The sequence below is a fragment of the Rodentibacter sp. JRC1 genome (assembly GCF_020521555.1).
Classification (GTDB): Bacteria; Pseudomonadota; Gammaproteobacteria; order Enterobacterales; family Pasteurellaceae; genus Rodentibacter; species Rodentibacter abscessus.
On the sequence record NZ_BPWA01000001.1, the window covers coordinates 1,614,803 to 1,672,473 of the forward strand.

At 40.9% G+C, this 57,671-nt stretch carries 36 protein-coding genes (2 of these 36 running past the window's edge); 30 read left to right on the top strand and 6 right to left on the bottom strand.

All coding sequences use genetic code 11. The annotated features are described in order from the left end of the window. The 7 genes from mrdA to lipA form a co-directional block, all read left to right on the top strand. Positions 1-1,161: the 3' portion of a penicillin-binding protein 2 gene (gene mrdA / locus HEMROJRC1_RS07490; protein WP_226692329.1), read on the top strand. Its footprint begins 792 nt before the window's first position; the window shows 1,161 of its 1,953 coding nt (coding positions 793-1,953); its start codon lies beyond the left edge, outside the window; the stop codon is at positions 1,159-1,161. Next, on the top strand, positions 1,161-2,276 hold the full coding sequence (gene rodA / locus HEMROJRC1_RS07495) for a rod shape-determining protein RodA (protein ID WP_226692330.1): 1,116 nt from the start codon (positions 1,161-1,163) through the stop codon (positions 2,274-2,276). Before mrdA ends, rodA begins: the two co-directional genes overlap by 1 nt. A 51-nt stretch (positions 2,277-2,327) precedes the next feature. Beyond that, positions 2,328-3,182 (top strand): septal ring lytic transglycosylase RlpA family protein, encoded by an 855-nt coding sequence (locus HEMROJRC1_RS07500; RefSeq protein WP_226692331.1) that lies wholly within the window; start codon positions 2,328-2,330, stop codon positions 3,180-3,182. 21 nt (positions 3,183-3,203) lie between these two features. Then, a complete protein-coding gene (locus tag HEMROJRC1_RS07505) occupies positions 3,204-4,388 on the top strand; it encodes a serine hydrolase (protein ID WP_226692332.1) in 1,185 nt (394 codons plus the stop codon). 109 nt (positions 4,389-4,497) lie between these two features. After that, positions 4,498-4,776 carry a DUF493 family protein YbeD gene (gene ybeD / locus HEMROJRC1_RS07510; RefSeq protein WP_226692333.1) on the top strand — a complete coding sequence of 93 codons (279 nt, stop codon included), beginning with the start codon at positions 4,498-4,500 and terminating at the stop codon, positions 4,774-4,776. Between the two features lies 1 nt (position 4,777). Continuing rightward, entirely contained in the window at positions 4,778-5,419 is a 642-nt protein-coding gene (lipB, locus tag HEMROJRC1_RS07515; protein ID WP_226692334.1) for a lipoyl(octanoyl) transferase LipB, read from the top strand. Between the two features lie 52 nt (positions 5,420-5,471). Then, entirely contained in the window at positions 5,472-6,434 is a 963-nt protein-coding gene (lipA, locus tag HEMROJRC1_RS07520) for a lipoyl synthase (protein WP_226692335.1), read from the top strand. Between the two features lie 153 nt (positions 6,435-6,587). Here the strand turns inward: lipA and HEMROJRC1_RS07525 are convergent, their stop codons facing one another. Next, a complete protein-coding gene (locus tag HEMROJRC1_RS07525) occupies positions 6,588-8,243 on the bottom strand; it encodes a putative transporter (protein ID WP_226692336.1) in 1,656 nt (551 codons plus the stop codon). Positions 8,244-8,405: 162 nt separating this feature from the next. Here HEMROJRC1_RS07525 and HEMROJRC1_RS07530 point away from each other — a divergent pair, with 162 nt between their 5' ends. The 5 genes from HEMROJRC1_RS07530 (at position 8,406) to HEMROJRC1_RS07550 (ending at position 15,291) form a co-directional block, all read left to right on the top strand. Continuing rightward, the gene (locus HEMROJRC1_RS07530) at positions 8,406-10,193 is read left to right on the top strand and encodes an ABC transporter ATP-binding protein/permease (RefSeq protein ID WP_226692337.1); all 1,788 of its coding nucleotides are present in this window, start codon (positions 8,406-8,408) and stop codon (positions 10,191-10,193) included. 155 nt (positions 10,194-10,348) lie between these two features. Beyond that, positions 10,349-11,404, top strand: a complete 1,056-nt coding sequence (locus tag HEMROJRC1_RS07535) for a rod shape-determining protein (RefSeq protein ID WP_194811470.1) — start codon at positions 10,349-10,351, stop codon at positions 11,402-11,404. A 169-nt stretch (positions 11,405-11,573) separates the two neighbouring features. Then, on the top strand, positions 11,574-12,629 hold the full coding sequence (gene mreC / locus HEMROJRC1_RS07540) for a rod shape-determining protein MreC (RefSeq protein ID WP_226692338.1): 1,056 nt from the start codon (positions 11,574-11,576) through the stop codon (positions 12,627-12,629). After that, a complete protein-coding gene (gene mreD, locus HEMROJRC1_RS07545) occupies positions 12,629-13,117 on the top strand; it encodes a rod shape-determining protein MreD (protein ID WP_226692339.1) in 489 nt (162 codons plus the stop codon). Before mreC ends, mreD begins: the two co-directional genes overlap by 1 nt. Positions 13,118-13,452: 335 nt before the next feature. After that, positions 13,453-15,291 (top strand): ATP-binding protein, encoded by a 1,839-nt coding sequence (locus HEMROJRC1_RS07550; RefSeq protein WP_226692340.1) that lies wholly within the window; start codon positions 13,453-13,455, stop codon positions 15,289-15,291. Between the two features lie 40 nt (positions 15,292-15,331). On the opposite strand, the gene HEMROJRC1_RS07555 is transcribed toward HEMROJRC1_RS07550, so the two are convergent. The 4 genes from HEMROJRC1_RS07555 to HEMROJRC1_RS07570 all read right to left on the bottom strand — a co-directional run bounded on the left by HEMROJRC1_RS07555 (position 15,332) and on the right by HEMROJRC1_RS07570 (position 18,417). Then, a complete protein-coding gene (locus HEMROJRC1_RS07555) occupies positions 15,332-15,715 on the bottom strand; it encodes a hypothetical protein (protein WP_226692341.1) in 384 nt (127 codons plus the stop codon). Between the two features lie 62 nt (positions 15,716-15,777). Next, positions 15,778-16,611, bottom strand: coding sequence for a PTS mannose transporter subunit IID (gene manZ / locus HEMROJRC1_RS07560; RefSeq protein WP_226692342.1), 834 nt, complete (start codon positions 16,609-16,611; stop codon positions 15,778-15,780). Between the two features lie 10 nt (positions 16,612-16,621). Then, positions 16,622-17,416, bottom strand: coding sequence for a PTS mannose/fructose/sorbose transporter subunit IIC (locus HEMROJRC1_RS07565; RefSeq protein WP_226692343.1), 795 nt, complete (start codon positions 17,414-17,416; stop codon positions 16,622-16,624). 11 nt (positions 17,417-17,427) lie between these two features. After that, positions 17,428-18,417, bottom strand: coding sequence for a mannose/fructose/sorbose PTS transporter subunit IIA (locus HEMROJRC1_RS07570; protein ID WP_226692344.1), 990 nt, complete (start codon positions 18,415-18,417; stop codon positions 17,428-17,430). Positions 18,418-18,845: 428 nt separating this feature from the next. On the opposite strand from HEMROJRC1_RS07570, the gene HEMROJRC1_RS07575 reads away from it, so the two are divergent. The 5 genes from HEMROJRC1_RS07575 (at position 18,846) to HEMROJRC1_RS07595 (ending at position 37,115) form a co-directional block, all read left to right on the top strand. After that, the gene (locus HEMROJRC1_RS07575; RefSeq protein ID WP_226692345.1) at positions 18,846-20,717 is read left to right on the top strand and encodes a tRNA(Met) cytidine acetyltransferase TmcA; all 1,872 of its coding nucleotides are present in this window, start codon (positions 18,846-18,848) and stop codon (positions 20,715-20,717) included. Then, positions 20,714-20,890 (top strand): DUF5363 family protein, encoded by a 177-nt coding sequence (locus tag HEMROJRC1_RS07580; protein WP_194812814.1) that lies wholly within the window; start codon positions 20,714-20,716, stop codon positions 20,888-20,890. Before HEMROJRC1_RS07575 ends, HEMROJRC1_RS07580 begins: the two co-directional genes overlap by 4 nt. A 228-nt stretch (positions 20,891-21,118) precedes the next feature. Then, positions 21,119-24,562 carry a transcription-repair coupling factor gene (mfd, locus tag HEMROJRC1_RS07585; RefSeq protein ID WP_226692346.1) on the top strand — a complete coding sequence of 1,148 codons (3,444 nt, stop codon included), beginning with the start codon at positions 21,119-21,121 and terminating at the stop codon, positions 24,560-24,562. Positions 24,563-24,779: 217 nt separating this feature from the next. After that, positions 24,780-25,064: a hypothetical protein gene (locus HEMROJRC1_RS07590; protein WP_226692347.1), complete on the top strand. Its 285-nt coding sequence runs from the start codon at positions 24,780-24,782 to the stop codon at positions 25,062-25,064. A gap of 336 nt (positions 25,065-25,400) precedes the next feature. Continuing rightward, positions 25,401-37,115, top strand: a complete 11,715-nt coding sequence (locus HEMROJRC1_RS07595; protein ID WP_226692348.1) for an ESPR-type extended signal peptide-containing protein — start codon at positions 25,401-25,403, stop codon at positions 37,113-37,115. A gap of 306 nt (positions 37,116-37,421) precedes the next feature. Here the strand turns inward: HEMROJRC1_RS07595 and mnmC are convergent, their stop codons facing one another. Further along, the gene (mnmC, locus tag HEMROJRC1_RS07600; protein ID WP_226692349.1) at positions 37,422-39,431 is read right to left on the bottom strand and encodes a bifunctional tRNA (5-methylaminomethyl-2-thiouridine)(34)-methyltransferase MnmD/FAD-dependent 5-carboxymethylaminomethyl-2-thiouridine(34) oxidoreductase MnmC; all 2,010 of its coding nucleotides are present in this window, start codon (positions 39,429-39,431) and stop codon (positions 37,422-37,424) included. Positions 39,432-39,767: 336 nt separating this feature from the next. Here mnmC and fabB point away from each other — a divergent pair, with 336 nt between their 5' ends. The 13 genes from fabB to HEMROJRC1_RS07665 all read left to right on the top strand — a co-directional run. Next, positions 39,768-40,988, top strand: a complete 1,221-nt coding sequence (fabB, locus tag HEMROJRC1_RS07605) for a beta-ketoacyl-ACP synthase I (protein ID WP_226692350.1) — start codon at positions 39,768-39,770, stop codon at positions 40,986-40,988. Positions 40,989-41,119: 131 nt separating this feature from the next. After that, positions 41,120-41,554, top strand: coding sequence for a hypothetical protein (locus HEMROJRC1_RS07610; protein ID WP_226692351.1), 435 nt, complete (start codon positions 41,120-41,122; stop codon positions 41,552-41,554). A 129-nt stretch (positions 41,555-41,683) separates the two neighbouring features. Then, positions 41,684-50,770, top strand: coding sequence for a hemagglutinin repeat-containing protein (locus HEMROJRC1_RS07615; protein ID WP_226692352.1), 9,087 nt, complete (start codon positions 41,684-41,686; stop codon positions 50,768-50,770). After that, the gene (locus HEMROJRC1_RS07620) at positions 50,767-51,132 is read left to right on the top strand and encodes a hypothetical protein (RefSeq protein WP_308443636.1); all 366 of its coding nucleotides are present in this window, start codon (positions 50,767-50,769) and stop codon (positions 51,130-51,132) included. The genes HEMROJRC1_RS07615 and HEMROJRC1_RS07620 overlap by 4 nt, the downstream gene beginning before the upstream one ends. Next, positions 51,123-53,735 (top strand): hemagglutinin repeat-containing protein, encoded by a 2,613-nt coding sequence (locus HEMROJRC1_RS07625; RefSeq protein ID WP_226692353.1) that lies wholly within the window; start codon positions 51,123-51,125, stop codon positions 53,733-53,735. The genes HEMROJRC1_RS07620 and HEMROJRC1_RS07625 overlap by 10 nt, the downstream gene beginning before the upstream one ends. Beyond that, a complete protein-coding gene (locus HEMROJRC1_RS07630; RefSeq protein WP_226692354.1) occupies positions 53,732-54,079 on the top strand; it encodes a hypothetical protein in 348 nt (115 codons plus the stop codon). Before HEMROJRC1_RS07625 ends, HEMROJRC1_RS07630 begins: the two co-directional genes overlap by 4 nt. A gap of 29 nt (positions 54,080-54,108) precedes the next feature. Next, entirely contained in the window at positions 54,109-54,366 is a 258-nt protein-coding gene (locus tag HEMROJRC1_RS07635) for a hypothetical protein (RefSeq protein WP_226692355.1), read from the top strand. Position 54,367: 1 nt separating this feature from the next. After that, a complete protein-coding gene (locus HEMROJRC1_RS07640; protein WP_226692356.1) occupies positions 54,368-54,745 on the top strand; it encodes a hypothetical protein in 378 nt (125 codons plus the stop codon). Continuing rightward, complete coding sequence (locus HEMROJRC1_RS07645) at positions 54,742-55,206, top strand: hypothetical protein (protein WP_226692357.1); 465 nt, start codon at positions 54,742-54,744, stop codon at positions 55,204-55,206. Before HEMROJRC1_RS07640 ends, HEMROJRC1_RS07645 begins: the two co-directional genes overlap by 4 nt. Continuing rightward, positions 55,203-55,568 carry a hypothetical protein gene (locus tag HEMROJRC1_RS07650; protein ID WP_308443637.1) on the top strand — a complete coding sequence of 122 codons (366 nt, stop codon included), beginning with the start codon at positions 55,203-55,205 and terminating at the stop codon, positions 55,566-55,568. Before HEMROJRC1_RS07645 ends, HEMROJRC1_RS07650 begins: the two co-directional genes overlap by 4 nt. Before the next feature lie 30 nt (positions 55,569-55,598). After that, positions 55,599-55,898 (top strand): hypothetical protein, encoded by a 300-nt coding sequence (locus HEMROJRC1_RS07655; RefSeq protein WP_226692358.1) that lies wholly within the window; start codon positions 55,599-55,601, stop codon positions 55,896-55,898. After that, complete coding sequence (locus HEMROJRC1_RS07660) at positions 55,895-56,260, top strand: hypothetical protein (protein WP_308443638.1); 366 nt, start codon at positions 55,895-55,897, stop codon at positions 56,258-56,260. The genes HEMROJRC1_RS07655 and HEMROJRC1_RS07660 overlap by 4 nt, the downstream gene beginning before the upstream one ends. After that, on the top strand, positions 56,257-57,671 hold the 5' portion of the coding sequence (locus HEMROJRC1_RS07665; RefSeq protein WP_226692359.1) for a hypothetical protein. The gene runs 193 nt beyond the window's last position; the window shows 1,415 of its 1,608 coding nt (coding positions 1-1,415); the start codon lies at positions 56,257-56,259; its stop codon lies off the right edge, out of view. The genes HEMROJRC1_RS07660 and HEMROJRC1_RS07665 overlap by 4 nt, the downstream gene beginning before the upstream one ends.

Sequence of the window (57,671 nt, forward strand, 5' to 3'; positions counted from 1 at the left end):
GCCCTTCAACGTTATGTTACCGATTTACTTGCCGGACAAAAGGGGGCGGTTGTTGTTTTAGATCCCAAAGATAGCAGCGTGTTAGCGATGGTTTCTACGCCAAGTTATGATAATAATCTTTTTGTGGAAGGTATTTCCAACACAGATTATAAGCGTTTGTTAGAAGATCCTGACCGACCGCTTTATAGTCGTGCCACACAAGGTGTTTACCCTCCTGCATCTACGGTGAAACCTTTTATCGCAGTTGCGGCACAAACAGAAAATGTGGTTAATCAAAAGACGACGATTTTTGATCCGGGTTATTGGATGCTGCCGAATACGACAAAACGTTTCCGAGATTGGAAAAAATCAGGCCATGGTTATACTGATCTCAATAAAGCGATTACGGAATCTTCGGATACCTATTTTTATCAAGTTGCCTATAATTTGGGCATTGATCGTTTATCGGATTGGATGAAACGTTTCGGTTTCGGTATGCCGACAGGAATCGAAATTAATGAAGAAGCCTCCGCCAATATGCCGACCAGATCTTGGAAACAAAAACGCTATAAACGCCAATGGGTGCAGGGCGATACGATTTCTGTCGGTATCGGGCAAGGCTATTGGACGGCAACGCCGTTACAGGTGGCAAAAGCAACGGCGATTTTAGTCAATAATGGCAAAGTGAATACGCCGCATTTAATGAAATCGGTGGAAGGTGTGACTATTGAGCCTTATCAAGATCCGCTACTTTATGAGGATATTACCGAACCTAAACAGGCTTATTGGGAGGCAGCCAAACGAGGAATGTTTAACGTGGTGCATTCCGCTGCAGGGACAGGGCGTAAGGCTTTTATCGGGGCAAATTATCACGTTGCGGGAAAATCCGGTACGGCGCAAGTATTTAGTTTAAAAGAAAACCAAAAATATGATGCGACAGGATTGAAAAAAGAATTACACGATCACGCTTGGTTTGCTGCCTATGCGCCTTATGAAAATCCTAAAATGGTCGTATCGATTATTTTGGAAAATGCCGGTGGCGGTTCAAGTAATGCGGCACCGGTGGTTCGTAAAATTATGGATTATTATCTTAACGAACGGTTACCGGAACTGGAGAAAAGAGCAGATATGCAAAGCAATAAGTCCATTGAAATGCAGATAGAAAACGGACAAACAGAATAATGGAAGAAAAAACACCGATTTGGCTTCGCTTATGGAAGCCGTTACATTTGGATTTTTGGTTATTATTGGGGCTAATTGCCATTACCGGCTATGGAATGCTTGTGCTTTATAGTGCTTCCGGAGCAAGTGAAGTAATGTTTCGTAACCGTGTTATTCAGGTTATTCTTGGTTTTACTGTGTTATTGGTCATGGCGCAGTTACCGCCTAAATTTTATCAAGGTATTGCGCCATACCTTTACTTGATAGGCTTGGTGTTACTGATTTTAGTTGATGCGATCGGAACGACCAGTAAAGGCGCGCAGCGTTGGCTTGATTTAGGTTTTATCCGTTTTCAACCTTCAGAAATTGTAAAGCTGGCAGTGCCATTGATGGTAGCGGTTTATTTAGGCAATCGTCCTGTACCGCCTAAAATGAGCGAAACTTTTATTGCGATTGCGATGATAATAGTTCCCACCTTGTTGGTGGCGATCCAACCTGATCTCGGTACTTCAATTTTAGTGAGCGCATCGGGATTATTCGTGGTTTTTCTGGCCGGAATGAGTTGGTGGTTGATTTTGGCGGCAGTTGTCGGATTAGCCGGATTTATTCCGATTATGTGGCTTTATTTAATGCACGATTATCAACGAACCAGAGTCCTTACTTTACTTGATCCGGAAAAAGATCCGCTTGGCGCGGGCTATCATATTCTTCAATCGAAGATCGCCATCGGCTCAGGTGGAATTTGGGGAAAAGGTTGGATGCAAGGTACGCAATCTCAGCTTGAATTTTTGCCGGAACCCCATACCGATTTTATTTTTGCGGTGATGAGTGAAGAACACGGTATGGTTGGATTTATCGTTCTTATCGCAATTTATCTGTTTATTATCGTGCGTGGTTTAATGATTGCCGTGAATGCACAAACCACATTCGGGCGTATTTTGGCTGGAGCTACCACGCTCATTTTTTTCGTGTATTTATTCGTAAATATTGGTATGGTGAGTGGCATTTTGCCGGTGGTTGGCGTACCGTTGCCATTGTTTAGTTACGGCGGTACTTCATATGTCGCAATTATGGCAAGTTTTGGTTTGGTGATGTCGATTCATACGCATCGCACAAAATTTATCAATACGAACTAATTTGTTTTTTAGCGTTCTTACATACGATTTTATTTATTGGAAAATTAATTTATGATTTTAAAAATGCTTGCAAAATTGACCGCACTTACCGTTATTGCGGCACTGAGTATTTTACCCGTTCAAGCCAAAAATGATCCTTACAATCAATATGGTATTAAAGGAGCAAGTCTCACTCGTACAACGCCTGTGAGTTCATCAACAAGCTATAGGGTAAATGGTAAAACCTACACAACTTATAGCCATAGCAAAGCAAAAGAATATTCAAAACAAGGCACGGCAAGTTATTATCACCGTAAATTCCACGGTCGTCGTACCTCAAACGGTGAAACATATAATTCCGCACTTTACACGGCGGCACATAAAACCTTACCTTTAAATTCCTACGCCTTAGTAACGAATTTGCATAATAATCGTAAAACTATTGTTCGGATTAATGATCGTGGTCCTTTTAGTCGAGGACGTATCATCGATTTATCTTATGCGGCGGCAAAAGAAATCGGTTTGATTGCAAGAGGTGTCGGACAGGTAAAAGTTGAAGCGTTGCATATTTCTCCTAAGGGGCGTATTTCGGGGGCGGGAACGAAAACGCTGGCAAAATATGCTAAGACACAAGCCGCATCGGATCGATTGGTAAATGCAGAAAAAAAAATTCTCGTAAACGAGCCAACGGTATCCAAAGAGCAATATCGGCTAAAAATGTTAGATTTACCAAGCAAAAAATACGCAAATGATTTGATAACCCGTTTGGCGTTGAATAATGTCGATTTTGAGGTCAATCAACATAATGGACGGTATGAACTCCATTTAGGACCTGTGAAAGATAAGCAGATTATGACGAAATTAAAATCAAGACTACAACGAATGGCTAATGGTAACCCATTAATCGTTTATACTTATAAAAACTAAGCTATTTTTAAAGGAAATACTATGTTCAAGCAATGTGCTAAATTCAAAAAACTCGTGCTGATCTCCGGATTGATAGGGGCATCGGCTTTTGTCTCTGCAGAAGATATGCAATATGGCATTACTCCTCCGCAAGTAAATGCGCAAACCTATATTTTAATGGATTATCATTCCGGCGCGGTGCTTGCGGCGTTAAATCCGGATCAACGTCAGTATCCGGCATCACTCACAAAAATGATGACCAGTTATGTTGTCGGACAAGCCTTAAAGCAAGGTAAAATCCATAATACGGATATGGTTACCATTGGAGAAAGCGCTTGGGGACGTAATTTTCCTGATTCTTCCAAAATGTTCTTAAATCTTAATCAACAAGTTTCCGTAGAAGACTTAAATAAAGGCGTGATTATTGTTTCAGGTAATGATGCGTGCGTAGCCCTAGCCGAACATATTTCGGGATCGGTATTAAACTTTGTTGATACGATGAATAAATATTCTCAACAATTCGGTTTAAAAAATACCAATTTCACTACACCGCACGGATTAGATGATCCTAACCAATATTCAACGGCTCGTGATATGGCAATTATTGGGACGCGTATTATCCGTGATTTACCGGAAGAATATAAAATTTACGCAGAAAAAGATTTCACTTTTAATAAAATCAAACAGCCTAATCGTAACGGTTTGTTGTGGGATAAAACAATGAATGTGGACGGAATGAAAACCGGACATACGAGTAAAGCGGGTTATAATCTTGTGGCTTCGGCAATAAATCCAAGCAATATGCGTTTAATTTCTGTGGTGATGGGCGTGCCGACTTACAAAGGTCGTGAAGTTGAAAGCAAGAAATTATTGCAATGGGGATTTGCGAATTTTGAAACTTTAAAAACCCTTGAAGCCAATAAAGAAATTTCGGAACAATCGGTTTATTACGGCGATCAAGGTAAAGTGAAATTGGGTGTGTTACAAGATAGCTTTATTACCGTACCAAAAGGCAAACAGGCAGAACTAAAAGCACGTTATGAGTTAGACGATAAATACTTACAAGCACCATTGGCAAAAGGACAAGTGGTGGGGAAAGTGATTTATCAACTTGACGGTAAAGATGTAGCAGCCGTGAATTTACAAGCGATGAGCGAAGTAAAAGAAGGTGGAATCTTCGGCAATGCTTGGGACTGGTTAGTCTTAACTATCAAAAGCCTTTTCTAAAAACACCTTGAAATATGACCGCACTTCCCCATTTATAGTGCGGTCGATCGTCTAAGGTTGGGCAGATTTCAAATCTGCCCTTTATCTCATTAAAAAACAAGGAAAAACAATGACAACCGAACAAGATTACGAAAAACTGAAAGAATTAATGGAATTTCCTGCGGCAATGACATTTAAAGTTGCCGGAGTAAATCGTGAAAATTTGGCGCAAGATTTAATTGCGGTGGTTCAAAAATATCTACCGGGTGATTACATTCCAAAAGAAAAACAAAGTAGTAAAGGCACTTATAATTCCGTTTCTATTGATGTGGTGGCACAGAATTTTGAACAAGTCGAAACTCTCTATAAAGAACTCGCCAAAGTTGAAGGCGTGAAAATGGTTATTTAATATGACTGCATTACCTCTTATTGTTCGCCGATTAGGGTTGCAAGATTATCAAGAAATTTGGCATAAAATGCAGGAATTTACCGATAATCGCACCGTCGAAACCACAGATGAAATTTGGTTGGTGGAACATTATCCCGTATTTACGCAAGGGCAAGCCGGTAAACCGGAACATTTGTTGCAAAGCAGCGAGATTCCGGTGGTGCAATCGGATCGGGGAGGACAGATAACCTACCATGGCCCCGGTCAGCAAGTGATGTATGTACTGATTGATATTCGTCGCCATAAAGATCTCAATGTTCGTCAATTAGTGACCGCACTTGAACAGTCGGTGGTGAAAACCTTGGCTGATTATGGTATTGAGGGGTACCCTAAACCTGATGCTCCGGGGGTATATATTGACGGCAGGAAAATCTGCTCTTTGGGATTGCGTATCCGTAAAGGCTGTTCTTTCCACGGATTAGCATTCAACATCAATATGGATCTTAATCCGTTTCATTTTATTAATCCCTGTGGTTATTCCGGTTTAGAAATGTGTCAATTGGCAGATTTTATTGATAAAAATGAGGCGGTTTTGGACAAGGTTTCACCAAAATTAATTAAACACTTTGCCGAACTTTTGGGCTATAATGTCACAAATTCTTAACATTTAATTCATCAAAATGCCTGTATCAGGCATTTTTCTTTAGGAAAGAGCTATGTCAACGCCATTCAAAATGGAGCGCGGCGTCAAGTATCGTGATGCGGCAAAAACCTCAATTATTCCGGTAAAAAATATTGATCCGAACCAAGAATTATTAAAAAAACCGGAATGGATGAAAATCAAACTACCGGCAAGTTCACTCAAAATCGAACGGATCAAAAATGGTATGCGCCGCCACGGGTTGCATTCTGTGTGTGAAGAAGCCTCCTGTCCGAATTTACACGAGTGCTTTAACCACGGTACGGCAACCTTTATGATTTTGGGGGCAATCTGTACACGCCGTTGTCCGTTTTGTGATGTCGCTCACGGCAAACCTTTACCGCCTGATCCGGAAGAACCGCGCAAACTTGCCGAAACCATTCAGGATATGAAGTTAAAATATGTGGTGATTACCTCTGTGGATCGTGATGATTTGCCTGATCGTGGCGCGGGGCATTTTGCGGAATGTGTGAAAGAAGTGCGAGCCTTAAACCCGGGAATCAAAATTGAGATTTTGGTACCGGATTTCCGAGGACGCATTTCTCAAGCATTAGAAAAATTAAAAGATAACCCACCGGATGTGTTTAACCACAATCTTGAAAACGTGCCGCGTTTATATAAAGAAATTCGACCGGGTGCGGATTATGAATGGTCGTTGAAATTACTTCGTGAATTTAAAGAAATGTTTCCAAGTATCCCAACAAAATCAGGGTTGATGGTGGGATTAGGGGAAACGAATGAAGAAATTTTACAAGTTATGCAAGATCTACGTGACAATGGAGTGACGATGCTGACGCTCGGTCAATATTTACAGCCAAGCCGTCATCATCTACCTGTTGCTCGTTATGTACCGCCGGCGGAATTTGATGAGTTCCGTGAAAAAGCAAATGTGATGGGATTTGAACACGCAGCTTGCGGACCATTTGTTCGTTCTTCTTACCACGCTGATTTGCAGGCAAGTGGTGGGCTCGTTAAATAAAAAATCGAATTCAAGAATTGCATAAATCGCTGAAATCGTTTCTTGTTTCTTCTTCGCAGACGGAATAAGAATTGAAAAACGTTGCTTTTTATGACCGCACTTTAGGAATGAAAAATGGGTTATTTCAATAGAAATAACCCATTTTGTTATGGTTTAAATTGTCCAAAGTAGCACGGCTAAAAGTTGCGGCGAGATAATTCTCAAGAACATTACGAGCGGATAAACCGTTGCATAAGATAAGGAAGCCGCTCCGTTGTCTTCTTTAATTTCGTTCGCAAATGCAAGTGCCGGTGGATCGGTCATTGAACCGGCAAGCAAACCGCAAATGCTGAGATAATTCAGTTTGGCGTATAAGCGTGCGATAATGCCGACAATCATTAATGGAACGAAGGTGATGAAAATTCCATAACCCATCCATTCTAGCCCTTCACCATTGACAAGCGTATCAACAAAATTTCCTCCGGATTTTAACCCCACCACTGCGAGGAAAAGCACAATGCCGATTTCGCGTAAGGCAAGGTTGGCACTTGGCGGCATAAACCAATAGAGTTTTCCAATACTGCCGATTCGCGCAAGAATAAGCGCAACGACAAGCGGCCCACCGGCTAAACCGAGTTTAAGCGCCACAGGGAAACCCGGGATATAGAACGGAATAGAGCCTAGTAGTACGCCAAGTCCAATACCGATAAAGACAGGGAGCATTTGCACTTGTAAGAGCTTTTGTTGAGCATTACCGATAACGGAAATGGCTTGATTTAATACATCGGTGCGCCCCACCATATGTAATACGTCACCGAATTGCAATGTCGTATTACCGCTTGGTACAAGCTCGATCCCCGCACGATTTAAACGGGAAATAACCACGCCGTATTTTTGATGAACATTAAGCGTTCGGATTTTCTTACCGAGAACTTTTTCATTTGTTACGACCACACGTTCTGCACGAATTTCACCACTTGTAGAGATAGCAGGCATATCTATTTTATCGCCAATGATTAAGTGCATTTTTCGAAGCGCGCTGGCATCGCCGACTAAATGAAGTATATCATCAAGCTGAATTTTCGTATCCGCTTTGGGAACGATAACGTCTTCTCCACGTTTTAAGCGGGAACAAACGACATCTTCATCATCAAATCCGGGGATTTCAATTAAGGTGAGTCCGTCTAAATTATGATTGGTGACTTTTATCGAACTGGTATGTAAGCTTTCTTTGTCCTGTCCTGTTTCTTTATTAAAACGGTTTGCCTCTTCTTCAATTTTAATTTTAAAGAAGAGACGAATAAGCCACATAGAAAGTAAAATCCCGCAAATGCCAAAAGGATATGCCATAGCATAAGCCATCCCCATCGTTGAAGTAACATGAGTTAGCCCCAATTCGCTTAAGATTTGTTGTCCCGCCCCCAATGAAGGCGTGTTCGTTACCGCACCGGAATAAATCCCTAATGCGATATCTAACGGCACATCAATCGCTTTGGTAAGCACGACCACTGAAAGCGAGCCCAGCACAACAATTAAAATTGCAAGTCCGTTGAGTTTTAATCCTGATTTTCTTAGCGAAGCAAAAAAACCGGGACCAACCTGAATCCCAATGGTATAGACGAATAAAATTAAGCCGAATTCTTGGATAAAATGCAAGGTGTGCGCATCAAGCCGAATGTCGTATTGATTAGTAAAGTGTGCAACAATAATTCCGCCGAACAGAACACCGCCGATACCTAAACCGACTCCCTTTATCTTCCAATGCCCGATCCATAAACCAATTACGGCAACTAGGGCAAGAAGACTAATCGTGATTGCAATATCACTCATATAAACCCCTTAAAGATAATTTTAACTAGAAATGATTATAACAACTTGGTTTTCTGAAAACTTAACGAAACTCAAAAAATGATAGGTTCATCACATTTTTTCTTGCTTAATCATAAACTCTGCCTAAAATGACCGCACTTTTAAATTTTCACGGATTAATTTATGGATTACGGGCAAGAGGCGATGACCTCTCTCTTTTGGATTTTGAAAACACTTGCGATTACGGCGATAGTGTTTAGTTTTGGGATTTTTTTGCTGGTGCGTTTTACCCATTGGGGAAAACAATTTTGGATGTTTGCCGGCGGCTATCTTTCGCCGAAACGTAGTATTAAACCTTTACTCTTCTTTCTACTGATCGTTGCGTTGACGCTTGTGAGTGTACGCATTAGCTTGGTTCATTCCGAATGGTATAAAAATATGTACACCTCATTGCAGGAATTTAACGAAACGGTTTTCTGGCAACAAATGGGATTATTTTGTGTGATTGCGGCGAGTGCGGTTTCTACCTCGTTAGTGAGTTATTATATTGAACAACGTTTTGTCATCGGTTGGATTACTTGGCTGAATGATGAACTCGCAAATAAATGGATGACAAACCGCGCCTATTACAAAACACAATATCTTTCTGCGAACTTAGATAACCCCGATCAACGAATCCAACAAGATGTGCAATCTTATGTAAATACTACGCTTTCTTTAAGTACGGGGGTGATTGATGCCGTCACCTCAATGATTTCCTACAGTATTCTCCTGTGGGGATTAGCAGGACCAATGATGGTGCTCGGCGTGGAAATTCCACATATGATGGTGTTCTTAGTTTTCGGTTATGTGATTTTTACCACATTGATCGCATTTTGGCTTGGTCGTCCATTGATTAATTTAAACTTTGCCAATGAACGTTTAAACGCTAACTACCGTTATTCCCTTATTCGTATTAAAGAATATGCCGAAAGTATCGCATTTTATGCTGGTGAAAAAGTGGAGCAAAATCACTTATATCGCCAGTTTCGTGCCGTGATAAATAATATGTGGACGATTGTTTATCGAACCTTAAAATTCTCAGGTTTTAATCTTGTGGTAACTCAAATTTCCGTGGTATTTCCGTTGCTGATTCAGGTTGGACGCTATTTTGAGAAACAAATTAAATTGGGTGATTTAATGCAAACATTGCAAGTGTTCGGACAGCTACATTCCAATCTTTCCTTCTTTCGTAATACCTATGATAATTTCGCAGGCTATAAAGCGACACTTGATCGTTTAACCGGCTTCACTTACGCCATTGATATGGCAAACCGTGAATCAAAAACAGATATTCAGCCTCACGAAAGTGATGTGATTTTTGAGCATTTGAGTATTAAAAACCCTTTTGGTCGCACCTTGATTAGTGATCTTAATCTTCGCTTACCAAAAGGCTCTCGTCTATTAATTCAAGGTAATTCCGGTGTAGGGAAAACCACCTTGTTACGCACAGCCGCCGGGCTTTGGTCTTACTCTTTAGGAAAAGTATCTTGCCCGCAAGAACAACTCTTCCTTTCTCAGAAACCTTATTTACCACAAGGTAATGTATTGGCGGCTTTGGCTTATCCGAAAAATATCGAAGAAATTGACCGCACTTTGGTGGAAGAAACCTTGCGCAAAGTACAGCTTGGACATTTGCTGGATCGTCTAGAGCAAGATCAAGATTGGACACGCATTCTTTCTTTGGGGGAACAACAACGGCTGGCATTTGCACGTTTATTGTTACATAAACCGAAGGTTGCATTTTTGGATGAGGCGACGGCGAGTATGGATGAAGGCTTGGAGGAGGCGATGTATCGCTTACTCAGAAAGGAATTGCCGGCAATGACAATAATTAGTGTTGGGCATCGTTCCACATTAAAAACTTTCCATCAGTTGCAGTTGCATATTTCAAGTAACGGAGCATGGCAGTTGATTGAAATCTCCGAATAATTTCGAGTGGAAAGTGCGGTCATTTTGGGGCTTGCTTTTAACGCTATTATGTAAAAAGACTATTATCCATAGCGATTTTTTGGTACATTTAGCACAATTTTTTGTGCGATCCGGTATGGACAAGTTTTACATCAATTCAAATTAACGGAATTATTATGTTATTTAAAAAAGTACGTGGTTTATTTTCAAACGATCTTTCAATTGATTTAGGTACGGCGAATACGCTGATTTATGTGAAAGGTCAGGGCATCGTGTTAGATGAGCCTTCAGTCGTTGCGATTCGTCAAGATCGTATGGGCGCATATAAAAGTATTGCTGCAGTCGGTAAAGAAGCAAAACAAATGTTGGGACGTACACCGAAAAGCATTGTGGCGATTAGACCGATGAAAGACGGAGTGATCGCAGATTTTTCCGTTACCGAAAAAATGTTGCAATATTTCATCAAACAGGTTCACAGCGGTAATTTTATGCGTCCGAGCCCACGCGTGTTAGTTTGCGTGCCGGCAGGCGCAACCCAAGTAGAACGCCGTGCGATTAAAGAATCTGCATTAGGTGCAGGGGCTCGTGAAGTCTATTTAATTGAAGAACCGATGGCAGCAGCAATCGGTGCAAATTTACCGGTTTCCACGGCGATTGGTTCGATGGTAATCGATATTGGTGGTGGTACGACCGAAGTTGCCGTTATTTCTTTAAACGGTATTGTTTATTCTTCTTCTGTTCGTATCGGTGGCGACCGTTTTGATGAAGCGATTATTTCTTATGTTCGCCGTACATTCGGTTCTGTCATTGGAGAGCCGACCGCAGAACGAATCAAACACGAAATCGGAACGGCTTATATTCAAGAGGGTGACGAGATTTTGGAAATGGAAGTGCATGGCCATAATCTTGCGGAAGGTGCGCCACGCTCATTCAAATTAACTTCTCGTGATGTTTTGGAAGCGCTTCAACAACCTTTAAACGGTATTGTTGCGGCGGTTCGTACCGCATTGGAAGAATGTCAACCGGAACACGCCGCAGATATTTTCGAGCGTGGTATGGTGCTCACCGGTGGTGGTGCTTTATTGCGTAATATTGATATTTTGTTGACCAAAGAATGCGGCGTACCGGCAATTGTTGCAGAAGAACCGCTCACTTGTGTGGCACGTGGCGGTGGTGAGGCGATCGAAATGATTGATATGCACGGCGGCGATATCTTTAGCGACGAAATCTAATTTATCATCAATATAGTGAATTAAATTTAAAATATTTATCGTATGCAGTTCCCCGCCGTATTACCTGTACTGTCTTCAGCTTGCGGTTTTGTATCCATTTTAATTTAATTCACTATAAAAGTGCGGTTGGTTTTGACCGCACTTTTGCTTTGAGCATTTAGGGATCTGAATGAAACCGATTTTTGGAAAAGCTCCTCCTTTAGGCATTCGTTTAATACTTACCGTGATTGCCTCCGTCTCACTAATTCTTGCTGATGAGCAAAATTCGATGAATAAAGCGCGCAGCATAATGGAAACCGCTGTCGGAGGGTTGTATTATTTGGCGAATAGTCCGCGTACCGTGTTAGACGGAGTGTCGGAGAATCTTGTCGATACCAACAAATTGCAAATTGAAAACAAAGTACTGCGTGAGCAATTACGTGAAAAAAATGCCGATTTATTATTATTAGATCAACTTAAGGTCGAAAATCAGCGTTTACGCTTATTATTAAATTCACCGTTGCGGACGGATGAATACAAAAAAATTGCCGAAGTTCTAACAGCCGAAACAGATATTTATCGCCAACAAATTATTATCAATCAAGGTGAAAAAGATGGTGCCTATGTAGGGCAATCGGTGATTGATGAAAAAGGTGTGATTGGGCAAATTATTTGGGTGGGCGCAAATACCAGTCGCGTATTATTATTGACTGATGTAAGGCATTCAATTCCGGTGCAAGTGCTACGTAATGACGTGCGCGTGATTGCGAGTGGAACCGGACATACCGATGAACTTACACTTGATAATGTGCCTCGTTCGGTGGATATTGAAAAAGGGGATTTATTGGTCACTTCCGGCTTAGGCGGGCGTTTTATTGAAGGTTATCCGGTAGCAGTGGTTCAAAGCGTATCACGAGACGGCTCAAATTATTTTGCAACAGTCAAAGCCAAACCTTTAGCTTCCTTAGAAAGATTACGTTATGTCCTTCTCCTTTGGCCGAGTAATATTGATATCTCAAAAGTGAAATCAATATCGCCGGAAGAAGTTCGGGAATTAGTGCAAAAACGCTTAGAAAGTCAAGCCAATGAAGCGAATAATGCAGTGCGTAAAACTAAAATTACAATAGATGAACAAAAATTGGCAACCGAAAATAGCCGGGAAAGCGCAGAGCCTGAAATACCAACAGAAGTGCCGCAGGAAGAACCGATTTCATCAGAACAATTAGAACATCGGGAGGAGGATTGATGCAAATGCGCTTAATTTTACAATGGGCAACGATCTTCTTGTTTTTTATTGTTGCGCTTGTCTTGGAACTTGCGCCTTGGCCGCTGGGCTTTCAGGCGTTTAAACCTTCGTGGTTGATCTTGGTTTTACTCTATTGGGTATTGGCAATCCCAAATAAAGTGAATATCGGTTTCGCATTTTTACTTGGCGTGATTTGGGGATTGGTATTAGGGTCAACCCTTGGCATTCATGCGTTAGTGTTATCGATTGCGTTTTATTTCATCGCAAAAAATTACTTAGTGCTGCGTAACCTTTCTATATGGTTTCAAAGTTTATTAGTGATTATTTTTGTTTTTGTTATTCGCTTGGCTATTTTCCTTGTAGAATTTTTCCTACATAGTGCCGTGTTTAATTGGCAGGAAATTTTTGGTGCTGTTGCTTCCGGTATATTATGGCCGTGGGTATTTTTACTTATGCGTAAAATACGTCGTAAAGTCAAATTACATTAAGATAAAAAGCATATTTCGGTGGTTTCGGTAAACGAGATAATAAGAAAGGAAATCGGTATTATGCATCACTTGCACAAAAGGCTGTTTTTAATTCAAATGTAGGGTGCGTTAGGCTTGCCGTAACGCACCAAACTTGGGTTTAACGGTGCGTTACGCCTTTGGCTAACACACTCTACTCTGGTTTTGTGCAACTGATACATAATACCCTTCTTTTTTTACTGTTTTTGTGCTTATCCGGTAAGGCGTCTTACTGAATTTCCCGTAAAATTATCGTCCTCATCAAAGTATTTTCAATGCTAGAATAACGCTATGATTTTATTCTCATCTATGCACTTATGAAGAACCTCAAATATTTTACTCAGCGTTATGTTGATTGGGTCATTAAACTCGGGCGAATTCGTTTTTCTTTGCTCGGCTTGTTTATTCTTGCTGTTTTTGCCCTTAGCGCTCAAATTTTATTGAGCTTGTTTATCACAAATAGAATTGATTGGATAGATTTGATTCGTTCAATCATCTTTGGGCTTTTTACTGCACCTTTCGCTATTTATTTTTTTACGGTTTTGGTTGAACAGCTTGAACGCTCAAGATTAGATTTATCCAAAACCGTTTTCCGTTTGAAAAATGAAGTTTCCGATAGAATTCAGGCAGAAAAAGAGCTTTCTATTGCGCTAGATAAATTAGAAAAAAATAGCCGTGATAAAAGCACATTACTTGCAACTATTAGCCATGAGCTGCGCACGCCATTGAATGGAATTATAGGGTTAAGTCGAATTTTATTAGATGATCAACTTTCAATCCGGCAACGTAATTATTTAAAAACTATCAATGTAAGTGCGGTCAGTTTAGGCTATATTTTTAGTGATATTATTGATTTGGATAAACTTGATGCCAAGCGATTGGAGTTAAATTTACAACCAACGGATATTAACACTTTGCTTGATGACATTCGAAACTTTGCAGTGTTGATGACCGAACCTAAAAAATTAGTTTTCTCTTTAAATGTTACAACACCTTTACCTGATTTATTGTATTTGGATCGTACTCGATTGAGCCAAATTCTTTGGAATCTTATTAATAATGCTGTGAAATTTACCGAACAAGGGAAAATTACGCTTTTAGTCGATTTTAATGATAGAAAAGAAGAATTGCATTTTTCCTTAAGTGATACCGGAAGTGGAATTGAACATAGTGAACTGAGCAATATTTTTAAAATGTATTATCAGGTTAAAGAAAATAGTAACCGTTCAGCCGGTAGCGGTATCGGTTTAGCCATATCAAAAAGCCTTGCAGAATTAATGAGTGGGGATTTAACTGTAGAAAGTCAAATGGGGAAAGGATCAACTTTTCACTTGAATATTCTCGCAAAAAAAGCAACATCGGTGATGAAAAATGAATTAATTAATTCTCTAAATTTATCTGTCCTATTAGTCGAAGATATTGAACTAAATATTATTGTTGCAAAAAGCGTTTTAGAAAAATTAGGACATCGGGTTGATGTGGCAATGAACGGGCAAGAGGCAATCCAACTGTTTGAGCGTAATGTTTATGATATCGTATTGCTGGATATTAAACTGCCTGATATGTCGGGTTTTGATATTGCCGAGCATCTACGTCAAAAATATGAAGATGGTGTCTATGATTTTCTTCCCCCCCTTATCGCATTTACGGCTAATGTTATGCAAAGCGAAAAAGAATATCTGGCTAAGGGAATGGATGGGGTACTTCGTAAGCCTTTAGCGATTGAAGAATTACATCAATGTTTAAATCATTTTTTTGCGATAGGCGATATGGAAAACTTTATTGATAGGGAGCATGAATCTAAGTTTTCTTATCAATCCCTTGATTTTTCATTAATTAATTTATTAGGTGATGATCAGGTTAAGACAAATATTGAATTGTTTAATCGAATAATGCCGACTTATATGACAGAGCTTCACGAGGCTTATAAACGATATATGAATGATCATTCTTTATCCTTATCTGTTGCGGATATTGCCCATAAAATTAAAGGTGCGGCGGGCTCGGTCGGGCTGGTTCGTGTACAAAAATTAGCTGAAAAAATTCAACACAATGAGGACGAGAATTGGTCTATTAATATTGAGCAGTGGGTTGAGCAACTCACTCAATCTTGGCAAGAAAATGTGAAAGAGTTGAAAGATTATCTAAAACATTGAGGAAATTGACCGCACTTGAGGAAAAAGTGCGGTCAATTTTTTAGCGATTTTCAGCAGTCAGTTTTTCTTCGGAAAATTCTCTAAGCTGCTTTATTTCATATTTTGCTTTATCGGAAAGTACTTTATTATCTTTCAACATTTGTTCGGAACGTGCCAAAATAAAACGTAAATAATCAACCTTTTGAGTTTGTTCAAATAATCGTTTCGCTTGGTACATATCGGCAAAATCTTTATTGGCTTGACTGAGCAACATTTTTTGCCCGAATAAAACGATTAACACCAGAGCCAAGCTGATAACTGTACCGTATCCGTTTGTCGGATAATAAAGCAAACCGCCAAGTATAAATAAGCCGGAGACCAAACGGGAGCTGTTTTTAATATAAGTTTCACTTGGCGGTGCCTTTACTAATTCTGCTAATTTCATCACAATTATCCTAAAAAATAAGGACGCTATGATACGCCCTTACGATCAATTTAGACAACTATTTAAGCGAGAACCCCCGCCCAGTAGCCTAAGATTCCTACACCAAATAAACCGAAGATAATCACCATTGCATTGACTTTTTTACGCAGTAAATACATACAGAAGAAAGTTAGTAATAATGCGAGCAAGCCTGGGAGAAGATTATTTAATACACCTTGTAAGGTTACAATCACTTCTTCACCCACTTGGTTTTTATAACGGATGAGTTCTAACGGCACGTTGATTGTCGTCCATTTTGATACCAGCGAGCCCATGACAAAGAGACCGAGAATTGAGGCTCCCTGCGTAATTTTTTGTAAACGTCCCCCGCTCATATCAGAGACAATTTCAGTACCTTTTTCATAACCGTATTTGAAACCGTACCAACGGGTTAATGCACGAATCACGTTGATTAAAATAAAAAACAACAAAGGACCTAAAAGACTACCGGTTAATGCGATACCCGCACCAAGGGCTGCTAAAACCGGACGTAGTGTTCCCCAAAAAATTGGATCTCCTACACCGGCAAGCGGTCCCATAAGACCGACTTTCACACCGCTGATTGCGGCATCATCAACATCTTTTGCACCGTTTGCATGTTCTTGTTCCATGGCGGCGGTTACGCCCGTAATGGCAGAACCGACCCAAGGGTGTGTATTGAAGAATTCAAGATGACGTTTTAATGCCGCCGCTTGATCTTCTTTTTTACTATACAGGCGTTTGATGGTTGGGATCATAGAAACACAAAATCCCATTGATTGCATACGTTCAAAGTTGAATGAACCCAAAAGGAACGTTGAACGGAAGTAAGTGCTTAAAATATCGCTTTTTGTAAGGGTAACTTTTTGTTCTGACATAATGCGCTCCTTATAAACCTTCTAATTCGTTATCTGCTAATTTTCTTTTGCTTGCTACAGGCATTGCCGCTTGGTTGAAGCGAGGATTTAATTGGATATAAAGCATTGCCAAACAAGTACCTAAAATGCCTAAACCTACTAAATTGTAATTAGTGAAAGAGGCAATCACGAAACCAAGGAAGAAGAACGGCATTAAAGCACCCGCACGCATCATATTGATCACCATTGCATAACCCACAACTACAATAAACCCACCGGCAACTTGTAAACCACGGGTAATGACTTCAGGAATGGCATTTAACGCACTGGTTACCGTATCCGTACCTGCGACTAAGCCTACCGCCAATGCCGGAATCGCAACACGCAATGCTTGCAAAGAAAGACCGGCAAAGTGGCACAATTCAATACCACGGAAATTCGCTTGTTCGGCAAATTTATCCGCTTTGTGTTGCAAGAAAATGGTTAAGGTACGCACAAAAATAGTGAGAACCTGACCGGCTGCGGCAACAGGTACGGCGATTGCAATCGCTGTTCCTACGGATTGTCCGCCTTTGATAACCAAAATAGCGGAAATTACACTTGCAAGTGCCGCATCCGGTGCCATTGCCGCACCCACATTCATCCAACCGAGTGCGATCATTTCTAACGTACCGCCGAGAATGATACCGGTTTCAATGTCGCCTAATACCAAACCGATCATCGTACAAGCGAAAAGCGGACGGTGGGTTTGGCGTTCATCTAACACACTTCCCATACCGCAGATTGCCGCAACGAGGACGACTAAAATGAGTTCCATTGTTGACATAAAAGGTTCTCCTAAAATTTAATTGAATCTAATTTTTCACGGGTAAGTTCAACGGGCTTATTTGCCGCCACTTTTTGAAGTGAGAGTTTCACACCCATATCGAGTAATTTTTTGAAGGCTTCCACATTGGAAGGATTTACCGTAACCGCATCGGAAAGTTGTTTATTGCCTTCTTTATGTGTCATTCCTCCCACATTAATGGAATCAATGCGTAATCCGCCTTCGATTAAACGCACGACATCTTCAGGTTTCGTGACTAACATCAAAATATTACGGCTGGCGTATTTCGGATTGTTATATACCTTAATGGCTTTATCCACGGAAATGACATAAGCCTTCAAGTGTGGAGGGGCGATTTGAAGCAATAATTCCTTACGAAGTTCATCATTTGCCACCTCATCGCTAATGGCAAAAATGGCTTCACATTTTATCACTTTTGCCCAAGAGGTTGCGACTTGACCATGAATTAAACGGTCATCAATGCGTAGTAAGTTCACATTCATACGACCATTCGGATCATATTGAGTGTTATCTTCTTCCTCATCTTGTGTTTCTTCTACCTTTTCGGTTTTCGTTTCTTCAGGTTGGCTGAAAGAAGCGGTTTCATCAGGTTTACGGTAGCTTTTCACCGCCATCACGCCCACTTCTTTAGCGGTTGCAGCCAGATCCTCTGCGGATTTTGCATCATCCTTGGCATCTAACACTTCCAACAGCATCGGTAAACTTACACCGGTCACTATGTCGTCTTGTGGGCGTTTCGCCGCCACACGGGCAGCGGCATTGTATGGGCTACCGCCGAATAAATCGACTAAAAATAACACCGCATCTGATGGAGAACATTGCGCGATAATCGCTTCATATTTTTCCACCAAGGTGTCTTGCCCTTCTCCCGGAACGAATGTTACGCCGTGGAGTCCTTCCACTTCGCCGAACACCATTTCAGAAGAATTCACCAGCTCTGCGGCAAGTTTGCCGTGAGCGGCAACGATTACTTGAATCATCGGGTACTCCTAAAGTTAAAAAAAGTGGCGCAAGCATAATGTAAACGTTTGCTTAACGCAATATTGGGGAATGCAAACCCATGCGTCAGATCAAGTTTTTTGCAGAATAATGGAGTGTTATAAAGAAAAAAGTCGATCATAAAAAAACTTTTTTTACCTATCGAGTTTCCGCTAAAATACAGAGAAATCCTCGGTATTATGTATCAGTCGCACAAAGAGAACTTTATATCCAATATTTGTTTGAGGTAGGGGGGCGTTAGCTTTGCGTAACTCACCGATTAATAAGGCTTAATAATGAAATGGTGCGTTACGCCTACGGCTAACACACCCTACGCCTTTGTTATTACGTTACGGCTTCGCCTAACAGCACCCCACAATGATTTGTGCAATTGCTGCATCATATCGGAAATCCTTATTGGGGAACGGTGATGCTAACTAGACAATGCCAAGTGCTTATTTCTGACATATTGCCTAAAAATTTACCACCGCAAGCTATTATTGTCGGAGAAGAAGGTGTACCTTTTTCTAAAGCGATGAATTTACTTGGTCGAGAATTTGAACATATTGTATTTGACGGGCGAAACGGCATACATTTAGAAGCTCTTGCCATTGCAGCCGGCACGATGAAAATGGGAGGAATGCTTTGCCTTTTATTATCTGATTGGGAAAATTTAGCGCAATGTCCGGATCAGGATAGCCTTCGTTGGAATGGTACGGAGGCAATGATTTGTACGCCGAATTTTATTCATCATTTTAAACAATGTCTTAAAGATTATTCTTTCCCTATTTTGACGGCACAAAGTGCGGTCGATTTTCCACAAGTTTTTCATCAGGCGGAAACAAAAAAACAGGCGGCCCCAAAGACCCAAGCAACCAAAGCTCAGCAACAAATCATCGAACGGATTTTACAACAACAATCTGATCTTTATTTCCTAACAGCAAAGCGAGGACGAGGAAAATCGGCGTTGCTTGGGCTACTGATCAATCAAATTGAAACGCCGATTTATCTCACCGCCCCCAATAAAAGTGCGGTCAATATTTTGTGTGATTTTGCCGAGCGGCGGTTTACATTTCTTGCTCCGGACGAGCTGAATGCACGTTTACAACAAGATTCTAGGTTCAGCGAAAATGCGTGGCTTTTAGTGGATGAAGCCGCGATGATCCCCTTGCCTCTGTTACAGCGGTTTGCACAACATTTTAAGTATATCGTTTTCAGCACTACCATTCACAGTTATGAGGGAACAGGTCGGGGCTTTTTGTTGAAATTTAAGCAAAAAATCGACCGCACTTTTCAGCATGTTGAATTGCAACAACCTTTGCGTTGGCAAGCAAATGATGCGCTGGAAGGTTTTATTGAAGATCTTTTGTTACTCAACGTAGAAGATAAATTTAAGCCGATCAACTATAACGCACAAATGGCAATTCAAATTAATGAAATTGCCCAACCTCAGCTTATTCGTTCCATTGAAACCTTTTATGGCTTAATGACATTGGCACATTATCGCACCTCGCCTATCGATTTACGCCGCTTACTTGATGGAGAGAAACAGCGTTTTTATTTTGCCGAATCAACACATCATCTTCTCGGTGCGGTTTGGGCGTTAGAAGAGGGTGGAATGAGGAATGAAAAACTCATTGAACAAATTCAACAGGGAAAACGCCGCCCAAAAGGAAATCTCGTACCGCAGGCTCTTTGTTTCCATGCTAATCTTCCTCAAGCCTGTCGATTATCTTCTTTGCGCATTTCACGTATTGCCGTGCAGCCGAATTGGCAACAACGAGGAATCGGGCAAAATTTGATTGAGTTTTGCCTGAAAGCAAATGTAGATTTTCTTTCCGTGAGTTTTGGTTATACGAGGGAATTGGCGTGTTTTTGGCAAAAATGCGGTTTTGTTTTGGTGCATTTGGGGGAACATCAAGAAGCAAGCAGCGGTTGTTATTCGGCAATTGCTTTACGAGGCATTTCTGAACAAGGGCAGGAATTAGTGCAGATTGCACATCAACAATTTCAGCGAAATATCGGGCTTTCTTTTCATCCTTTAGCAGAAAATATAACGAATGAAAAAATGGATTGGTTGTTAGCCGAAGATGATTGGCAAAGTCTAAAAAACTTTGCCGATTTCCACCGCACTTTGTTCTCAACCATACCGGCAATTCGCCGTTTATTGAAAAATAAAGGGGAAGAAAATTTTCCGCATATTTTGGCGTATTTAACAAAAAAACAGTTTCCCTATGATAAGAAAAAAAGCGTAGAATGCTTTCGTTTAGAAATTAAACGATATTTAAAGGAACTTTTATGACGACAACAGAAAAAAACGAAAAACCAAAAGGCTGGTTTAAACGAGCTTTAGAAAAATACGACAATTTCTTAAAAACCTATGATCTTGACTCACCAAGCTGTTGCGGTGTGCCGAAAATGCGTGAAGATGAGAACGGAAACCTACATAAAGAAGATTCTCTCTTTAAAAAGTAACCTGTTTTTTTATACAGACATCAGCTTGAATCCCCTTTTTTAATCCAGTAAACTATGCGTTAATTTTTCTGGTATTATGCCTCACTTGCACAAAAGGCTGTTTTTAATTCAAATGTAGGGTGCGTTAGGTTTGCCGTAACGCACCCTACCCCAAGAAATATCAGAGATAAAATTTTCTTTGTTAAATGGATACATAATACCGAATTTTTCCAACGGATTGACGCATTAATGAACACCACTTTTTTCCAACTCGATATTCCCACCGAATCCAACGATCACAAAATTCTAGGCAATGTATTACAGGGCGCAGATGCCCTTGCCATAAGCGAAATTGCCGAGCAAAACCAAGGTTTAACCGTTGTTGTGACGCCTGATACCCGAAGTGCGGTGCGTTTATCGCGTGTTTTATCGGAATTAAGCAAACAAGATGTTCGCGTATTTCCCGATTGGGAAACCTTGCCTTACGATATTTTCTCACCGCATCAGGAAATCATTTCTTCACGTTTGAGCGCACTTTTTCACTTACAAAATACTAAAAAAGGCATTTTTCTTTTACCGATTGCCACATTAATGCAACGCCTTTGTCCACCGCAATATTTGCAACATAACGTACTGTTAATCAAAAAAGGCGATCGTTTGGTGATCGATAAAATGCGTTTACAGTTGGAAGCAGCCGGTTATCGTTCGGTTGAACAGGTGTTGGAACACGGCGAATATGCGGTGCGAGGTTCATTGCTGGATTTGTTTCCGATGGGAAGTGCGGTGCCTTTTCGGTTAGATTTTTTTGATGATGAAATCGATTCCATTCGTACCTTTGATGTAGATACCCAGCGCAGCCTTGATGAAATTCAATCTATTAATCTTTTACCTGCGCACGAATTTCCGACCGATGATAAAGGCATCGAATTTTTTCGCACGCAGTTTCGAGAAACCTTTGGTGAAATACGCCGAGATCCGGAACACATTTATCAACAAATCAGCAAAGGGACATTGATTTCCGGTATTGAATATTGGCAGCCGCTTTTCTTTGCGGAAATGGCAACATTGTTTGATTACCTACCAAAGCAAAGTTTATTTGTGGATATGCAAGGCAATCAAGCGCAAGGTGAGCGTTTTTTCCAAGATGCGAAACAGCGCTATGAACAACGCAAAGTTGATCCGATGCGCCCTTTGTTGCCAGCGGAAAAACTTTGGTTAAATATTGATGAAGTGAATCTCCGCTTAAAAACTTACCCGAGAATTACCCTTCAGGAAGAAAAAGTGCGGTCATCCGTACGCCGGAAAAATTTACCGGTTTCCCCATTGCCTGCATTGACTATTCAATCGCAACAAAAAGAACCGCTTGGGCAACTTCGTCAATTTATAGAACATTTCACAGGCAATATCTTGTTTTCGGTAGAAACGGAAGGGCGGCGCGAAACTCTGTTGGATTTACTTCAACCGCTCAAACTTAAACCAAGACAAATTCAATCTCTTGAACAGACGCAAGAAAAATTCAGCTTATTAGTGGGTTCTCTTGAGCAAGGTTTTATTATTGAACAAACACCACCATTGGCAATTATCGGTGAAACAGATTTATTGGGTGAGCGTGTACAACAGCGCCAACGTGATAAACGCAAAACCATCAACCCCGATACCTTGGTGCGTAATTTGGCAGAATTAAAAATCGGGCAACCCGTTGTTCATCTTGATCACGGGGTGGGGCGTTACGGTGGTTTGGTGACATTGGATACCGGTGGCATGAAAGCGGAATATTTATTGCTGAATTATGCCAACGAATCCAAACTTTATGTGCCGGTAACCTCGTTACATTTAATTAGTCGTTACGTAGGCGGTTCGGATGAAAGTGCGCCGTTGCATAAATTAGGCAATGAAGCTTGGGTGAAATCCCGTCAGAAAGCGGCGGAAAAAATTCGTGATGTCGCCGCCGAATTACTTGATGTCTATGCACAGCGGGAAGCAAAAAAAGGTTTTGCGTTTAAATATGATCGTGAAGAATTTCAACAATTCGCCGCCACGTTCCCCTTTGAAGAAACGCATGATCAGGAAATGGCAATTAATGCGGTGATTTCGGATATGTGCCAGCCGAAAGCGATGGATCGTTTGGTTTGTGGTGATGTGGGCTTTGGGAAAACCGAGGTGGCAATGCGTGCGGCATTTTTAGCCGTGATGAATCATAAACAAGTGGCAGTCCTAGTGCCGACCACGTTATTGGCGCAACAACATTTTGAAAACTTTAAAGATCGCTTTGCCAATTTACCGGTGAATGTGGAGGTGTTATCCCGTTTTAAAACGGCAAAAGAGCAAAAACAAATTTTACAAAATCTTGCCGATGGTAAGGTGGATATTTTAATTGGCACGCATAAACTCCTCCAATCTGATGTGAGATTTAGTGATCTCGGTTTGTTAATTATTGATGAAGAGCATCGCTTTGGTGTAGGGCAAAAAGAGAAAATTAAACAGCTTAGAGCCAATATTGATATCCTTACTCTCACGGCAACACCGATTCCACGAACGCTCAATATGGCGATGAACGGTATTCGGGATCTTTCCATTATTTCCACCCCGCCTGCACGCCGTTTAAGCATTAAAACTTTCGTTCGTCAGAAAGATGATCTTGTGGTGCGAGAGGCGATTCTGCGTGAGATTTTGCGCGGAGGGCAAGTGTATTATTTACACAATGATGTGGCGAGTATTGAAAATACGGCAGAAAAATTGACCGCACTTGTACCTGAAGCCCGTGTAATTGTTGGGCACGGGCAAATGCGGGAACGTGAGTTAGAACGTGTAATGAGTGATTTTTATCACCAACGTTATAACGTATTGGTATGCTCAACCATTATCGAAACCGGTATTGATGTTCCGACAGCGAATACCATTATTATTGAACGCGCGGATCACTTTGGGGTGGCACAATTACACCAATTGCGTGGGCGTGTCGGCCGTTCACATTATCAAGCCTATGCGTATTTGCTTACACCACCGCCAAAAATGATGACGAAAGATGCCAAACGCCGTTTGGATGCGTTGGAAAATCTGGATAATCTTGGGGCAGGCTTTATTCTTGCCACGCACGATTTAGAAATCCGTGGTGCAGGTGAATTGCTCGGCAATGAACAAAGCGGACAAATCGAAAGTATCGGTTTCTCACTTTATATGGAATTGCTGGATGCGGCTGTGAAGGCGCTAAAAGAGGGGCGGGAACCCTCTTTGGAAGAATTGACACTGCAACAGGCGGAAATTGAATTGCGCATACCTGCATTATTACCTGATGAGTATCTCGGCGATGTCAATATGCGTTTGTCTTTCTATAAACGCATTGCCGCTGCGAAAAGTAAACAAACGTTAGATGAGCTAAAAGTTGAACTTATCGATCGTTTCGGCTTGCTACCAGAGGAGGCAAAAAACTTAATCCAAATTGCAGAACTCCGTTTATTGATCGAACCGCTGAAAGTGTTGCGTATTGATGCCGGCAAGCAGGGCGGCTTTATCGAATTTTCCCCAACTGCAAAAGTTGACCCTGAAAAATTTATTCAACTCATCCAAAAAGAGCCGATTACCTACCGTTTTGACGGCCCGTTGAAATTCAAGTTTATGAAGGATCTAACAGAGAATAAAGTGCGGTTGGAATTTGTTGTAGAATTGGTGCGCTTTTTGGTTGGGGAGCAGTGAGTAATATTGCGGATAAAATTAACAAATATCTATGGTATAGCTATATTGTACTGTTTGTTAAATTTTATTTACATTTATTTACAAAAAAGTGCTATTTTTAAACGAAAAATATTGTAGAATGTGCGACCATTTTATGGCTAACAGCTTTATAAGCTAAAATGTAAATTAACCCCTTATTTTTAAGGTATAACGGAAATTTTTCTTTTCTTTATATAGTATGAAACATATACTGATGAGCACAGCACAGCACAGCACAGCACAGCACAGCACAGCACAGCACAGCACAGCACAGCACAGCACAGCACAGCACAGCACAGCACAGCACAGCACAGCACAGCACAGCACAGCACAGCACAGCACAGCACAGCACAGCACAGCACAGCACAGCACAGCACAGCACAGCACAGCACAGCACAGCACAGCACAGCACAGCACAGCACAGCACAGCACAGCACAGCACAGCACAGCACAGCACAGCACAGCACAGCACAGCACAGCATGACACAAGCTTTTTCTTCTATTTAGTAAAAAACCCAAGTCTAAAGGTTTTTATTTATTAAAAACCTTTAGACTTGGGTTTTTTTTGTTTTTTTATTAAGCTCAAGTATCCGGTATTTAGTTGCACTCCTATATTTATTGGGAGGATGCGTTACGCTTCGCCTAACACTACCTTACAATGATTTGTGCAGTTTTGCTATAAATACCGCAAGTATCTGAAATTTATCCTATCTTTTATTTGTATGAAATTTTCTTTAGATTTGAAAATATCATATAAATATAAACAATAGAATGGTAGGTATTGTATTAAAAAGTCAAAGGACATTAAGGTTTATCATTTATGAATAAAATATTCAAAGTTATCTGGAATCACTCGCTAGGCACTTGGGTCGCCGTTTCTGAATTGGCGAAAGGCTATGCTAAGTCAAGTTCGTCTTCATCAGTGACAAGTAAAGAAGAAGGAAATTTAGAAAGAGAACGAGGTGGTCTTAAACTTTCAAAAATAACATTTTTACTTTTGGCATTGACTGCTGTTGGAACGTCTTGGGCTGTAAATGTCGGTTCTACTAAAGATGTGGGAAACTACGGCACGATTTCCATTGGAGAATCTGGTGAATTTGGTTCCAGTGAATATTCAAGAGTTGGGCGAGGAACTGGAGAGTGGACAAGCTCGACATTGCACTCAATCGCGATAGGTGGTGGGGCAAGTACTGATTATGCTAGAGCAACAGCTTTAGGTTATCGTGCTTCAGTGACGAGAAACGATAGTGTTGCTATTGGTTCAAATTCAACGACTGGCTCAACTAACTTAACCAATGCAGATAAACTACCGGGAACAAATTATATTTTTGCAGGTGCGCCAAATTCGAGTACTCCAGTCTTTTCTGTAGGGAATGCAAGGTCAAAACTCTATCGTCAAATACAAAATGTCGCAGCAGGTTCAATAACTGAAAATTCGACTGATGCCATTAACGGTTCACAACTTTATGCGGTGGTTCGAGCCATCGGTGAGTTGAATACCACTTCGGCAGGCTTATCAAACTTTATTGTGGGGGCGGATAAAAACCACAATGCAACAGGGATTAATGTTACCAAAGATGCTAATCGTTTTGATGTGATCAGTGCAGATGAAAAATATCTCACCACCAAAGTTAACGGTACGAGTGTTGAAATTGATCTTAATGCTTCATCTAAACAAGCTATTAATCAAGTTGCTAATAACACGCAGAATATTTCAAAGAATACTCAAAATATTGCTAACAATACGCAGAATATTTCAAATAATAATAAAAATATCACCAATAACACTAAAAATATTACTAATAACACCAATACCATTGCCAAAGGTTTCGGTTTAAAAGCGTCGGATGGGCAAAATGTTACGCATAACTTGGGTTCTCCTATTGAAGTTATTGGTGGTAATAGTAATGTTAATACTACTGTGAATGGTGGCAAAGTTCAGATTAATTTAAATAACACCCTTGATCTATCTAAAACAGGTAGTGTTAAAACAGGTGATACCACATTAAATAATACAGGCTTAACCATCTCTGGTGGACCAAGTGTAACCAAAAACGGCATTAATGCGGGTAATCAAAAAATTACCAATGTTTCAAATGGTACATCCCCGAATGATGCGGTGAATTTCTCACAATTAAATGCCACCAATAATAATGTTACCAATTTAAATAATACGGTAAATAATGTTAACGCAACCGTAAATAAAGGCTGGAATATTAATACCACTAAATCCGGCACGGGTAATGTTAGCGGTAGTTCAAATCACAATATCAAAATGGGCGATACGGTAACCATTGACGCAGGGGATAATATCAATATTACCCAAGCCAGTGGCAAGATCAGTATCGCAACCTCTAAAACCCCGAATTTCACTTCTGTTGATACCGGCAATTTAACCGTTCGTCCTAATGGCAATATAAATTTTGGCGGAAATAAATTGACCAATGTATCAAATGGTACATCATCGACTGATGCGGTTAATCTTCAACAATTAAATGCTTCAAAAACCGAAGTAAAAGCCGGTAATAATGTCAATGTAACCAAAACAAGCGATGCAAATGGCTCGGTTTATACTGTAAATGCCGATAAATCCATTGTGAGTAACGGTTCGGATAAAGTTAAAGTTACCGCCACTGCAGGGGCAAATAATACAACGAATTATTCGGTTGATCTTTCTGATACCGCAAAAACACAATTAGCGAAAGAAGAAAGTGTAAATTCAACTTCTTCTAATGTGATTGTGACAGAAAATGGTAAAAATAGTACCGGCGGTAAAAATTATTCCGTAAGCTTGAATAACACATTAAATTTAACAGATGCAGGTAGCGTTAAAGCCGGTAGTACCTTGTTAAATAATACGGGATTAACCATTTCGGGCGGACCGAGTGTAACCCAAGGCGGAATTAATGCCGGTAGTAAAAAAATCACCAATGTTTCAAATGGTACGGATCCAAATGATGCGGTGAATTTCTCACAATTAAATGCGACCAATAATAACGTTACCAATTTAAATAATACGGTCAATAACGTTAATGCAACCGTAAATAAAGGTTGGAATATTAATACCACAGCAAGTGCGGGCGGTAATGTTTCCGGCAATAAAGACCATAACGTCAAAATGGGCGATACGGTCACTATTGATGCGGGTAAAAATATCAATATTACTCAAAGCAACGGCAAAATCAGTATTGCCACCTCAGATACACCGAATTTTACCGCTGTTAGCACGCAAAACTTAACCGTTCGTCCGAATGGTAACATTGACTTTGGCAATAATGTATTGCACAACGTGGCAGCACCAACTGCGGACACGGACGCTGCAAATAAAAAATATGTAGATGACGGACGTACAACAGTAAATTCCACCGATAAAAGCGTTAACGTAACGGCAAGCGGTGCAAATCCGAAAAATTATGATTTGTCTGTGAATATGTCGAAAGTGGCGAATGATGTCACCTTGAAATATAGCGCGGACAGTGGCAATGGTACTAACAAATTAGCCGAAGAAGTGAAATTCAAAGGTTCGGATTACGTTAAAACTACGGCAAAAAACGGTGAAGTGGCGTTTGATCTCAGTGATAATGCGAAGAACAAAATCAATAACGCAATGCAAAATTTCACTGTTGGTGCGGATAAAGCTAATGCTGTGGCGGGCTTAAATATCACCAATGGCGGGCGTTTTGATATTGTCGGTGCAGAGAATAACTATATTGATACGGCAGTCAGTGGCAACAATATTACTGTGGGGTTAAATGCTAAGGCTGTTGATTCAATTGAAAAAGCACAAAAAGGATTTGGCTTAAAAGCACAAGACGGTGCAAATGTGACCCACCAACTAGGTGAGGCAATCGAAGTGATTGGCGGAAACAGTAATCTAAACACTACGATTGCAGATGGTAAAGTTAAAATTAACTTGAATAATACTTTAGATTTAACTAAAGACGGTAGCGTCACCATTGGCAATACCAGTTTGAACAATGACGGTTTAACCATCACTGGTGGGCCGAGTGTAACAAAAGACGGTATAAATGCCGGTGATAAACCGATAACTAATGTTTCAAATGGTACGAATGCCACAGATGCCGTTAATGTTCAACAGTTAAATGCTTCAACAGCAGCTGCAAAAACAGAAGTTAAACAAGGTAATAATGTCGTTATTACTAACACCACGGCAGCGGATGGTCATACTGTTTATACCGTAAATGCCAATACTTCAAGTGTAAGTAACGGTTCTGATAGTGTGGTAGTCACCGGAACACATAATGCGACAACCGGTATAACGGATTATAGCGTTGACTTGTCTCAAAAAATCAAAGAACAGATCGCTAAAGAAGAAAGTGTTTCTGCCGGCAGTGATTTGGTTAGTGTAGCGGAAAATGCGACGAAAAATAGTACGGGCGGTAAAGACTTTATCGTTAATATCAATGCGCAAAAAGTAGTTGAAAATGCACAATTACCTGTGGTTTACACTAATGCGAACGGTGATAAATTAGTTAAAGTCGGTGATAAATTCTATAAAGCCGGTGACGTAACTGACGGTAAACCTAATAGTGGTGTAACCCCTGTAAGTAACGGTGATGTGATTGCTTCGTTAAATAGCGGTAATAACAGTACTAATACTCCGATGAGTTTAGGTAACTTAAAAGGAAATTTAGATAACGTAACTAACAAAAATACCGGTAATCCTGCGACTGCAAATAAATATGACAATGTCAAAAATAATGCAGCGACAGTCGGTGATGTGTTAAATGCAGGCTGGAATTTACAAAATAACGGTCAAGCTGTTGATTTTGTAACACACGGTAATACGGTGAATTTCAATAATGGAACCGGTGTGACGGTGAATACGGTTTATGATGAAAATACCGGAACAACTAATCTTACGTTTAACACGACCAATAGTTATGTAGATACAAATGGGGCTCAAACCAACGCACCAACCAATACAGTGAAATTTATTGGTAATAATACTTCAGCACCGGTATTGATCACTAATGTCGCCAGCGGAGTGGATACACCAAACACTAACGGTACGACTTGGGCTGATAAGCTTGCCAATGTATCCGGTGATGCATTGAATAATGTCGTCAACGTAGGCGATCTGAAAAATGCGGTGAATTCAGGTGTCAGTTCGGTTGGCTTTAATTTAACCTCTAAGGCTGTGAGCGGAACAAATGGCGATTCAAAAATAGCGGATAACCTATCTGCCGATGATAAACGTCTGACTAATAATGATACCTTCACACTGGATGCCGGTAATAACATTGCTATCAAGCAAATCAAGGATGGTTATGAGATTGCAACAGCCGATAATGTTACGTTTACTAACGTTACAATCGGTAAAGATGGTGAAAATGGCGTTGATGGTAAGCTTGGTGTAAACGGTAAAGACGGTGCTTCGATCGTACTTAACGGTAAAGACGGCTCAATCGGTTTAACCGGGCCGAAAGGTGCGGATGGAGCAAACGGTAAGTCTGCAAACATCAGCGTAGCGGAAGGTCAAACGACTGTCAGCGAAAAAGACAAAGGTCAAAACATTACCCGTATTGTGTACAACACCACAGATAAAGATGGTAATACAGTAACCCGCGAAGTGGCGACAATGGACGATGGCTTGAAGTTCAAAGGTGATAATGACCAAATTATCAACCGCACTTTAGGTAGTCAATTGAACATCACGGGTGGCGCAAGTAACGTTTCAACCTTAACGGATAACAATATCGGCGTAGTAGGTAACGCAAGCGGCGATTTAGTATTGAAGTTAAATAGAGACTTGAACTTAACCAAAGACGGTAGCTTGGTGATTGGCAACAGCACCTTAACGGACGGCGGTTTAGTGATTAACGGCGGACCGAGTGTGACGAAAGACGGTATCAACGCAGGTGATAAGAAAATCACCAATGTCGCAGATGGTAATGTTTCTAATGGCAGCAAAGAAGCGATCAATGGCGGACAGTTATACAACGCAATTAGCAACAGTGGTTTTGATTTAGCGACCAATGGTGAGGCAACGGGAGTAACCGATAAACGAATTAACAACAATGAGACTTTCAACTTAAATCAAGGTAAAAACATTGTTGTGAAACAAATTGAAAACGGTTATGAAATCTCAACGGGTAACAACTTAATTATCGGTGAGAAAGGAGAGCCGGGTCAAAACGGTCAACCTGGTAAAGATGGTGTTGATGGTTCTATCGGAGTAAATGGTAAAGATGGATCTGCGGTAGTTATTAACGGCAAAGATGGTTCAATCGGCTTAAATGGTAAAGACGGTACAAACGGTTTAACAATTAAGGGTGGACAAGGGCCTGCCGGTGTTAATGGTAAGGATGGTGAAACCACAACACGTATTGAATATGTCGATAGTAATAATGTTACGCATAAAGTTGCAACTTTAGATGACGGCTTGAAATTCAAAGGTGATAAAGGTGAAGTCATCAATAAGAAACTGAACGAGACCTTGAATATTACCGGTGGTGCGAACGGCACATTAACCGAAAATAATATTGGTATTGTTAGCAAAGACGGTAACTTAACTGTGAAATTGGCTGAGAATATCAATTTAGGCAATAACGGTAGCGTAACCATCGGCAATGTAACGATGGGTAAAGATGGCTTTAATGCTGGTAATACGACGATTACCAATGTTAAAGGTAACTTAGACAATGTGACGAATGACACTAAGTCTAATCCGGATGTAACCGGCAATAATTACCAAAATATTACCAAAAACGCTGCGACTGTCGGTGATGTGTTAAATGCGGGCTGGAATTTACAAAATAACGGTCAAGCTGTTGATTTTGTTACTCACGGTAATACGGTTAACTTTAACAATGGTACGGGCGTATCGGTTAAAACCGACTATAACAATACAACAGGTACAACTAACATAACTTTTAATACCACAAATAGCTATGTTGATAGTAACGGTAATTTAACAAATGAACCGACTAATAAGGTTAAATTTGTTGGTGGAAATATCTCTGCTCCGGTATTAATCACTAATGTGGATAGTGGTGTATTGCCTAATGGTGCGACAATTCCCGCGAATCAAACTTTCAATGATGTATTGGGTAATTTAACCGGCGATGCATTGAATAATGTTGTCAATGTGGGAGATTTGAAAAATGCTACAAAAGATATTGCTAACACAACATTAGGTGCTATCGGATTCGGCTTAAAATCGACAAAAGTGGATGGCACTAACGGTGTCGCCGAAGAAGCAAGCGGTTTGACAGATGAAGATAAACGTTTAACGAATAACGAAACCTTCAACTTAAATGCCGGCAATAACATTGTGGTGAAGCAAATCGCAAACGGTTATGAAATTGCGACTTCAAATAACGTTACAATCGGTAAAAACGGTAAAGACGGTGTTGACGGCACAATCGGGGTGAACGGTAAAGACGGGGCATCAGTAGTACTTAACGGTAAAGACGGTTCAATCGGATTAACCGGACCGAAAGGCGCAGACGGTAAAGACGGTGCATCAGCTAATATCACGGTGGCTAACGGTACCGGTACTCTTGATGAAAACAGTAAGGGCGGCGACGGCATTGAACGTATTGTTTACAATACAACCAATAAAGACGGTTCAGTGACAACCCGTGAAATCGCAACCAAAGATGACGGCTTGGTATTCCAAGGTGATAACGGTAAAGCCATTAAGAAAAAACTCGGTGAAACCTTAAATATCACCGGCGGTGTAACGGAAGAAAGCAAATTAACGGATAACAATATTGGCATCATTAATAAAGATGGCAACTTAACCGTTAAATTAAGCAAAGATCTGAACTTAACCGATAAAGGCACCATTACGATTGGTGATGTTAACTTAAGCAATGGCGGTTTAACCATCAACGGCGGACCGAGCATTAATAAAGACGGCATCAATGCGGGTGATAAGAAAATCACGAATGTTGCGGATGGTAATGTTTCTAATGGCAGCAAAGAGGCGATTAACGGCGGGCAGCTTTACACAGCGATCACAAATAGCGGCTTTAACTTAACCACGAAAGCGGTAGCGGATAGCAACGGTCAAGTGAGTGCAGATGGCTTAAGTGATGATGACAAACGCATTGCCACGAATGAAACCTTTACGTTAGATGCGGGTAACAACCTCGTTATCAAACAAATCGCCAACGGTTATGAGATTGCAACCGGCAACAACATTACCGTAGGTGCGGCAGGTAAAGACGGTAAACCGGGTGTTGATGGTACAATCGGCGTGAACGGTAAAGACGGCGCATCAGTTGTTATCAACGGTAAAGACGGTTCAATCGGCTTAACCGGACCGAAAGGTCAAGATGGTAAAGACGGTGCTTCTGCAACGTTACAGGTTGTCAACGGCACGAAAGGTTTAGACGGCAATGACGGTAAAGATGGCGAAAGCAAAACCCGTATTGAGTATGTGAAACCGGATGGCACCAAAGAAGAAGTCGCAACGTTAAAAGACGGTTTAGTGTTCAAAGGTGATAATGACACGAAAATCAACCGCACTTTAAACAGCCAATTAGAGATTGTTGGCGGTGCGAAGGAAGCGGATTTAACGGACAACAACATTGGTGTGATTGGTGATGCGAATGGCACGATGACTATCAAGTTAAACAAAGACTTGAATCTCACTGATAAAGGCAGTGTAAATCTTGGTGGCACTGTATTAAACAGCACAGGCCTAACTATCACGAATGGACCATCAATCACCAAAGACGGCATTAACGCAGGTGATAAGAAAGTTACCAACGTGACAGAAGGTACTTTAGCTGAGGATAGTAAAGATGCGGTGAATGGAAGCCAGTTATATGCGACTAATCAGAACATCACCAACGTAACCAATGATGTCGCGAAAGGTTGGAACATTACCACCAGCGGTAATGCAAACGGCACAAGCTTACACAACGTGAGAATGGGCGATACGGTAACCCTTGATGCGGGTAATAATATCAATATCACCCAAACCAACGGCACAATCAGTATCTCTACTTCCGATACGCCGAACTTTGCTAATGTAACCGTTGGTAAAGACGGACAAAACGGTATTGACGGCACGATTGGGGTGAACGGTAAAGACGGGGCATCAGTAGTACTTAACGGTAAAGACGGTTCAATCGGTTTAACCGGACCGAAAGGTGCAGATGGTAAATCAGCCTCGGCGAATATCACGGTGGCTAACGGTACCGGTACTCTTGATGAAAACGGTAAAGGCGGTGATGGCATTGAACGTATTGTTTACAATACAACTAATAAAGACGGTTCAGTGACAACCCGTGAAATCGCAACCAAAGATGACGGCTTGGTATTCAAAGGTGATAACGGTAAAGCCATTAAGAAAAAACTCGGTGAAACCTTAAATATCACCGGTGGCGTAACTGAAGCCGATAAGTTAACGGATAACAATATCGGCGTGGTTAACAAAGACGGCAATTTAACCGTTAAATTAAGCAAAGATCTGAACTTAACCGATAAAGGTAGCGTGACGATTGGCAACGTGAGCATCAGTAGCGGCGGTATCGATTTAGGTAATACCACCATTACGAATTTGAACGGTAACTTAGATAAAGTGGATAACACCACAACCTCTAACCCTGATCAAACAGGTAATAAATATGAAAATATTACCAATAATGCTGCAACCGTTGGTGATGTGTTAAATGCGGGTTGGAACTTGCAAGCAAATGGTAATGCCGTTGATTTTGTGACTCACGGTAATACGGTGAACTTTAACAATGGCACGGGTGTCGCGGTGAATGCGGTTTATAACGCAACAACCGGTGCGACAAATATTACCTTTAACACAACCAACAGTTACATTGATGAAAACGGTGCGTTAACCAATACACCAAGCAACAAAGTGAAATTCATCGGTGCGAATAACTCAGCCCCGGTGTTAATTACCAATGTTGATAGCGGTGTGTTACCACAAGGTACATCATTGCCGACGAATGTTACCTTCAACGAATACTTGAATAACTTGACAGGTGATGCTTTAAATAATGTGGTGAATGCAGGCGATTTGAAAAATGCAACCCAAAACATCACGAAAGATACGCTAAGTGCGGTCGGATTTAACCTTAAATCTGCGATCGTTGCCGGTTCTAATGGTGCGGTTTCCGAACAAGACGGCTTAACCGAAGCGGATAAACGGCTAACCAACAATGAAACCTTCAACTTGAATGCGGGTAATAACATCGTGATCAAACAGATTGCGAACGGTTATGAAGTTGCGACAAGTAATAACATTACAGTTGGTGCGGCAGGTAAAGATGGCAAAGATGGAGTTGACGGTACTATCGGCGTAAACGGCAAAGACGGTTCGGCTGTCGTGATCAACGGCAAGGACGGCTCCATCGGCTTAACCGGAGCGAAAGGTGCAGACGGAAAAGATGGCGCGTCAGCAACTATTAAAGTCGTGAACGGCACGAAAGGTTTAGACGGCAATGACGGTAAAGATGGCGAAAGCAAAACCCGTATTGAATACGTCAAACCAAATGGTGATAAAGAAGAAATCGCAACTTTAAAAGATGGCTTGCAGTTCAAAGGTGATAACGATCAAGTTATTAACCGCACTTTAAACAGCCAATTAAATATTGTCGGCGGAGCGCAAGAAGCGAACTTAACGGCGAACAATATCGGCGTTATCGGACATGCTAACGGCACAATGGAAGTGAAGTTAAATAAAGACTTGAACTTGACCAAAGACGGTAGCATTACCCTAGGTAATACAACGTTGAAAGACGGCAACTTCACAATGGGTAACGTGACGATTAACAACGACGGCTTAACCATTAAAGACGGCCCGTCAATTACCAATAAAGGCATTGATGCGGGCAATAAAGCGATCACCAATGTTGCTAACGGTACGAATGCAACGGATGCGGTTAATTTATCTCAATTAAATGCATCAACCGCTGCGGCTAAGACTGAAGTTCAACAAGGTAAAAACGTTGTTGTAACAAATACAACTGCAGCAGATGGCCATACCATTTATACCGTGAACGCAGAGAAATCCGTTGTTACCGGCTCTAATGCAGTCAATGTAACCACAACCGTTGATAAAGCAAACTTTACAACTTCTTACAATATCGATCTTTCTGACGAAATGAAAAAACAAATCGCGAAAGAAGAATCGGTTACGGCAGGAGATAGCAACATTAAAGTGGTGGCTAACGGAACGAATAGATCCGGCGGTAAAAACTTTGATGTAAGTTTGAACAAAGACTTGAACTTAACCAAAGACGGTAGCGTAACCATTGGCGGCACAAGCTTGACGGACGGCAATGTAACTGTTGGTAATACCACATTGAATAATGACGGATTAGCGATTAAAAACGGCCCGTCTATTACAAATGAAGGTATTAATGCCGGTAATAAGAAAGTCACCAATGTCGCTGACGGTGATATTAGTCCGAATAGCAAAGACGCAATCAACGGTAGTCAGCTCTATACCTCGATCGCCAATAGCGGCTTTAACCTTGCGACCAACGGCGAAGTTATCGGCACGAATAAACGTATCAATAACAATGAAACCTTTACCTTAAATCAAGGCAAAAATATCGTTGTGAAACAAATTGATAACGGTTATGAAGTGTCAACCGCCAACAACTTTATTATCGGCGAAAAAGGCGAGCCGGGCAAAGACGGTGTTGACGGTACGATTGGAGTCAACGGTAAAGACGGCTCCTCTGTCGTGATTAACGGTAAAGACGGTTCAATCGGCTTAACCGGACCGAAAGGCGCAGATGGTAAGAACGCCACAGCCACAATTCGCGTTATTGACGGCCAAAAAGGCTTAGACGGTAATGATGGAAAAGACGGTGAAAGCAAAACCCGAATTGAGTACACGAAACAAGATGGCAGTAAGGAACAGGTTGCAACCTTAAATGACGGTTTAGAGTTTATGGGCGATTCCGGTACGGTCTCTAAACAGAAACTCAATTCACGAGTCAATGTTGTCGGTGGACAGGCTGATGAATCTAAACTCTCTTCGGCGGCGAATATCGGTGTCGTTTCTGATGGTAAAGGTAAATTAACCGTGAAATTGGCGAAAGATATTGATCTTGGAAAAGAGGGTAGCGTAGCTATCGGCAATACCACCGTCAATAATAACGGGTTAGTGATTAAAGGTAGCGATCCGAAAGGCACGGATACCGTAAGCGTTACCGATAAAGGCATCAGTGCGGGCAATAAAGTGATTAGCAATGTTGCACCGGGTGTGAAACCGACCGATGCGGTTAACAAAGGGCAGCTCGACCAAGTACGAGGAGATATCTATAATGTCAATAATCGCGTTGATAACTTAGATAAACGTGTACGCGGTATCGGTGCGAACGCTGCAGCAGCCTCTTCCTTACCTCAGGTTTATATGCCGGGTAAATCGATGGTTGCGGCGGCAGCCGGCGGATATAGCGGTGCATCTGCTATTGCGGTGGGTTACTCAAGAGCCAGCGATAACGGTAAGGTTATTCTGAAATTAACCGGTACGGCTAACTCCGCAGGACATTACTCCGGTGGTGTAGGTGTAGGTTATCAGTGGTAATCTTTAAGTAAATGAAAAATGCAACCCTCAGCGGTTGCATTTTTTTTCGGTATTATGTAGCAGTTGCACAAATCACCGTAATGAAATTTATTGATAAAAAGGTGCGTTACGCCTACGGCTAACGCCCCCTACGTTCCAAAATAAATTCCGGATAGAAATTCTTTTTATGCAACTGCTGCATAATACCGTAAACGAAATTGTTTTATGTTGTGGTAAATATCGTTGATTTATCTCCATTGTCGGTAATAACCTCGGGCAGGCATAGAGCCTGCCCCTACAAGATTTTATCCATTATACCGTTAAATTTTACTTCACTTTTGATCCTTTCAACCACTTCCTTATCCAAGCGCGATTGGCGGATAAATTTTGCATAATATCTTCCCCTAGAGGCAAAGGTTCGCCATAAATGAGCGAAGCTAACGTTTCACCCAATAATGGAGCCGAGGTTAATCCGCGAGATCCTAATGCGGCACAGAGAAAAAGATTCGGAAAATTGACCGCACTTTCAATCGATTGTTTTCGGCGGAGAAGGTTAAAAAGATTGTGATAATTCTCATATTGTCGGGCAAAGTTCGGTGCATTGCCGACCATTGGCGCAAGGTCACGCACCGAGCAGCGAATGCCGATTCGGGCAATATTGCCGGAGGTATCAACATCTTGCGTCCAAGGCTGGGCGATATTTTGTCGGAGTTTTTGTTGATTTTCGTCTTGTTCTTTTTCACTGAAAGTGCGGTCCGTATTATCACGCAGATGGCTTGCACCGATACAATGGGTGGTTTTTGTGTGATCAACAGGGGTGAGATAGCCGTCATAACAAAGTACGGATTGTAGTTTCAGTAAGTTTTCTGATGTCGGAATTTGGCTCACTTGTCCACGGATAGGATAGAGCGGCAGCTTTTTGGTTTGGCTAAAATCGGTGATTTTATAACCGTTGGCAAGTACAACAACCTCGTGTTGTATGACTTCATTTTCTGAGTTAAGGAGCTGCCAGCCGGTTTCGATTTGTGAAAGTGCGGTGATTTTTTGTGAAGTTTTGATTGTTACACCACATTTTTTCAATAATGCAAAAGCATTTTGTACAAATTGACGAGGAGCAAGCCAGCCACCTTGGGAAATAAATCCACCGCTACAAGAAAGGGGTAGCCCTACTTTCTCGCTTAACTGTGCCGCATTGAGTTTTTCAAATAATTCATTCGGTAAACCTAAGCGAGAAATTTTATCTAATTTAACCGCACTTTTCTCATTGTAAGCACACAATGCGACACCACAAAATTGATGTTCGAACTCAATCTGTTGTTCCTCCGCCCAATCCAGTAATTGCTTACCGTAAGCGAATGCGTGAATATAAAAACGTACGGTGAGTTCGTTATCATCACTCAATTGCGGATAAAATGCACCCTGTTTGTTACCGGAAGCATTGAGTGCAGGTTGCTCATCTTCACAATAAAGCGTGATCTTTGCCCCTCGTTTAAGTAAAGAAATGGCTGTGCAAAGCGAAGCGATACCGCCACCGACAATGGCGATGTCTTGTTTTTTCATTTCGGCGGATTTCGGTAAATACCAAGGGGCTGAAAGTGCGGTCGGTTTTGACTGCGTTTTTTGCCCGCTCAAACATTCCCGCTTTTTGCCATAACCTTTGCGTTTCTCTACGCTAAAACCTAAGGAAATCAACCCTTTTCTTACCGCACTTGCAGCCGTGAAGGTGGCAAATGTACCTTTGGGTTTGGTGAGGCGATGCATTTGGCTGTATAGGTTTTCATTCCACATATCCGGATTTTTGCTCGGAGCGAAACCATCTAAAAACCAAGCATCAACGGATTCATTCATATAATCGCCGAGCTGAGGTAAATTTTCTGCTATATCGCCAAGCCATAAATCAAGCGTGGTTTCATTAAAATGAATGCGATAGCAGCCTTGAATAGAGGATTGCCAATAACGTTGTAAGTGCCGGCTTAATTCGACAAACTGCGGATAGGTACGATGGATTTGTTGAAGTGCGGTCAATGGCAGCGGATATTTTTCAAAAGAAATAAAATAAAGACGTTTTAATGACGCATTGGGATGCTGCTGACGAAATTGACGAAATAATCGGGTGACGGCAAAGAAATTTAATCCCGTACCAAACCCTGTTTCTGTAATAACAAAATGTGCGCACCGATGGGTGAGCCAACGTTTCCATAATCGATTGCCCTGTAAGAATACATAGTCCGTTTCTGCTAATCCGTCTTGATTGGAAAAATAAACATCGTCAAATTGATCGGAAACAGGCGTATTTTCTTCATTAAAATGAATTTTTGCGGAGCGAATTAGGTGCATTTTTATTCCTTTCTTGCATGATTGAATTGACTTATAATAACCGAATTTCTCATTATTATGTCGCAGTGGCACAAATCATTGTAGGGTGCCGTTAGGCAAAGCCGTAACGCACCAATAGATGAAATGGTGCGTTATGCAAAGCTAACGCCCCCTACCCAAATAAATATTGGATGTAAAATTATCTTTGTACAACTGAACCATAATACTGAACTTCTTGGCTTATTGAGTTTGTTGGAGGTCTTAACTGGTCAAACAAATGAATTATTGCTTGAAATATTTTTATTTCGTAGTAAGTTTGAGCCGCTATTTTTACATACAAAACAAAAGGAAGAAACAATGAAAAGAGCTGTGATTACAGGCTTTGGTATTATTTCAAGTATCGGTAACAATAAAGAGGAAGTGCTTGCTTCATTGAAAGCCGGTAAATCCGGCATTGAAGTTGTGCCTGAATTTGTGGAAATGAAAATGCGTAGCCATGTAGCAGGCACCATTAAATTGGATCCAAGCGAACACATTGATCGTAAAGTTTATCGTTTTATGGGCGATGCGGCAGCTTATGCTTATCTTTCTATGCGTGAAGCCATTGAAGATGCCGGTTTAACCGAAGATCAAGTTTCCAACGACCGTACCGGGTTGATTATTGGTGCCGGCACGGGCTCTGCGCATAACCAATTGGTTGCCTGCGATGCGGTGCGTGGCCCGCGTGGTGTAAAGGCGATAGGGCCTTATGCCGTGACTAAAACGATGGCATCCAGCGTATCCGCTTGTTTGGCGACACCTTATAAAATTCGTGGCGTGAGTTATTCTATTAGCTCCGCTTGTGCCACTTCTGCACATTGTATCGGTCATGCGTTTGAGCTTATTCAATTAGGCAAACAAGATGTCGTTTTTGCCGGCGGTGCGGAAGAATTATCTTGGGAATGTGCAACCGAATTTGACGCAATGGGGGCGGTTTCAACTAAATATAATGAAACGCCGGAAAAAGCCTCTCGTGCTTATGACGCAAACCGTGACGGTTTTGTTATTGCCGGTGGCGGAGCGGTAGTGGTAGTTGAAGAATTAGAACACGCGCTTGCCCGTGGGGCAAAAATCTATGCGGAAATTGTCGGCTATGGGGCGACCTCCGATGGGTATGATATGGTTGCGCCAAGCGGTGAAGGCGCAGAGCGTTGTATGAAACAAGCGATGGCAACAGTAGACAGCCCGATTGATTACATCAACGTTCACGGTACTTCAACGCCGGTTGGGGATGTAAAAGAACTAGGTGCAATCAAAAATGTATTCGGTTCAAACGTACCGGCGATTTCTTCTACAAAATCAATGACCGGTCACTCATTAGGCGCTGCCGGCGCGCACGAAGCCATTTATACTTTATTAATGCTTGACAATGATTTTATCGCACCAAGTATTAATATCGAAACCTTAGATGAAGCGGCGGAAGGCTGTAATATCGTAACGGAAACCAAAGAAAACGCAGGCTTACAAACCGTTATGTCAAACAGTTTCGGTTTTGGCGGCACGAATGCGACCTTAGTGTTTAAGCGTTATAAAGGTTAATTTTTATTTTGGGAAGTACGGTCGGTTTTTTCAGAATTTGAGCGTTTACTCCGTAGTATCTGAAATTTTAACAACTCCTGTACTTCCTCAAAGTATAGGAGTTTCTTTTTATTATTGGTTGGATTGTTTATATGAGAAAATCAATTTTCTTTGTTTCACTTTTTAGTGGAATTTCATCCGCATTATATGCAGCGGGTAAGCCTCGCCGAGATTTAATTCGTATTGATGCTACCCAACAACGGCAAACGGAACAATTTCTTCCCGATGTCGATGTGAGAATGGATTTTTCTCCGATAAAATCGACCGCACTTTCCTACAATGAATCTCCTTGTTACCCTATTCACCAAATTATCCTTTCCGATTGTTCTGCTGATAATTCCCCAATACAAAGCCGATTTTCTTGGGTGTTAAATCAATCGATTAAGCGATTGAATGTAAAGTTTCAGCACTGCTTCGGAGGTGAAGGCCCAGGCTTGTTGATGAAACAAATGCAAAAAATGCGATTAGGAAATCATTTAATGGAGAGGCTTTTGGGGGAGGGGCGGTCGGCAGCATTTTTATTATGATTTTTTATCAGTCGTCCGATTAGTAAACTATCAGGGGGCGTGCATCGAATACTGTAACCGGCTTTAATATAGGTATTACTTTTCAATCAATCTAAATTTTATTTTATAGCCTATTTTTAGGGGGGGAATATGAATAAACAATGCTTTCGTGTCATCTTCAGTAAAACATTGCAACGTTTAGTGGTGACATCCGAGTTGGCAAAATCGGCGGATAAGTCGAACTCAGGCGAAAAACACCAAAGTGCGGTTGGTTTTGAATCTATTTTGGCAACGCTAAAACCATTATCCTTTAGTTTATTTTGTGTGTTGGGTTTTGTTATGTTTTCCTCGCAAGCAGTTGCCGATACCTTAATTATTAAAGCTGATCCGAATGCGCCGAAAAACCAACAACCGATAGTGCTACAAACTGCGAACGGTCTTCCGCAAGTCAATATCCAAACTCCGAATAATAAAGGTCTTTCTCATAATAAATACCACGATTTCAACGTGGATAAGCAAGGGGCGATTTTAAACAACAGCCGTAAAAATGTGTCAACGCAGCAAGCTGGAATGGTACAAGGCAACCCTTATTTAGCCCGTGGTGAGGCAAAAGTCATCTTAAATGAAGTGACTTCCGGTAACCCAAGCCAATTGAAAGGTTATTTGGAAGTGGCAGGTAAAAAAGCAGAAGTGATTATTGCCAATCCGAACGGATTGTATTGTAACGGTTGTGGTACGATTAATGCCACCCGTAGCACAATGACTACAGGTAAACCGCAGATTAAAGACGGGCAAATAGAAAGTTTTAGAATTGAAAGAGGAAAAGTAAAGGTTAGCGGTAAAGGATTGGATAACAGCCGTATTGATTATACGGATATTCTCGCCCGTGAAGCGGAAATTAATGCAGGCTTATGGGCGGGTAAAAAACTTAATGTAGTAACCGGCAAAAATGAGATTAAACAAGCCGGCCTTGAAAATGCCGATAACGATTTGCAGATTATTCGAACCTCAAATGAAAAACTCGCTGAAAATCAACCGCACTTTGCCTTAGATGTAAGTGAACTGGGCGGAATGTATGCGGGGAAAATCCATTTAATTGGCACGGAGCAAGGCTTAGGTGTGCGCAATGCGGGGCATATTGGTGCGAGTGCCGAAACCTTGATGATTGACTCACAGGGCAAAATTGTCAATAGCGGTACAGTCAATGCTCAGCAACAGATCACGTTAAAGACACCAAAAGAGATTGAAAATAACGGTCGGATTGAAGCGAAAACGCAACATATCAAATTACAATCTAATGCTAACATCAAACAAAACGGTAGTGTTATTGCACAGCGCGGTGGCGTTAGTGCTAAAGCAAAAAACACCATTAGTCAACGTGGAGAGACCGTTGCAAAAGGTAAAATCAGCTATAAAGCCAATGATATCAATGCGACACCATACGCATTGATTGCAGCCGGTGTAACGACCACTCAATCGGCTAATGGTGAAACACGCCAATTAGATAGCCAATCGGCACAAGGTTCAAATATTGATATTCAAGCAGAGAATAAGGTGCAACTTGCCGGTCGTCATATAGCAAGCGGTCAACTTAATATCAATGCTCAATCGGTCAATTTAGGTAAGAGTCAAAACAATGCTTATGATATTGCTGTCATTGCTAAATTAGGTGATGTACAAGCCGATGAAAGTCAATTAAGTGCGGTTGAAAATTTAACGATTTCTACGCCAAAAACACTTTCAACCCAAAACAGTCAGCTTGTTGCAAATCGTATTCAAACATCGCAACAAAATTTACATACTCCAAATGCACTATGGCAACAATCGGGTACGGGTGATTTTAGCCTGAACGCTCGCTATATTCAGAACCAAGCCGGTACCTTTAGCACAGGTGGCAATTTTAATGTAAATGCCGATGATATTGACAATACCTCAGGACGATTAATTGCCGGTCAAAATCTCACAATAAAGGTTTCTGATAAACTCAATTCGGCACAAGGCACGTTGTTTGCGAACAACAGCCTTAGTTTACAAGCTAATCAATTAATGAATACCAATGGGCTTATTAAAAGCCTCGGTAATATGTCTCTCAGTACCCGAGATATCTCCAATCAGCAAACTAATACAAGTGATAATACACAGAAAGGGATTATTGCCTTAGGTCATCTCGCTATAAACAGTGCAACAGTGGATAATACGCTCGGTTTTATCGGGAGCAATCAAAATTTGGCGATAAATGCGGATAAGCTACTCAACGATTCAGGCAAAGTGTATTCCACTCAACAAGCCGAATTACGTTTGAACAATGGGTATTATAGTCGTGGCGGACAATTGCAAGCAGGCTCATTATCTATTACAACGCCAATTATTGAACAGCACCAAGGGAATATTACCGTAAATCATCAGCTTGAGATAATAGGCGACAGCTTGGTATCAGCGAACCATTCCGACATTTCCGCCAATGACATCAATATGAGGCTGGCAAAATCCTTGACTCAATCTGAAAGTGCTATTTTAGGTAATCACTCGGTTGTTATTGATGTGAAAGGTGGATTGGATAACATAAATTCAACGGTTGCGAGTCGCCATAATGATTTGGTGATTAATACCAATAATGCGACCTTAAATAATACAAAGGGTACGCTATTTGCTAAGCAAAATTTTCGTCTTAATAGTGGAAATTTGAATAATGATGAGGGAATTGTACAGAGTAAATCAAATGCCACATTGCGTATAGGCGAATTGAGTAATAAAGACGGCGTAATAATGGCAAATAATGCTGAGGTTATCAGTGCCGGAATTAATAATGAGAAGGGTACTGTATTTACCCATACCACACTGAATATCGTCTCAAATGCGTTAAATAATGCCAAAGGTTCAATTATCAGCCAAGGTGAACTAAATACTAATACGCAAGGAGCGGCATTAAATAATCTTCAAGGACAAATTTTTGCAAATACGGTTAAATTAAATAGCGGAGCAATTAATAATCAACAAGGTTTATTACGAGCAGACAAAACACTTGCTATTGATACCAACAATCAACAACTTAATAATCAGCAAACGCAAGAAAAAAACCAAGGCATTATAGGGCTAGGTTCGGTTGTATTAAATAACATTAGTCAGCTTAATAATACCCAAGGCAGAATTGCAACGACTGAAAATTTGGCAATTAATACCCGAACGTTCACCAATACAAAAGGTATGATTAATGCACAAGGTCAAACTGAAGTTCAGGCAGATCAAATTGATAACCAAACCGGTACTATCTGGGGAGCAAATACACACTTAAATGCGACAACAATTAATAATCAGAAACATGCCTCAAATGGTTCATTGATTGGTGCAAATGATACATTAAACATTATTGCAACACAGATTAATAACCAGCAAACCGTTGCAACCGGAAGTAAACCAAAACAGGGGCTGCAAGCTAAAAATATTCAACTCAATACCTCTGAGTTAAACAATCAACAAGGCGGTATTTATGCTAGCAATAGCTTATCTGCCGCAATTAAGAACCGGTTTAATAATCAAGCAGGCGAATTTTTAGCAGGGCAAATGGCAAAAATTCATTCACAAGGGAATCAATTAGTCGTCGATAACCTTGGGGGAACGATTGAAGCCGGTCAACAGCTGAATTTAAAAGCCAAAACCTTACAAAATGAAGGTACGATTAAAACCCAAGGTGATGCTGAAATTGCGCTTATTGACAGCTTTACCTTAAACCAATCTTTCCAAGTGGGAAATAATCTAACATTTAGTACCCTTGGTGATTTTGTGAATAATGTGAAACAAATTGTTGGCAATCAGGCTTTTTTCAAGGCTGCAAATTTAATGAATAATAATAAAGATGCTGAAATCTCAGCACATCGTACACTCATTAATGCCGAAACTATTACGAATTACGGGTTATTAGACGGTACGGAAAATATTCTTAAAACCGGCACGTTAAATAACATTGGTACAGGCCGAATTTACGGTAATCATTTAGCCATTCAAGCGGAGAAACTGAATAATCTCAATCAAGGTGATAAATCGGCAACTATTGCGGCACGTGAGCGTTTAGATTTAGCGGCGGGTACATTAATCAACCGTGATCACAGCTTGATTTTCACAGCCGGTGAAATTGCTATCGGTCGTCAATTGAATGATCAAAATCAAGCGGTCGGTTATGCTCAATTTGTGGATAACGGCAGTGCGACTATTGAAGCCTTGGGGAATGGTGAGATTAAAACGGAACGCTTATTAAACCACGATCTTCATTTAAAACTGGGAGAGCATCATACCGATGAGCATATTATCGAATATGCACCTTCAAAAAATTCAAAACGTTATGCGTTACTCAATAAAAATGGCGGTGAGGGGTATTTTGATCTAAAAAATAACAGCAAACACGATTCCAACTCTTATTTTATTTTAAAAGACGGTACGAGAATCGCTTCCCGTTATTGGACAACCTGGGATTATAATCGCCATACCATAACCAGCACCATTGAACATCGTGATCCGGCTAAAATTCTCATCGGTGGTACTTTGTCGCTTTCCGGTTCGGATTTAGAGAATAATGCTTCTACGTTATCTGTCGGTAAAGCGTTGTTGTTAGGTGATAGTATTTTTACGAGAAACGAAAACAACGGTAATTTAACGGCAGGAGGCGTTACCCTAAAAAATATTGATATTCTCGGGGATATTGATGTGACGGATACCGGAAAGTGGAACAGTTTTGGAAAAGAGCGTCATCGTTATGGAGCAAGGGGTAAAAAACGTTGGGCTGTTTATGGCAAAGGAAAAGGCGATTTTAATGAAATACACCCGACAGAGCATTTTACATTTAATAAAGTGTTAAATGACATCGGCAATGAGGTTATCGGCACAAATACGGCAATTGATAGCAAATCCAATTCAGCAAAGGTTGAATTAAAAACCATTAAAACATTAACCCTATCGACACCAATCGAGAAAGGAAATCCTGCCATTCCAACAAGAGCGGTCATATCCGGGCAAGTTTCTGCGAGCCACCCTGAAAAATTGGGGGATAATAGTCTGCCGGTGATCAAAACCCATTTGGCAGAAATCACCTTACCGAAAGCCAGCTTGTATCAAATTAATCCTGAAGCACCAAATGGTTATTTAGTGGAAACGGACAGCAAATTTACCGATCGCAAAAAATGGCTTAGTTCCGATTATATGTTTAATGCCTTGCGTTATGATCACAACAACGTACAAAAACGCCTTGGTGACGGTTTCTATGAACAACGTTTAATCAACGAACAAATTAACCAATTAACAGGTCGCCGTTTCTTAGAGAATTACAGCTCAGACTTTGAACAGTACAAAGCCTTAATGAACAACGGGGTTTATTATGCCAATAAATTTAATTTAACCCCGGGAGTGGGCTTAACGGCTGCACAAATGGCGGAATTGACTTCCGATATGGTCTGGCTGGTGAACAAAGACATCACCTTACCGAGCGGTAAAACCTTAACCGTACTCACTCCACAAGTTTATCTGGTTGCCCGCAACCTTGATGTGACCACACAAGGGGCGTTAATCTCGGCACGAGAAATCAGTGGAAATATCAAGGGTAACATTACAAATAGCGGCACCATTGCAGGTCGAAATCTGACCGCACTTTCAGCAGAACATTTGAATAATCAAGGGATTGTGCTGGGCAGTAGTGTTAATTTACTTGCCAAACAGAAGTTGGTGAACCTTGGCGGCAAAATTCAAGCCTTGGATTCTGCGGTACTGATTGGAAATCAGGGTGTAGAGATTGCAAGTCAAACCAACAGTTCAGCTAATCATGATGCCTTTGGCAATCAATTTGCCCACACCAATCTTAATCGCCAAGCGGAAATTGATGTGAAGGGGCAGTTGCAAATTTTCAGCCCGAAAGATGTAACGTTAAAAGCAGCGAATCTGAATGCGGATGTTATCCATATTCAAGGGGATAATGTGGAGGTCGGCACGGTATCGACAAGCAATAAGCAGCATTATAACGCCAACTCGGATAATTATTCTCGCTTAGACCAACAGCAAGAAATCGGCTCAAAACTGAATGCAGCTAATCATATTTCCATTCTCAGCGAAAATGCGACCACCGTTCGCCAAGCTGCTTTACATAGCAATAACGGCACGATAGCCATCACATCAATCAATGGCGATATACAGATTCAAGAGGGACGTAATAAAGAACAACTTGCATTTGTAGCCAAAAGTACGCACAGCGGCACGTTGCAAAAAACAACCATCACTACAAAACACGACCACCGCTACGATGTAGCAGAAGGTTCGGCGATTGATGGAAATCGTATCTTATTGCGTGCCGATAAGGGCAATGTTACCGTGCAGGGGTCTTCTGTGGTGGGCGAAAAAGGCTTTAGCGCAATCGCGCAGAATATTGCAATCCAAGAAGCGGAAAATAGAATTTTTGAACAAGATTTTGAAAAAACGAGCAAATCGGGCTTGATGGGTAGTGGAGGCTTTGGTTTTAGTGTTGGAATGCGTAAAGAAAGCGTGGAGAACGACCAAACCAAATACTACGCCCAAAAAAGCCAAGTGGGGAGTTTGAACGGTGATACCACGCTGATAGCAGATAAACAGTATCGCCAAAGTGCCAGCCACGTGACTTCGGTGAAAGGGGACGTCTCTATTCAAGCCGAACAAGCGGATATAGCGGCAGCAAGTGATAAATACGAAACCAACTATAAACGCACTTTTGAGCAGAAGGGATTGACGATAGCGATTAACACCCCAATCCAAGCAGCGATAAATGCGGTAAAACAAGTGGCGGATTCCGTACAAACGGTGGGAGAAAGCAAAGACAATCGAATTAATGCCATGGCGGCAGCCAATGCGGGTTGGACGGCTTACCGAGCAGGGCAAACCCTTGGGCAGGTGGGTAAATCTCTAGGTGAATTAATGCAAAATGGCACCGTACCCACAGAAGCGGTGAGTGTCTCCATTACTTACGGTGAACAAAAAAGTGAAGAAACCCGCCATACCGAAGGCAGCACGGCAAATAACAGCCAAGTGAATGCCGGCGGTAAGGTGATGATTCAAGCAAGCGGAGCCGGCAAGCAATCCAATATCAATATCATCGGCTCAGATGTGGGTGGTAAACAAGGCACTGCCCTTATTGCCGACAATGACGTGAATCTCACCGCCCAACAGCAAACCCACAAAGAGCGTAGCCGAAATAAATCCAGCGGATTTAATGCCGGCGTTGCCTTGGCAGTAGGCAAAGGCGTGTCTTTCGGCATCACGGCAGGAGGCAATTATGGCAGAGGCTATGGCAATGGTGATGATGAAACCTATCGAAACAGCCATATTGGCGATAGTTCAAGCCAAACCCTGATTCAAGCGGGCAATAATGCCACAATCAAAGGAGCACAAGTGCAGGGCAAAGGAGTAACCCTAAATGCCGAAAATCTGCATATCGAAAGTTTACAGGATAAGATGAAGTATCAAGGTAAACAAATGAATGTGAGTGGACAAGTCACCGTAGGTTACGGCTTTGCTATGGGAAGTGGTGGTTATGGTAACTCTAAAGTGAATTCCGATTATGCGAGCGTGAAGGCTCAAGCAGGGATTTTTGCCGGCGATGAGGGCTATCAAATTAATGTGGGTAATCATGTTAATCTTATCGGAGGTGCAATTCTTTCTGATGCTGAAGCATCAAAAAATAAACTCTCTGCCAGAATGTTTAGTTTTAAAGAAATAGAAAATCACGCCAATACTCAAGCAAGTGCAGTAGGATTAGCGGCAGGATTTTCAGTTGGGCGGGACCAAACCTCTGAGGAAGATAAGGAAAAGAATAATACTTATCGTAAACAAAGGGAGGAAAAGGGAGAAACTTTTGAACAAGCGAATCCAAATAAAGCAAATCGTAGCCCGATTGGATTTGGCTTAGGTGAAAATGATGTACACAGTGCTGATTTTTACGCATTGGCTAAAATTGGCTTAACCAATTTATTGGGAAATACGAAAAAAGCTGAAAATACATCAAGCACCACCTTATCTGTTATCAGTGAGGGGCAATTTGATATTAAAGATCCTCAGGGGCAAGAAAATATCAAACAAATTACGAAAGGCACAAACACCCAAACCAACAGTTTACAAAAACAGGATTATCGAGCTTTGCAGAAAGAAGTCGAAACGGATTTGGCGATTAAGAAATCTTTCCATTCAACTGTTGCAGACTTAACGGATGAGGCTTATCGCACAATGTTTATCTCTGAACATCGGATGATGACGGTGGAAACAGATGAAAAGGGTATTCCAATAGAAGATCAAGCAGTTTTAGACAAAATTTATGGTGAAGCGGATAAAGCTGGGATAGATAGAGAAACATATTTAAAAGCACAATTAGATAAAGGTCGCAATATTTATCGGTTAAGAGAAGTCTCTGATCAAGAGCGTCAAAACTTGAAGCAAGTAACTTACACCGATCCTGTAACGGGAAAAACCGAAATAAGAACGGTCGTGGCGTTTAACGGCATTTTCAATGATGAAAACGCCGCAGCAAAATTTGTTTCTCAAAATTATATAGCTCAGAAAGGAGAAAGCGGAAATATAGATAAAAGAATCTATAAGGATATGTATTTTGTCCATCATCCTAAAGCTTCTAATCCTATTTCCGAATTAATGGTTGCTGGTTATGAAAAAATGTTTGAAAGTTCTTTGGGAAATTTGTTAGGAATGGATAACTCCAGCTTACAGGCGAAGGGATTAATGGAACATTATGGCAAAAATAATCTTTTTATCGGTGCACATAGTCGAGGTACTTTGACCGTTGCTAACGCATTAAATGCCTTAGATACCAAAGAAAATCAGGAAAAGAAAATACTTTCCGGTACATTAGTTAAAATGGTTGGTCCGGCTGCCGATGTAACGCGTTCTGATAATAGATTAAGCCGATTACAAACGGGTGAATCAAGAAATGAATCCAATAAGGAAGGTTCTATTCGTATTGAAAATCACGAATCAGATCCGGTGGGAAGTATGCCTTTATTGCTTGGTGGAAATCCGGCAACGATGAATGACAATGAACATAATCATTGGCTAGGTAAAAAGATTCTAAATATGTTTGGTGATGATTCCTCCGTCCATAACTGCCATGGATTAGGACAAGAGCAATGTGTAACCGATGGTTATCGGAGAAAAGATGATTTAATGATGAATAAAGAACAACGTATTTATGAGTTAAATAAAAAAATAGGAGAATCAAAATGATGAAAAAATGCGGTGGTATAACGCTTTCTGTAGTATTGCTATTAGGTTGCTCTTTTGGTGGCTTTAAGCCCCCCCCCCCCTATTTTTTTTGGCGGCTTCATAATTTTGAAGAGTTGTATCCGCGTTCAGATGAACGTAGTTTCATTAAATATATTCATAGAAAAAAGGAAGATATGATAGTTTGCGGTATGGATCCTGTTGTTGGGGGAAGCTTCAAACCTAAAGCTAATCTTTGCATGGAAAGTAAAGGTTGGTATTTAGAAGGTGGACCTGCTTGTGAAAATGAGTTTATGTGGAACGATTTACCTTGTATAGAATGGCGAGCTAAGCATAGCAAACCGGATGCTAAGCCTTGGAAATAAATGCTTTACAATCGGAAAATCAAATTTTTGAACAAGATTTTGAACAAGATTTTGAAAAAACGAGCAAATCGGGCTTGATGGGTAGTGGAGGCTTTGGTTTTAGTGTTGGAATGCGTAAAGAAAGCGTGGAGAACGACCAAACCAAATACTACGCCCAAAAAAGCCAAGTGGGGAGTTTGAACGGTGATACCACGCTGATAGCAGATAAACAGTATCGCCAAAGTGCCAGCCACGTGACTTCGGTGAAAGGGGACGTCTCTATTCAAGCCGAACAAGCGGATATAGCGGCAGCAAGTGATAAATACGAAACCAACTATAAACGCACTTTTGAGCAGAAGGGATTGACGATAGCGATTAACACCCCAATCCAAGCAGCGATAAATGCGGTAAAACAAGTGGCGGATTCCGTACAAACGGTGGGAGAAAGCAAAGACAATCGAATTAATGCCATGGCGGCAGCCAATGCGGGTTGGACGGCTTACCGAGCAGGGCAAACCCTTGGGCAGGTGGGTAAATCTCTAGGTGAATTAATGCAAAATGGCACCGTACCCACAGAAGCGGTGAGTGTCTCCATTACTTACGGTGAACAAAAAAGTGAAGAAACCCGCCATACCGAAGGCAGCACGGCAAATAACAGCCAAGTGAATGCCGGCGGTAAGGTGATGATTCAAGCAAGCGGAGCCGGCAAGCAATCCAATATCAATATCATCGGCTCAGATGTGGGTGGTAAACAAGGCACTGCCCTTATTGCCGACAATGACGTGAATCTCACCGCCCAACAGCAAACCCACAAAGAGCGTAGCCGAAATAAATCCAGCGGATTTAATGCCGGCGTTGCCTTGGCAGTAGGCAAAGGCGTGTCTTTCGGCATCACGGCAGGAGGCAATTATGGCAGAGGTTATGGCAATGGTGATGATGAAACCTATCGAAACAGCCATATCGGCGATGGCTTAAGCCAAACCCTAATTCAAGCAGGCAATAATGCCACAATCAAAGGTGCACAAGTGCAGGGCAAAGGAGTAACCCTAAATGCCGAAAATCTCCATATCGAAAGCTTACAGGATAAGATGAAATACCAAGGTAAACAAATGAATGTAAGCGGACAAGTCACCGTAGGTTACGGCTTTGCTATGGGAAGTGGTGGTTATGGTAACTCTAAAGTGAATTCCGATTATGCGAGCGTGAAGGCTCAAGCGGGGATTTTTGCCGGCGATGAGGGCTATCAAATTAATGTGGGTAAGCACACCAATCTAAAAGGCGGTTTAATCACCTCAAGCCAGCAAGCGGAAAATGAGAGCAAAAACCGTTTCAGCACAGGCACGCTCACAGCCCAAAACATCGAAAACCATGCAAATTATAAAGGCACCGCCTTTGGTGTTTCAGGTTCGGCAAGTATGGGCGGAGGCGAAGCTGCAAAAGAAGTTGGTGGAGCTAAATTGATGTCGTTTGGTTCAAACACTGTTGAAACCGACAAAGATAGAAATGGCAACCCAACCAAAACATTAAAAGGTGATTTTAATGGGGGACTTTCAGCCGGTATTGGTTATGACAAGGAGTCTAAATCTAGTATCACGCACAGCGGCATTAACACGAAAAACATCGAAATTAGGGATAAAACGGCTCAACTTGAAAAGACGGGTAAAACCGTAGATGAAACCTTATCCGAAGTAAAAACGGAAGTAACGACCGAAACCGCTCAAGCGAATTCGGGCAAGTTGGACAATCAGTTTGATAAAGACAAGGTATTAAAAGAGTTAAACGTTCAAGTGAAAGTGACGAAAGACTTTAGAGAAAATGCGTTCAGCACAATAAACGCCTATGTAGAACCAAAACAAGCGGAATTACGAGCCAAAATTAAAGAAGCGAAAACGGAGGAAGAAAAGACCGCACTTTATAATGAAATCTATAAACTGCAATATCAGAAACGGTTGCTTGAAACGGTGGTTGGCATAGCAAGCGGAACGCCTGAAATCGCCATCACCCAAGGCACGTTACAACTTGCTGCCACCAAAATGCGAGAAGAAACGCTGAAAAACTCACGTTTATTTAAGGGAATTAAAGATGCGAAAACAGGACAGATTTTACGCAATGATTCCTATGACAGTGGGTATTTTGATGGTGTGAAACTTGGTGGGGTAAGGATTGATTTAGATGCGATTTGTGGTAAAGGACACTATAGATGTTCAAAAAATATTGATGGTTCTGTCACTTATATAGGTGATAACAGTGGGCATCTATCAAAGTTACAAGATGCAATCAATATGAATAAAAATCCTGATGCTGAAAAATTATATGGTTTAACAGGGGGATTTCAAGCAATTCAAGGTGGTTGGTACACACAACTAGGAGTATTGCCGTATAAAGTAGATAGTCTATCAGATCAATTAATTGAATCATTTGCAGGTACACATGATTATTTAGGTGGGCAACTACCTCATTGGTATAACTCTGTAGGTAATACTTCAGAAAATAGAAAAACTATAGACAATATTGGTGCGGGAATTACTACAGGAGTTGCTATCCATATCAGCGCACCATTTGCTTTATCAGATCTTATGTCCTCTGATTTCGTAGAAATCCTAAATCAACTAGGAGGGCTATGATGTTTAATCGTATATACATTGCTTTTTCTGTTTTGTTTTTAAGTAACTGTGTTGTTACTTTTGATTACATTATTCCTCGACCTTCCGATGTAAGTTTAATACAGAGAAAAGATACTATTGGTAACACCGATGCTAAACAAAGATGGAAAGATATTTTATCTTGTGGTGGTGTTAAAACAAAAGATGGTAATTTTTTCTATATACTATTTTATGATGAAGAGCGTAAAAAATATAAAGATTCATTTTCTAAAGATAGAGAAATATCTACAAGTTTAGATGATCTCAACTATCATTTAGCTTTTAATGAATGTATAAAAAAAAAAGAATTATATTTTTATTCCTGAATACCAATGTAGAGAAAAGAAAATTTGTAATGAATAATTTCTTATTGAATTTAAATATTATTTTAATTCCTTCAGATGAAGTATTTTTTGAAACCCATGATTTAATCGGTGGACAGACTTGGGGATTTTATGACAAAGATGGAAATACTGCAGAAAAAGATCCAATAACAAAAGTTCGTGCGGATATTACAACTGTGGTGGCAATTCCTGTAGCCGCTCCATTTGCCTTATCTGATGTAATGTCATCCGACATGGTAGAAGTTCTGATGAAAATAGGGGGGCAATAATATGAATAAAAGTTTATTAATCATATTAGCATCATCAACTTTATTATCATCTTGTTATTATTCAAAGGGATGTATATATACTCCTCAGATGGTTAATTGCTATATTGATAAAGGAAGGGTATATCCTTTAATAGCTGGATATCAAAAACAAAATACAATAGGAAGTACCGACTCAATTCAAAGGTGGAAAGATATACTGATGTGTGGAGGAACATATGGAGATATAAATTTAAAAAATTACCCTACAGATTATAAAATTAGAGGGAAACACTATAAGGATCTTGATGAGTGTATGGAACAGAAAGGATATATTTATTTTCACCCGGCAGAATGTGGTACACAAAATCCTAAATGGAGTACGGGAAAATGTAATTTGTGACAGCCGGAGGCACATTGACGGTTGCTAACGCATTAAATGCCTTAGATACCAAAGAAAATCAGGAAAAGAAAATACTTTCCGGTACATTAGTTAAAATGGTTGGTCCTGCTGCCGATGTAACTCGCTCTGATAATAGATTAAGCCGATTACAAACGGGTGAATCAAGAAATGAATCCAATAAGGAAGGTTCTATTCGTATTGAAAACCACGAATCAGACCCGGTAGGAAGTTTGCCTTTATTGCTTGGCGGAAATCCGGCAACTATGAAGGATAATGAACATAATCATTGGCTAGGTAAAAAGATTCTAAATATGTTTGGAGATGATTCATCAGTACACAATTGTCATGGATTAGGACAAGATCAATGTGTAACCGATGGTTATCGGAGAAAAGATGATTTAATGATGAATAAAGAACAACGTATTTATGAGTTAAATAAAAAAATAGGAGAATCAAAATGATGAAAAAATGCGGAGGTATAACGCTTTCTGTAGTATTGCTATTAGGTTGCTCTTTTGGTGGCTTTAAGCCCTCCCCCCCCTATTTTTTTTGGCGGCTTCATAATTTTGAAGAGTTGTATCCGCGTTCAGATAAACGTAGTTTAGTTAAATATGTTTCTAGAAAAGAAGAAGATATGCGAGCTTGTGGTATGGATCCTGTTGTTGGGGGAAGCTTCAAACCTAAAGCTAATCTTTGTATGGAAAGTAAAGGTTGGTATTTAGAAGGTGGACCTGCTTGTGAAAATGAGTTTATGTGGAACGATTTACCTTGTATAGAATGGCGAGCTAAGCATAGCAAACCGGATGCTAAGCCTTGGAAGTAGGTAATAGTAGATTAAGCCGATTACAAACTGGTGAATCAAGAAATGAATCCAATAAGCAAGGCTCTATCCGTCTTGAAAATAATGCCTTTAGGCAGTTTGCCGGTATTGCTTGGAGGTAATCCATCAACAACGGCAGAAAATCATCTGAATAGAGGTTGGATACAAAGAACATTAGATATGTTTAGCGATGAACGTTCATCAGTACACAATTGCCATGGGTTAGGGCAGAAACAATGTGTAACTGACGGTTATCGAAAAGAAGGAGATTTAATAATGAATAAAGAACAACGTATTTATGAGTTAAATAAAAAAATAGGAGAATCAAAATGATGAAAAAATGCGGTATAACGCTTTCTGTAGTATTGCTATTAGGTTGCTCTTTTGGTGGCTTTAAGCCCCCTCCCCCCTATAATTTTTGGCGTCTCCATAATTTTGATGAGTTGTATCCGAGATCAGATAAACGTAGTTTAGTCAAATATGTTGATAGAAAAGAAAAAGATATGCGAGCTTGCGGTATGGATCCTGTTGTGGGGGAAAGTGATTACCCTGAAGTGAATTTGTGCTTAGAGAAAAAAGGCTGGTATTTAGAAGGCGGTCCTGTTTGTGAAGAAAGGACAATGTGGAATAGACCATTATGTATTGAGTGGCGAGCCAAACATAGCAAACCGGATGCGAAGCCTTGGGGTAAATGATTGACAAGCCGGGCTATGGCTTCTCCGCTTCAGGCAGCTACAGCCAATCAAAAATCAAATCGGATTATACCAGTGTGGTGGAGCAATCGGGGATTTATGCCGGTGATGAGGGGTATCAAATTAATGTGGGTAATCATACTCACCTAAAAGGCGGCTTAATCACTTCAAGCCAACAAGCGGAAAATGAGGGCAAAAACCGTTTCAGCACAGGCACGCTCACAGCCCAAAACATCGAAAACCATGCAAATTATAAAGGCAGTGCTTTTGGTGTTTCAGGTTCGGCAAGTGTTGGTGGAGGCGAAGCTGCAAAAGAAGTTGGTGGAGCTAAATTGATGTCGTTTGGAAACAATACGCAAGAACAAACGATTGATATAAGGACAGGTGATATTACAACCAAAACAGAAGGACAATTTTCTGTGAGTAAATCGATTGGTTTTGGTTATGACAAAGACAGCCAATCAAGTATCACCCAAAGCGGCATTAATACCGCCAATATTGAAATTCGTGATGCAAATGCTCAATTAAATAAAAATGGGAAAACTGTTGCGGAGACTTTATCAGCAATTAGGACGGATGTTACCACGGAAAGTGCGGTCAAAAATTCGGGAGTTTTAGTGAATAATTTTGATAAAGACAGAATTCAAAAAGAACTCAATACACAGCTTGCCGTTACTCAAGCATTTGATTCAAATCGCCAAGAAGTTAAGGCTGAATTGCTTGATAAGGCGGATAAGCTCTTTGAGAAAGCAAAATTAGAGCGTTATAAAAACGGAGGTAATGAAACGGAGAAATCAAGGGAATTAGAAACCGAAGCACATAAGATTTCTCAATTAACGAGTTATGTTGATACGGCATTAGGGGCAGCATGGGGTTCTATTGATAGTCTTTCAACAGCCGTATTACAAGTTACGGCACAACACGCAGATTATGCTAAAAATGCAGGGACTCATATTACAGCCGGTTCTATTTACAAAGTTGATTGCTCAGGTAGTGCAGCTCAACGCTATTGTAGAGAGGTGGATGATAAAACCAGAAAAACAGAATGGGAGGGCGGAGCTAGAGAAATTTACGACATTAATGACATTCACAATAAGGATGGTAAAAACGTAATTATTTCTAATCCTGGGATTTATAACAGTAAATATGAAGCTTTCAGTAATGCAGTGAAACAAAATCCAGATGCTGCAGAAAATGGTAATCTTTATGTTGTATTGAATAGTCCGAGTTATGAAGGAATACCGTTTCTTTCCGAAGTATTATTTTATGCTTCATATGATAAATTAAACGAAACTATCAGAGCTAAATTACCGTTAACCTATGCGGAAAGAACTAATGTACTATTGAATAAATATGCCGCAATAAAGGGGCTAACATTGGAGAAAAGTAACCATAGTCGAGGCTCTTTAACGGA

What these genes read in the sequence shown, in the direction of transcription:
- rodA (WP_226692330.1), top strand. Translation starts at nt 1,161, where the DNA reads ATGGAAGAAAAAACACCGATTTGGCTTCGCTTATGGAAGCCGTTACAT.
- HEMROJRC1_RS07500 (WP_226692331.1), top strand. Translation starts at nt 2,328, where the DNA reads ATGATTTTAAAAATGCTTGCAAAATTGACCGCACTTACCGTTATTGCG.
- HEMROJRC1_RS07505 (WP_226692332.1), top strand. Translation starts at nt 3,204, where the DNA reads ATGTTCAAGCAATGTGCTAAATTCAAAAAACTCGTGCTGATCTCCGGA.
- ybeD (WP_226692333.1), top strand. Translation starts at nt 4,498, where the DNA reads ATGACAACCGAACAAGATTACGAAAAACTGAAAGAATTAATGGAATTT.
- lipB (WP_226692334.1), top strand. Translation starts at nt 4,778, where the DNA reads ATGACTGCATTACCTCTTATTGTTCGCCGATTAGGGTTGCAAGATTAT.
- lipA (WP_226692335.1), top strand. Translation starts at nt 5,472, where the DNA reads ATGTCAACGCCATTCAAAATGGAGCGCGGCGTCAAGTATCGTGATGCG.
- HEMROJRC1_RS07525 (WP_226692336.1), bottom strand. Translation starts at nt 8,243, where the DNA reads ATGAGTGATATTGCAATCACGATTAGTCTTCTTGCCCTAGTTGCCGTA.
- HEMROJRC1_RS07530 (WP_226692337.1), top strand. Translation starts at nt 8,406, where the DNA reads ATGGATTACGGGCAAGAGGCGATGACCTCTCTCTTTTGGATTTTGAAA.
- HEMROJRC1_RS07535 (WP_194811470.1), top strand. Translation starts at nt 10,349, where the DNA reads ATGTTATTTAAAAAAGTACGTGGTTTATTTTCAAACGATCTTTCAATT.
- mreC (WP_226692338.1), top strand. Translation starts at nt 11,574, where the DNA reads ATGAAACCGATTTTTGGAAAAGCTCCTCCTTTAGGCATTCGTTTAATA.
- mreD (WP_226692339.1), top strand. Translation starts at nt 12,629, where the DNA reads ATGCAAATGCGCTTAATTTTACAATGGGCAACGATCTTCTTGTTTTTT.
- HEMROJRC1_RS07550 (WP_226692340.1), top strand. Translation starts at nt 13,453, where the DNA reads ATGAAGAACCTCAAATATTTTACTCAGCGTTATGTTGATTGGGTCATT.
- HEMROJRC1_RS07555 (WP_226692341.1), bottom strand. Translation starts at nt 15,715, where the DNA reads ATGAAATTAGCAGAATTAGTAAAGGCACCGCCAAGTGAAACTTATATT.
- manZ (WP_226692342.1), bottom strand. Translation starts at nt 16,611, where the DNA reads ATGTCAGAACAAAAAGTTACCCTTACAAAAAGCGATATTTTAAGCACT.
- HEMROJRC1_RS07565 (WP_226692343.1), bottom strand. Translation starts at nt 17,416, where the DNA reads ATGTCAACAATGGAACTCATTTTAGTCGTCCTCGTTGCGGCAATCTGC.
- HEMROJRC1_RS07570 (WP_226692344.1), bottom strand. Translation starts at nt 18,417, where the DNA reads ATGATTCAAGTAATCGTTGCCGCTCACGGCAAACTTGCCGCAGAGCTG.
- HEMROJRC1_RS07575 (WP_226692345.1), top strand. Translation starts at nt 18,846, where the DNA reads ATGCTAACTAGACAATGCCAAGTGCTTATTTCTGACATATTGCCTAAA.
- HEMROJRC1_RS07580 (WP_194812814.1), top strand. Translation starts at nt 20,714, where the DNA reads ATGACGACAACAGAAAAAAACGAAAAACCAAAAGGCTGGTTTAAACGA.
- mfd (WP_226692346.1), top strand. Translation starts at nt 21,119, where the DNA reads ATGAACACCACTTTTTTCCAACTCGATATTCCCACCGAATCCAACGAT.
- HEMROJRC1_RS07590 (WP_226692347.1), top strand. Translation starts at nt 24,780, where the DNA reads ATGAAACATATACTGATGAGCACAGCACAGCACAGCACAGCACAGCAC.
- HEMROJRC1_RS07595 (WP_226692348.1), top strand. Translation starts at nt 25,401, where the DNA reads ATGAATAAAATATTCAAAGTTATCTGGAATCACTCGCTAGGCACTTGG.
- mnmC (WP_226692349.1), bottom strand. Translation starts at nt 39,431, where the DNA reads ATGCACCTAATTCGCTCCGCAAAAATTCATTTTAATGAAGAAAATACG.
- fabB (WP_226692350.1), top strand. Translation starts at nt 39,768, where the DNA reads ATGAAAAGAGCTGTGATTACAGGCTTTGGTATTATTTCAAGTATCGGT.
- HEMROJRC1_RS07610 (WP_226692351.1), top strand. Translation starts at nt 41,120, where the DNA reads ATGAGAAAATCAATTTTCTTTGTTTCACTTTTTAGTGGAATTTCATCC.
- HEMROJRC1_RS07615 (WP_226692352.1), top strand. Translation starts at nt 41,684, where the DNA reads ATGAATAAACAATGCTTTCGTGTCATCTTCAGTAAAACATTGCAACGT.
- HEMROJRC1_RS07620 (WP_308443636.1), top strand. Translation starts at nt 50,767, where the DNA reads ATGATGAAAAAATGCGGTGGTATAACGCTTTCTGTAGTATTGCTATTA.
- HEMROJRC1_RS07630 (WP_226692354.1), top strand. Translation starts at nt 53,732, where the DNA reads ATGATGTTTAATCGTATATACATTGCTTTTTCTGTTTTGTTTTTAAGT.
- HEMROJRC1_RS07635 (WP_226692355.1), top strand. Translation starts at nt 54,109, where the DNA reads ATGAATAATTTCTTATTGAATTTAAATATTATTTTAATTCCTTCAGAT.
- HEMROJRC1_RS07640 (WP_226692356.1), top strand. Translation starts at nt 54,368, where the DNA reads ATGAATAAAAGTTTATTAATCATATTAGCATCATCAACTTTATTATCA.
- HEMROJRC1_RS07650 (WP_308443637.1), top strand. Translation starts at nt 55,203, where the DNA reads ATGATGAAAAAATGCGGAGGTATAACGCTTTCTGTAGTATTGCTATTA.
- HEMROJRC1_RS07660 (WP_308443638.1), top strand. Translation starts at nt 55,895, where the DNA reads ATGATGAAAAAATGCGGTATAACGCTTTCTGTAGTATTGCTATTAGGT.